Origin of the sequence: Nocardioides sp., assembly GCF_029937575.1 — a bacterium.
Lineage (GTDB): Bacteria > Actinomycetota > Actinomycetes > Propionibacteriales > Nocardioidaceae > Nocardioides.
On the sequence record NZ_JAPYPS010000013.1, the window covers coordinates 1 to 56,088 of the forward strand.

The 56,088-nt window shown below is 70.8% G+C and carries 53 protein-coding genes and 1 tRNA gene (1 of these 54 only partly in view); 34 read left to right on the forward strand and 20 right to left on the reverse strand.

All coding sequences use genetic code 11. The features are described 5' to 3' along the window. The 7 genes from Q1K33_RS06850 to Q1K33_RS06880 all read left to right on the forward strand — a co-directional run. Window positions 1–844: HNH endonuclease signature motif containing protein (locus tag Q1K33_RS06850; RefSeq protein ID WP_300402049.1), on the forward strand; the 844-nt coding region annotated here is incomplete at its 5' end. 649 nt (window positions 845–1,493) lie between these two features. Then, window positions 1,494–1,700: a hypothetical protein gene (locus tag Q1K33_RS06855; protein WP_300402051.1), complete on the forward strand. Its 207-nt coding sequence runs from the start codon at window positions 1,494–1,496 to the stop codon at window positions 1,698–1,700. A 674-nt stretch (window positions 1,701–2,374) separates the two neighbouring features. Further along, window positions 2,375–3,574, forward strand: coding sequence for a Fic/DOC family N-terminal domain-containing protein (locus tag Q1K33_RS06860; protein ID WP_300402053.1), 1,200 nt, complete (start codon window positions 2,375–2,377; stop codon window positions 3,572–3,574). A gap of 363 nt (window positions 3,575–3,937) precedes the next feature. Next, window positions 3,938–4,600 carry a dTMP kinase gene (gene tmk / locus Q1K33_RS06865; protein WP_300402055.1) on the forward strand — a complete coding sequence of 221 codons (663 nt, stop codon included), beginning with the start codon at window positions 3,938–3,940 and terminating at the stop codon, window positions 4,598–4,600. Continuing rightward, on the forward strand, window positions 4,597–5,781 hold the full coding sequence (locus Q1K33_RS06870) for a DNA polymerase III subunit delta' (protein WP_300402057.1): 1,185 nt from the start codon (window positions 4,597–4,599) through the stop codon (window positions 5,779–5,781). Before tmk ends, Q1K33_RS06870 begins: the two co-directional genes overlap by 4 nt. 39 nt (window positions 5,782–5,820) lie before the next feature. Beyond that, window positions 5,821–7,386 carry an alpha/beta hydrolase gene (locus tag Q1K33_RS06875; RefSeq protein ID WP_300402059.1) on the forward strand — a complete coding sequence of 522 codons (1,566 nt, stop codon included), beginning with the start codon at window positions 5,821–5,823 and terminating at the stop codon, window positions 7,384–7,386. A gap of 49 nt (window positions 7,387–7,435) precedes the next feature. Then, window positions 7,436–7,885, forward strand: a complete 450-nt coding sequence (locus Q1K33_RS06880; protein ID WP_300402061.1) for a DUF3592 domain-containing protein — start codon at window positions 7,436–7,438, stop codon at window positions 7,883–7,885. Window positions 7,886–7,921: 36 nt separating this feature from the next. Here Q1K33_RS06880 and Q1K33_RS06885 read toward each other — a convergent pair whose 3' ends face one another. Genes Q1K33_RS06885 through Q1K33_RS06900 form a run of 4 tightly spaced genes read right to left on the reverse strand, consistent with a single transcriptional unit; the run spans window position 7,922 to window position 11,935 of the window. Then, window positions 7,922–8,878, reverse strand: coding sequence for a VWA domain-containing protein (locus tag Q1K33_RS06885; RefSeq protein ID WP_300402063.1), 957 nt, complete (start codon window positions 8,876–8,878; stop codon window positions 7,922–7,924). Next, window positions 8,878–9,849: a DUF58 domain-containing protein gene (locus Q1K33_RS06890; protein ID WP_300402065.1), complete on the reverse strand. Its 972-nt coding sequence runs from the start codon at window positions 9,847–9,849 to the stop codon at window positions 8,878–8,880. Before Q1K33_RS06890 ends, Q1K33_RS06885 begins: the two co-directional genes overlap by 1 nt. Further along, window positions 9,846–10,964, reverse strand: coding sequence for a MoxR family ATPase (locus Q1K33_RS06895; RefSeq protein ID WP_300402067.1), 1,119 nt, complete (start codon window positions 10,962–10,964; stop codon window positions 9,846–9,848). Before Q1K33_RS06895 ends, Q1K33_RS06890 begins: the two co-directional genes overlap by 4 nt. 47 nt (window positions 10,965–11,011) lie before the next feature. After that, window positions 11,012–11,935 (reverse strand): LysR family transcriptional regulator, encoded by a 924-nt coding sequence (locus Q1K33_RS06900; protein ID WP_300402069.1) that lies wholly within the window; start codon window positions 11,933–11,935, stop codon window positions 11,012–11,014. Window positions 11,936–12,018: 83 nt separating this feature from the next. Here Q1K33_RS06900 and Q1K33_RS06905 point away from each other — a divergent pair, with 83 nt between their 5' ends. After that, window positions 12,019–12,192, forward strand: coding sequence for a hypothetical protein (locus Q1K33_RS06905; RefSeq protein WP_300402071.1), 174 nt, complete (start codon window positions 12,019–12,021; stop codon window positions 12,190–12,192). 111 nt (window positions 12,193–12,303) lie between these two features. Here Q1K33_RS06905 and Q1K33_RS06910 read toward each other — a convergent pair whose 3' ends face one another. The 5 genes from Q1K33_RS06910 to Q1K33_RS06930 all read right to left on the reverse strand — a co-directional run bounded on the left by Q1K33_RS06910 (window position 12,304) and on the right by Q1K33_RS06930 (window position 18,864). After that, on the reverse strand, window positions 12,304–12,891 hold the full coding sequence (locus tag Q1K33_RS06910; protein ID WP_300402073.1) for a TetR family transcriptional regulator: 588 nt from the start codon (window positions 12,889–12,891) through the stop codon (window positions 12,304–12,306). Window positions 12,892–12,895: 4 nt separating this feature from the next. Continuing rightward, window positions 12,896–15,178 (reverse strand): arylsulfatase, encoded by a 2,283-nt coding sequence (locus Q1K33_RS06915; RefSeq protein ID WP_300402075.1) that lies wholly within the window; start codon window positions 15,176–15,178, stop codon window positions 12,896–12,898. Between the two features lie 61 nt (window positions 15,179–15,239). Further along, window positions 15,240–17,348 carry a xanthine dehydrogenase family protein molybdopterin-binding subunit gene (locus Q1K33_RS06920; RefSeq protein WP_300402077.1) on the reverse strand — a complete coding sequence of 703 codons (2,109 nt, stop codon included), beginning with the start codon at window positions 17,346–17,348 and terminating at the stop codon, window positions 15,240–15,242. Continuing rightward, a complete protein-coding gene (locus tag Q1K33_RS06925) occupies window positions 17,345–18,331 on the reverse strand; it encodes a xanthine dehydrogenase family protein subunit M (RefSeq protein WP_300402078.1) in 987 nt (328 codons plus the stop codon). The genes Q1K33_RS06920 and Q1K33_RS06925 overlap by 4 nt, the downstream gene beginning before the upstream one ends. Beyond that, on the reverse strand, window positions 18,328–18,864 hold the full coding sequence (locus tag Q1K33_RS06930; RefSeq protein WP_300402080.1) for a 2Fe-2S iron-sulfur cluster-binding protein: 537 nt from the start codon (window positions 18,862–18,864) through the stop codon (window positions 18,328–18,330). Before Q1K33_RS06930 ends, Q1K33_RS06925 begins: the two co-directional genes overlap by 4 nt. 149 nt (window positions 18,865–19,013) lie before the next feature. On the opposite strand from Q1K33_RS06930, the gene Q1K33_RS06935 reads away from it, so the two are divergent. The 6 genes from Q1K33_RS06935 to Q1K33_RS06960 all read left to right on the forward strand — a co-directional run bounded on the left by Q1K33_RS06935 (window position 19,014) and on the right by Q1K33_RS06960 (window position 24,447). Beyond that, window positions 19,014–19,086: transfer RNA gene (locus tag Q1K33_RS06935), tRNA-Thr, on the forward strand. 185 nt (window positions 19,087–19,271) lie between these two features. After that, window positions 19,272–19,748, forward strand: coding sequence for a hypothetical protein (locus Q1K33_RS06940; protein WP_300402082.1), 477 nt, complete (start codon window positions 19,272–19,274; stop codon window positions 19,746–19,748). A 616-nt stretch (window positions 19,749–20,364) separates the two neighbouring features. Continuing rightward, on the forward strand, window positions 20,365–21,381 hold the full coding sequence (locus tag Q1K33_RS06945; RefSeq protein WP_300402084.1) for an enoyl-CoA hydratase/isomerase family protein: 1,017 nt from the start codon (window positions 20,365–20,367) through the stop codon (window positions 21,379–21,381). Next, entirely contained in the window at window positions 21,368–22,534 is a 1,167-nt protein-coding gene (locus Q1K33_RS06950) for a CoA transferase (protein ID WP_300402086.1), read from the forward strand. The genes Q1K33_RS06945 and Q1K33_RS06950 overlap by 14 nt, the downstream gene beginning before the upstream one ends. Further along, window positions 22,531–23,796 (forward strand): amidohydrolase family protein, encoded by a 1,266-nt coding sequence (locus Q1K33_RS06955; protein WP_300402088.1) that lies wholly within the window; start codon window positions 22,531–22,533, stop codon window positions 23,794–23,796. The genes Q1K33_RS06950 and Q1K33_RS06955 overlap by 4 nt, the downstream gene beginning before the upstream one ends. Before the next feature lie 159 nt (window positions 23,797–23,955). Continuing rightward, window positions 23,956–24,447: a nitroreductase/quinone reductase family protein gene (locus Q1K33_RS06960; protein ID WP_300402090.1), complete on the forward strand. Its 492-nt coding sequence runs from the start codon at window positions 23,956–23,958 to the stop codon at window positions 24,445–24,447. Here Q1K33_RS06960 and Q1K33_RS06965 read toward each other — a convergent pair. Further along, window positions 24,438–25,292 carry an acyl-CoA thioesterase domain-containing protein gene (locus tag Q1K33_RS06965; RefSeq protein WP_300402092.1) on the reverse strand — a complete coding sequence of 285 codons (855 nt, stop codon included), beginning with the start codon at window positions 25,290–25,292 and terminating at the stop codon, window positions 24,438–24,440. The two genes, Q1K33_RS06960 and Q1K33_RS06965, sit on opposite strands and share 10 nt — an antisense overlap. A 75-nt stretch (window positions 25,293–25,367) precedes the next feature. On the opposite strand from Q1K33_RS06965, the gene Q1K33_RS06970 reads away from it, so the two are divergent. From Q1K33_RS06970 to Q1K33_RS06985, 4 genes are all read left to right on the forward strand, one after another. Continuing rightward, entirely contained in the window at window positions 25,368–26,147 is a 780-nt protein-coding gene (locus Q1K33_RS06970) for an enoyl-CoA hydratase-related protein (protein ID WP_300402094.1), read from the forward strand. A gap of 273 nt (window positions 26,148–26,420) precedes the next feature. Next, entirely contained in the window at window positions 26,421–27,632 is a 1,212-nt protein-coding gene (locus Q1K33_RS06975; protein WP_300402095.1) for an ABC transporter substrate-binding protein, read from the forward strand. A gap of 90 nt (window positions 27,633–27,722) precedes the next feature. Then, window positions 27,723–28,493 carry an ABC transporter ATP-binding protein gene (locus Q1K33_RS06980; RefSeq protein ID WP_300402096.1) on the forward strand — a complete coding sequence of 257 codons (771 nt, stop codon included), beginning with the start codon at window positions 27,723–27,725 and terminating at the stop codon, window positions 28,491–28,493. Continuing rightward, complete coding sequence (locus Q1K33_RS06985; RefSeq protein WP_300402098.1) at window positions 28,490–31,186, forward strand: branched-chain amino acid ABC transporter permease/ATP-binding protein; 2,697 nt, start codon at window positions 28,490–28,492, stop codon at window positions 31,184–31,186. The genes Q1K33_RS06980 and Q1K33_RS06985 overlap by 4 nt, the downstream gene beginning before the upstream one ends. 79 nt (window positions 31,187–31,265) lie before the next feature. Here Q1K33_RS06985 and Q1K33_RS06990 read toward each other — a convergent pair whose 3' ends face one another. From Q1K33_RS06990 to Q1K33_RS07010, 5 genes are all read right to left on the reverse strand, one after another. Further along, complete coding sequence (locus tag Q1K33_RS06990; protein WP_300402100.1) at window positions 31,266–31,883, reverse strand: PaaI family thioesterase; 618 nt, start codon at window positions 31,881–31,883, stop codon at window positions 31,266–31,268. Beyond that, window positions 31,880–33,049, reverse strand: a complete 1,170-nt coding sequence (locus Q1K33_RS06995) for a thiolase family protein (RefSeq protein ID WP_300402102.1) — start codon at window positions 33,047–33,049, stop codon at window positions 31,880–31,882. Before Q1K33_RS06995 ends, Q1K33_RS06990 begins: the two co-directional genes overlap by 4 nt. A 95-nt stretch (window positions 33,050–33,144) precedes the next feature. After that, the gene (locus Q1K33_RS07000) at window positions 33,145–33,588 is read right to left on the reverse strand and encodes a nuclear transport factor 2 family protein (protein ID WP_300402104.1); all 444 of its coding nucleotides are present in this window, start codon (window positions 33,586–33,588) and stop codon (window positions 33,145–33,147) included. Beyond that, the gene (locus Q1K33_RS07005) at window positions 33,585–34,484 is read right to left on the reverse strand and encodes a TIGR03619 family F420-dependent LLM class oxidoreductase (RefSeq protein ID WP_300402106.1); all 900 of its coding nucleotides are present in this window, start codon (window positions 34,482–34,484) and stop codon (window positions 33,585–33,587) included. The genes Q1K33_RS07000 and Q1K33_RS07005 overlap by 4 nt, the downstream gene beginning before the upstream one ends. Window positions 34,485–34,557: 73 nt before the next feature. Beyond that, window positions 34,558–35,733 carry an amidohydrolase family protein gene (locus Q1K33_RS07010; protein ID WP_300402108.1) on the reverse strand — a complete coding sequence of 392 codons (1,176 nt, stop codon included), beginning with the start codon at window positions 35,731–35,733 and terminating at the stop codon, window positions 34,558–34,560. A 123-nt stretch (window positions 35,734–35,856) separates the two neighbouring features. Here Q1K33_RS07010 and Q1K33_RS07015 point away from each other — a divergent pair, with 123 nt between their 5' ends. The 11 genes from Q1K33_RS07015 to Q1K33_RS07065 all read left to right on the forward strand — a co-directional run bounded on the left by Q1K33_RS07015 (window position 35,857) and on the right by Q1K33_RS07065 (window position 45,807). Further along, window positions 35,857–36,141, forward strand: a complete 285-nt coding sequence (locus tag Q1K33_RS07015; protein ID WP_300402110.1) for a hypothetical protein — start codon at window positions 35,857–35,859, stop codon at window positions 36,139–36,141. Window positions 36,142–36,146: 5 nt separating this feature from the next. Next, window positions 36,147–37,274, forward strand: a complete 1,128-nt coding sequence (locus Q1K33_RS07020; RefSeq protein WP_300402111.1) for an acyl-CoA dehydrogenase family protein — start codon at window positions 36,147–36,149, stop codon at window positions 37,272–37,274. Beyond that, window positions 37,271–38,215, forward strand: coding sequence for an acyl-CoA dehydrogenase family protein (locus Q1K33_RS07025; RefSeq protein ID WP_300402112.1), 945 nt, complete (start codon window positions 37,271–37,273; stop codon window positions 38,213–38,215). The genes Q1K33_RS07020 and Q1K33_RS07025 overlap by 4 nt, the downstream gene beginning before the upstream one ends. Then, on the forward strand, window positions 38,212–38,439 hold the full coding sequence (locus Q1K33_RS07030) for a hypothetical protein (protein WP_300402114.1): 228 nt from the start codon (window positions 38,212–38,214) through the stop codon (window positions 38,437–38,439). Before Q1K33_RS07025 ends, Q1K33_RS07030 begins: the two co-directional genes overlap by 4 nt. 188 nt (window positions 38,440–38,627) lie before the next feature. Then, the gene (locus tag Q1K33_RS07035; protein ID WP_300402116.1) at window positions 38,628–39,857 is read left to right on the forward strand and encodes a CaiB/BaiF CoA-transferase family protein; all 1,230 of its coding nucleotides are present in this window, start codon (window positions 38,628–38,630) and stop codon (window positions 39,855–39,857) included. Then, window positions 39,854–40,795, forward strand: a complete 942-nt coding sequence (locus Q1K33_RS07040) for a VOC family protein (protein WP_300402119.1) — start codon at window positions 39,854–39,856, stop codon at window positions 40,793–40,795. Before Q1K33_RS07035 ends, Q1K33_RS07040 begins: the two co-directional genes overlap by 4 nt. Then, window positions 40,792–41,916 (forward strand): acyl-CoA dehydrogenase family protein, encoded by a 1,125-nt coding sequence (locus Q1K33_RS07045; RefSeq protein WP_300402121.1) that lies wholly within the window; start codon window positions 40,792–40,794, stop codon window positions 41,914–41,916. Before Q1K33_RS07040 ends, Q1K33_RS07045 begins: the two co-directional genes overlap by 4 nt. Then, complete coding sequence (locus Q1K33_RS07050; RefSeq protein ID WP_300402123.1) at window positions 41,916–42,362, forward strand: OB-fold domain-containing protein; 447 nt, start codon at window positions 41,916–41,918, stop codon at window positions 42,360–42,362. The genes Q1K33_RS07045 and Q1K33_RS07050 overlap by 1 nt, the downstream gene beginning before the upstream one ends. Then, window positions 42,362–43,510: a thiolase family protein gene (locus tag Q1K33_RS07055; RefSeq protein WP_300402125.1), complete on the forward strand. Its 1,149-nt coding sequence runs from the start codon at window positions 42,362–42,364 to the stop codon at window positions 43,508–43,510. Before Q1K33_RS07050 ends, Q1K33_RS07055 begins: the two co-directional genes overlap by 1 nt. Before the next feature lie 7 nt (window positions 43,511–43,517). Then, window positions 43,518–44,654 carry an acyl-CoA dehydrogenase family protein gene (locus tag Q1K33_RS07060; RefSeq protein WP_300402193.1) on the forward strand — a complete coding sequence of 379 codons (1,137 nt, stop codon included), beginning with the start codon at window positions 43,518–43,520 and terminating at the stop codon, window positions 44,652–44,654. A 10-nt stretch (window positions 44,655–44,664) separates the two neighbouring features. Then, on the forward strand, window positions 44,665–45,807 hold the full coding sequence (locus Q1K33_RS07065; RefSeq protein WP_300402127.1) for an acetyl-CoA hydrolase/transferase C-terminal domain-containing protein: 1,143 nt from the start codon (window positions 44,665–44,667) through the stop codon (window positions 45,805–45,807). 6 nt (window positions 45,808–45,813) lie between these two features. On the opposite strand, the gene Q1K33_RS07070 is transcribed toward Q1K33_RS07065, so the two are convergent. From Q1K33_RS07070 to Q1K33_RS07090, 5 genes are read right to left on the reverse strand one after another with little or no spacing between them, the layout of a single operon-like run. Beyond that, entirely contained in the window at window positions 45,814–46,947 is a 1,134-nt protein-coding gene (locus tag Q1K33_RS07070; protein WP_300402129.1) for an acyl-CoA dehydrogenase family protein, read from the reverse strand. Window positions 46,948–46,949: 2 nt separating this feature from the next. Further along, window positions 46,950–48,284, reverse strand: coding sequence for an acyl-CoA dehydrogenase family protein (locus tag Q1K33_RS07075; protein ID WP_300402131.1), 1,335 nt, complete (start codon window positions 48,282–48,284; stop codon window positions 46,950–46,952). A gap of 18 nt (window positions 48,285–48,302) precedes the next feature. Beyond that, window positions 48,303–49,241 carry an acyl-CoA dehydrogenase family protein gene (locus Q1K33_RS07080; protein ID WP_300402133.1) on the reverse strand — a complete coding sequence of 313 codons (939 nt, stop codon included), beginning with the start codon at window positions 49,239–49,241 and terminating at the stop codon, window positions 48,303–48,305. Continuing rightward, window positions 49,238–50,452 (reverse strand): acyl-CoA dehydrogenase family protein, encoded by a 1,215-nt coding sequence (locus Q1K33_RS07085; RefSeq protein ID WP_300402135.1) that lies wholly within the window; start codon window positions 50,450–50,452, stop codon window positions 49,238–49,240. The genes Q1K33_RS07080 and Q1K33_RS07085 overlap by 4 nt, the downstream gene beginning before the upstream one ends. Next, window positions 50,449–51,246: an enoyl-CoA hydratase/isomerase family protein gene (locus tag Q1K33_RS07090; RefSeq protein ID WP_300402137.1), complete on the reverse strand. Its 798-nt coding sequence runs from the start codon at window positions 51,244–51,246 to the stop codon at window positions 50,449–50,451. Before Q1K33_RS07090 ends, Q1K33_RS07085 begins: the two co-directional genes overlap by 4 nt. Before the next feature lie 138 nt (window positions 51,247–51,384). Between Q1K33_RS07090 and Q1K33_RS07095 the strand changes: the two genes are divergently transcribed. The 5 genes in view from Q1K33_RS07095 to Q1K33_RS07115 are tightly spaced (at most 14 nt apart) and all read left to right on the forward strand, a layout consistent with a single transcriptional unit that may run on beyond the window. Further along, window positions 51,385–52,350 carry an SDR family NAD(P)-dependent oxidoreductase gene (locus Q1K33_RS07095; protein WP_300402139.1) on the forward strand — a complete coding sequence of 322 codons (966 nt, stop codon included), beginning with the start codon at window positions 51,385–51,387 and terminating at the stop codon, window positions 52,348–52,350. Next, window positions 52,347–53,549: an OB-fold domain-containing protein gene (locus tag Q1K33_RS07100; RefSeq protein WP_300402141.1), complete on the forward strand. Its 1,203-nt coding sequence runs from the start codon at window positions 52,347–52,349 to the stop codon at window positions 53,547–53,549. The genes Q1K33_RS07095 and Q1K33_RS07100 overlap by 4 nt, the downstream gene beginning before the upstream one ends. Window positions 53,550–53,563: 14 nt before the next feature. Beyond that, window positions 53,564–54,709 (forward strand): thiolase family protein, encoded by a 1,146-nt coding sequence (locus tag Q1K33_RS07105; protein ID WP_300402195.1) that lies wholly within the window; start codon window positions 53,564–53,566, stop codon window positions 54,707–54,709. Further along, window positions 54,709–55,185, forward strand: coding sequence for a Zn-ribbon domain-containing OB-fold protein (locus Q1K33_RS07110; RefSeq protein ID WP_300402143.1), 477 nt, complete (start codon window positions 54,709–54,711; stop codon window positions 55,183–55,185). Before Q1K33_RS07105 ends, Q1K33_RS07110 begins: the two co-directional genes overlap by 1 nt. After that, on the forward strand, window positions 55,182–56,088 hold the 5' portion of the coding sequence (locus Q1K33_RS07115) for a thiolase family protein (RefSeq protein ID WP_300402145.1). Its footprint extends 293 nt past the window's final position; only the first 907 of its 1,200 coding nucleotides appear in the window; the start codon lies at window positions 55,182–55,184; its stop codon lies off the right edge, out of view. The genes Q1K33_RS07110 and Q1K33_RS07115 overlap by 4 nt, the downstream gene beginning before the upstream one ends.

The following is a 56,088-nucleotide window of genomic DNA, read 5'->3' on the forward strand; positions in this document are numbered from 1 at the left end:
GGCTGCGGTCGACGATCTCGACGACGACCTGGTGGCGGAGAAGGACACCGCGGAGAAGTACCTCATCGGTGAGGCCGCCCACTTCGATGCCTACGAGCTGCGCCGGCTCGGGGAGAAGCTGTTCGAGGTCCTCGACCCCGAGACCGCCGAGGCTCGTGAGGCGAAGCGGTTGGCCGACCTGGAGGCCGAGGCCCGGAAGAAGGCTGAGGTGAAGTTCCGCAACGGTGGTGACGGGACGGTGCGGGGGTCGTTCGTGCTGCCGGAGTTGCAGGCCGAGATGTTCCGCAAGGCGTTGCAAGCTCTGGCCTCGCCGAAGCATGTGCGCGCCACCGAGGGTGCTGGTGCTTTCGACTTCGAGAGGCCGACGCCGCACAAGCTGGGTCTGGCGTTCATGGAGTACATCGAGGGTTACCCCACCGACGGTCTGCCGAAGCAGGGTGGTCTGGCGGCGACCGTGGTGATCAGCGCCCCGGCCGAGACGTTCACCGAGGGCGCGGAGAGGACGGGCCACACCGAGTCCGGGACCGGGGTCTCACCGGGACAGCTGATCCGGTTGGCGTGTGAGGCGAAGGTGTTCCCGGCCGTGCTGGACAAGGGCGGCCACGTCCTCGACCTCGGTCGCGGCCAGCGGTTCCACAACGCCGCCCAGCGGCTGGCGTTGCTTGTCGAGCAGCAGCACTGTCAGCACCCGGCCTGTGACGTGGCGGGGGCGTTCTGCCACGTCCACCACACCACCCCCTGGTCCGACGGCGGGCACACCAACACTCGCGACGCCGTACTGCTGTGCCCCTTCCATCACCACCAGGCCCACGCCACCGGCCAGACCTACCCGATGCGGACGTAGGTCGAGGGGCTGATCCATGACTGACTCGGTGTGCGTCACACCACTGCCACCGCGCGTAGAACCTTCCGCTCATCCCGATGGTCGGCCTGGCGGAGTGTCACGGGTCGGCGCATACTCCTGGCATGGAGCCCGGTGGAACGGCAACGCGTCCAACAGTCATGCGCACGGCGTGCACGACACTCGCTCTCATCACCGCAATGCTGCTTACCGGATGCAGTACAGACTCAGACGCGGGTCGCGCGACCTTGCCACCTGAGGACGCTCAGACGAGTGCCGATCCCACTACCGCTCTCGCGTTGTGTGAGGGCGCAGTAGGCGAACAGGACCACGTGATCGCCGCTGCTCCCACCACCGTCCAGCAGGTCCTCAATCGGCGCGGTGGACCGGACCCGGGAACGTCACCAGCAAAGACGTCGTGGGCGTCGCTACCATCCGGCGACCTCGCGGCCTGGTGCACCGTCGAGACCGGCAACGGCCGATGGACAGTCAGCGCAGCGACCCTCGCAGGGCCATTGGTCGACTTCATGACCAGTACGACCCCGTTGACCGACGCTTACAGCGAGGGACCGGCGATTCCGTAGAGTATGCGCCCGACTTTGCTTGATATGCGGGTGGTGCGGATTCATCCAGCTTCAGCGATAGTGGCGCAATGAAGTCGCAAGCAGCGAGGGAAGAGCAGTCCCTCACCATCGCGGCCGGCCTCGGGGTCCTGCTCGGCGTGCTGACGGCAGGCGCCGTGGTCCTCGTGATTGTTGGCGGCGTCTCGGGCATGTCCGAGACATTCGATGCGGGGTTCCGGTGGGCGATCGCGCTGAGCCTTGTCTGCGGTGGCGTCTACCTCGTGCGTCACCGCTAGTAGAGCGAGCGTTCGCATCTGCCGCGATCCGCGCGGACATGCCGATGACAGGGCTACTCGGCACGAGCGCGGGGAGCGGCTCCTTCTTCACAGATCCAGACGAGCAAGGTCGCGTGCTCAGGGTCGTGCCACGGGGTGTCGTCGTGCGCGAGCGTCCGCTTCTCGTTCTCGGTCAGGAGCGCAACCGGGCCTCCTGGCCAGGCACCCCGCCATAGGACGTGGTGGCCCAGCAGGCTGGAAACAGCGTGTCGAGCCAGGCCAATCTTCTCGTCGAGTGGAGCCGCCGGTACGAGCGAGTTCAACGTCCAAACGACCTCCCAGAGCCAAACGTCGTCGCTCTGAGGGTCGCCGCTGATCAGTATGCGAGGCGATCAACTGATGGCAGAGCGGAGTTGGCGTCAGGCATTTGCACAGGATGCCCGAGTACGCACTCAAAGGCCGCACTGTGGGCCTCGAAGCGGCGATCTCTGGTCGGGCTCCGGCTCGCAGCCGCTCGACACACCTAGCTGACAGCTCTAGGGGTCAATTGTGAGCTCCGAGATGCGACCTACTCCTTGGCCCAGGGGAACCAGATGTAACTGATGGCCACCTTGTGTTGCACGCGTGCCGGATCCATGTTCGTCAACGAGCATGGAGGACGGCACATGTAAGGGAACCGGGGTTAGAGTTACATCGTGGACCTCTCAATGTTTGCCAACGACCACATGGGGAGCCTTGTCCCGATCCATGGAACCGACCCCATTCTCGGACCTTGGAATCACTCCGCCTTCATACCGGTGCCGCTGAACGCTTCGGCGCCGAGCCTCACTCCTAAGACGTACCTGGAGGTAGCGAATGCCCGCGCCGCCGTCGCCGCTCTGGACAGTTTGGCGCGCCAACTTCCAGATCCGACCCTGCTTCGCAGGATCGCCCTGAACCGGGAGGCGCAGAGCACCTCAGCTCTTGAAGGGACCTACGTCCCCCTCGCCGAGGTGCTGGTCTCGGGCGATGACGCCCCTCCGAAGAGTGACAGGCGCGAGGTTCTCAACTACGTGCGGATGGCCTCCTTTGCTTTCAGTGAGATCCAGGAGGGCCGGCCGCTTACGCCCTCACTTCTGTGCGACCTCCAGTCGATCTTGGTGACTGGGACAAAGGATGAGGGTATCGAAACTGGAATCATTCGTGAGAGTCAAGTGGCCGTCGGGCGACGCTCCGACGCTCCAGCCGGTGCGTTGCCGGTTCACGCCGCCCGCTTCATCCCTGCGCCGGGCGGGCCCGTGTTGGCGGCGAATGTCCTCGACCTCACGGACTGGATGCGATCCGACCACGCTGAAGTCCTTGATCCGATTGTCAGCGCAGCCATGGCCCACTACCAGTTTGAAACTCTCCACCCGTTCCACGATGGGAACGGACGGATCGGACGCTTGCTGATCATCCTCCAGATGTTCATGCACGGTGTTCTGAGCGAGCCGACGCTGACAGTCTCGCCATGGTTCGAAGCCCGTCGAGTCGAGTACTACGACCGCCTGCTTCAAGTGAGTTGTGACGGCGACTGGGATGGGTTCGTTGGATTCTTCGCTCGAGGCATAACGGACTCAGCGAAGCTGACTCAGCGGGAGATGTTGGAACTGATCAAGGTGCAAGAGAACATGAAGGAGACCGTCAGAGCCTCGAGGCTGCGGGCCGATACCGCGCTCCAGATGGTCGACTTTGCCGTGGCGAACGTGTCTTTCACCGTGCGTCAAGCCTCGGAAGGGCTTGGCGTCAGTTACCCACGTGCTAACGGGCTCGCACAACAACTAATTGAGCTCGACATCCTCGCCGAAACTAAGCTTGAAGGCTCTCCGACCCGGCGCTTCTACGCACCGCAAGTACTTCGGGCCCTCGTCCCTTAGTTCACTAGTCTTCCCTGCCGGCGTTCGTCTCCGTCGACGGTAGTCGAACTCGGGTTCGGGGGAGGAGCGCCCGACCGTGCCGCCCCTCGGGATCCGCCCGACCATCAGCGCATAGTGCGCGCCTCAGCGCGCGGGTAGCCGGGCGCGTGGGCGACGGAACCGCGGGTGCAACGCTGCCCTGCACCTACTGGGCCGTCGTGTCCTCCGGGTCGTCTGAAGCTGAACTGGACACCGTGCTGGCCTCGGTACGCGAATCAATGCCTTGATCGTGGCCGGCGTCACCGAGCGCTCCTGCGCCCGATCCCGGGCGTCACACACCGTCGGCTGTCAGGGTTGTCGGGGCTGCCCGGTAGCGTCTCGCCCGTGACCTCCGCCCCCGGCCCGACCGGTCCCGTGTACGCCGGGCGTGGCGTCTTCGTGTGCTTCGAGGGCGGCGAGGGCTCGGGCAAGTCCACCCAGTCCGGGCGGTTGCGCGACTGGCTGCTCGCCGAGGGGTACGCCGTACGGCTGACGTTCGAGCCCGGTGACACGCCTGTGGGTCGCGAGGTCCGCCGCATCGTGCTGAGTCCCGAGACCGGCGCCTTGGCCGACCGCACCGAGGCACTGCTCTACGCCGCCGACAAGGCCGAGCACGTCGAGACCCTCGTGCTCCCCGCGCTGGAGCGCGGCGAGGTGGTGATCACCGACCGCTACGTCGACTCGACCCTGGCCTACCAGGGCGCCGGCCGCTCGCTGGCCGTCGAGGAGGTCGAGGCCGTCGCCCGCTGGGCCACCGGCGACCTCCGCCCGCACCTGACCGTCGTCCTCGACCTCGCCCCGGAGGCGGGGCTGGGCCGGTTCGCCGGGCGCGACCGGATCGAGGGCGAGTCCCTGGAGTTCCACCAGCGGGTCCGCGAGGCCTTCGTCGCGATGGCCGAGGACGACCCGGACCACTACCTGGTGCTCGACGCCCGGGCGCCCGTCGACGAGATCGCGGAGCGCGTGCGCGACGCCGTACGCCCCCTGCTGGCGCAGGCGGTCCGGTGACGGCCGTCGCGGCGGGGGGTCGCGTCGGCGACGTGTGGGCCGACCTCGTCGGGCAGCAGCGCGCGGTCGACGTCCTGCGGCCCGCCACCGCCGGCAAGGGGATGTCGCACGCCTGGCTCTTCACCGGCCCACCCGGCTCCGGGCGCTCCAACGTGGCGCTCGCCTTCGCCGCAGCGCTGCAGTGCGAGCGGCGCGGCGACGAGGCGGGTTGCGGGCAGTGCCACGAGTGCCACACCGCGCTGGCGGGCAGCCACGCCGACATCGGGCTGGTCCGCACCGCCAAGCTGTCCATCGGCGTCGACGAGGTGCGCGACCTCGTCCGCCGCTCCGCGCTCGCCCCGGCCGGGCGTCGCTGGCAGATCATCATCGTCGAGGACGCCGACCGCTTGACCGAGCAGGCCGCCAACGCGCTGCTCAAGGCGATCGAGGAGCCCACCGACCGCACCGTGTGGATGCTCTGCGCCCCCACCGTCGAGGACGTCCTGCCCACGATCCGCTCCCGCTGCCGCCAGCTCACGCTGGCGACCCCGACCGCGGCTGCCGTGGCCGAGTTCCTGGTGCGCTCCGACGGAGTGAGCCCCGCCCTGGCGGCGTACGCCGCGCGCGCGAGCCAGGGACACATCGGCCGGGCGCGCGCGTTGGCCCGCGACGAGGCCACCCGCAACCGCCGCCGCGAGATCGTCTCCCTGCCCTTGCGCCTGACGTCGCTGGGCGCCTGCATGCAGGCCGCGACCAACCTGGCCGAGGTGGCCAAGGAGGAGGCCGAGGCGATCACCAGCGAGCTGGACGACCGGGAGAAGGTCGACCTCGCCACGACGTACGGCGTGGTCGAGCGCGGTCGTCGTCCGCGGGAGTACGCGCCCGCGCTGTCGGCGCTGGACAAGTCCCAGAAGACCCGCGCCAAGCGCCGGGTGCTCGACGTCGTGGACCGCGGGCTGATGGACCTCACCTCGGTCTACCGCGACGCGATCGCGGTGGCGGCGAGGGCTCCGGGGTCCCTGGTCAACGAGGAGATCCGCGGGGACATCGAGGAGCTCGCCCGGACCTCCACGCCGGAGCTCAACCTGCGCCGGATCGGGTGGATCTTCGAGGCCCGCGAGCAGATGTTGGAGTTCAACGTGCCGGTCGCCCTTGCCCTGGAGGCCATGATGGTGGCGCTGAAGGTGCCCGAGCGGAGCTAGTGGACAGTCGATGGTGAGCAGCTGATGATGAGCAGGCGGATGACCTTGATCGTGGCCGTGGTGGCGGTGATCGCCCTCGGAGTCGGTGGGGGTGCGACCGCGGCCCTGATCTTCACCGGCGACGACTCGGCGAGCCCCTCGGCGCCGCGCTCCACCCAGACTCGCGACGCCTCGCCGGTGCCGGGCCCCGACGGAGATCCGGTCAACGTCCCGGCCGGCCTCGAGCAGTACTACGAGCAGGTGCCCGACTGGCAGGCCTGCGGCTCCAACGACTGCGCCACGCTGACGGTGCCGATCGACTACGCCGAGCCGGAGGGGGAGACGATCGAGCTCAACCTCGAGCGCGCGCCCGCCAGTGACCAGGCGGCCAAGGTGGGCTCGCTCGTGGTCAACCCCGGCGGCCCCGGCGCCCCCGGCACGAGCCTCGTCGACGATCCGTCGTTCGCCTTCGGCGCTCCCTTGCTGGCCCGGATGGACATCGTGGCCTTCGACCCCCGTGGCACCGGCGAGTCCGACCCGATCGACTGCGTCTCCGACACCGACCTCGACACCTTCATCGCCCAGGACCCGGCCCCCGACGACGCGGCGGAGGCCGAGCAGTTCACCGAGGAGCAGGACGACTTCTTCGCCAGCTGCGTGGAGAGCTCCGACTCCCTGATCGGTCATGTCTCCACCGTCGAGGCGGCGCGCGACATGGACGTCCTGCGCGGTGCGCTGCGCGAGGAGAAGCTCGCCTACCTCGGCTTCTCCTACGGCACGACCTTGGGTGGCGTCTACGCGGAGCTCTTCGCCGACAACGTCGGGCGCTTCGTCCTCGACGCGGCCACCGACCCCGAGCTGGACTTCCGCGAGAACTCCCTGAGCCAGGCGCGCGGCTTCCAGACCGCCCTCAACGCCTACGTCGACGACTGTCTCGCCGGTGGCAGCTGCTTCCTGGGCACGGACCGCCAGGAGGGGCTGGACACCATCAAGACCCTGCTCGACGACATCGAGGCATCGCCCCTTCCCACGTCGTCGGGGCGCGACCTGGCGATCGGCAACGCCTTCTACGGCGTCGTCACTCCGCTCTACAGCCGCGACAACTGGCCGTTCCTCGACCAGGCGCTGCAGGAGGGGCTGGCCGGCAACGGCGACACGCTGCTGCTGCTCTCCGACTTCTACTCCTCCCGCAACGCCTCCGGGGGCTACGACGACAACAGCCTCGAGGCGTTCCTGGCGATCAACTGCCTCGACGACCCCACGACGCTGGAGCCGGAGGACATCCCGGCCGAGTACCCCGCCTTCGACGAGGCCTCGCCGACCTTCGGTCGCGTCTTCGCCTGGGGGCTGATCGGCTGCCACGGCGTCGAGGTGGAGGCTTCCGAGCCGTACCCGACCGTGCGCGGCGAGGGGGCTGACCCCATCGTCGTGCTCGGTACGACGCGCGACCCGGCGACGCCGTACGAGGAGGCCGTCGCGCTGGCCGACCAGCTCGACAGCGGCGTCCTGGTCAGCCGCGACGGCGACGGCCATACGGCGTACAACAAGGGCAACGCGTGCATCGACGACGCCGTCGAGGGCTACCTGCTCGAGGGGGTCGTCCCCGAGGACGGCCTGGAGTGCTGATCACGGGAGGCCCGCGGTTAGCCCGCGCCGATCCGGGCACCCTGGCCCCATGTCGCTCGCACCCGTGTTCGGGATCGTCCTGGTCGTGCTGGGCGTCCTGTTCATCGCCCTGGGGGTCCGGGTGGGGCGCCACCACCGCGAGTTCGAGCGCAGGTCACGCCTGGCCGACGCCCAGGTGATCGAGCTGTTGCACCAGGTCATCGGGACGCCCGATGTGCCGGGACGCGACGGCATCTGGAAGCCCGTCGTCCGCTTCGTCCTCCCCGACGGCCGGCCGATCGAGGTCGAGACCACGCACGGCAGCAACCCGCCGCCGGCCCAGCCCGGCCAGTGGGTCCAGGTGCGCTACGACCCCGAGCGGCCCACGTCGGTCAGGCTCGCCGTCGGCCCGAGCTCGGGAGGTCTGCTCTCCCCGTTGTTCGTGGTGGTCGGCTGCGTGGTCGCGGTCGGCGGGCTCGTCACCCTGGCGCTCGGGTTGCTGGCAGCACGGTTCCTGTGACGCTCGGACCGGCTCAGGGGCGCTCGGTTGAGGGGGTCAGGGCAGCCGGGCGAACCAGCGCAACGACATCGCCGCTGCGAGCAGCCCCAGCAGCAGCGCGATGGCGATGACGTACGGCGTGACGTCGCGCTGCTCGGTGGTGAAGCCGATCGAGGACTGGATGTCGTCGTAGACCTCGTCGAGCGCCTCGGCGGTCTCGGCGGCGTACCCGATCCCACCCGTGGCCTGGGCCAGGGCGTCGAGCGAGGCCTGGTCGACGGGCACCGGCACGAGCTGGCCGTCGACGGTGACGGTGCCGGTCGGGGTGCCGTAGGCGATCGTCGAGACCGGCACCTCGGCCTCGGCGGCGGCGCCGGCGGCCTGGTCGAGGCTGCTGCCGACGGTGTTGGTGCCATCGCTGAGCAGCACGATCTGGGCCGGCACGTCGGTGTCGAGGCCGGTCCCGTCGGTGGCGGCGGTCGACTCGATCTGCGCGAGCGAGGTCATCACGCCGTCGCCGATCGCGGTGCCCTCGTCGAGGCGCAGGTTGTCCAGGGCCGTCACGGCGGCCTCGTGGTCGGAGGTCGGGGTGGCCAGCACCGTGGCCGACCCGGCGAACGAGACCACGCCGACGTTGAACCCGCTGGGGAGTCCGTCCACGAAGCCCTGCGCCGCGTCGCTGGCCGCAGAGAGACGGTCGGGGGCGACGTCGGTCGCCTGCATCGAGAGCGACACGTCGACGACCACGATCACGGTCGCGCGTTCGCGCGGCACCTGCTCGTCGACCTGGGGGCGCGCCGCGGCCACGGTCAGCACGACGAAGGTGAGCAGCAGCAGCGTCGCCGGCAGGTGACGGCGCCAGCCCGGCTTCTCCGGCGTGAGGCGCTCCAGCATCGGCAGGGTCGCGAACGTGACGGCGTACTGACTGCGGCGCTTGGCCTGGACCAGGTACGACGCGGCGAGCGCCGCGACCGGGAGCAACAGGAGCAGCCAGGCGGGGGAGGCGAGGCTCATCAGGCCGCCCCTCCGCGGGCCGGGGCTCCGTGCTTGAGGGGCCGGCCGTGCACGTGACGCGCGAGGTCGCGCACCCAGTCGCGGTCGGTGCGCAGCAGCACGTGGCCGGCGCGGGCGGAGCGGACGGCCTCGGCCGTGGCGGTGCGGTGGGCGGCGGTCATCGCGGCGTAGCGCTCCCGCACGCGACGGTCGGAGGTCCAGACCTCGCGGCGGCGTCCGCTCTCGGGATCCACGAGGGTGACCGCACCGACGTCGGGCAGCGTGAGCTCGCGCGGGTCGACGACCTCGACGACGAGAGTCTCGTGGGAGGCCGCGAGGCGGCGCAGTGGTCGCTCCCAGGCGAAGGGTCGCTCGACGACGCCGTGCGGGTCGAGCAGGTCGGTGACGATCACCCGCACGCCGGGTCGGGAGTGACGGGCGCCGAAGCCGCGCAGGGCCTCGGTGAGGTCGCCGCCCCCACCCGCGGAGGCGGCGCCGCGCGACGTACGGCGTCGCAGCGAGCGGTGGGCGGCGGCGCGCGACGGGACAGGCGCCTCCCAGCGCAACCCGGCCCCGGTGAGGGTCGCCGTGCCGAGCCTGTTGCCGGGGCCGGCGGTCAGCAGGGCGATCGCGGCGGTGACGCCGGCGGCGATGTCGCGCTTCTCCAGCGCGATCGTGCCGAAGGCCATGCTGGGGGTGTCGTCGACGAGCACCCAGGTCTCCAGCTCGTGCTGGGCGAGCGTGCGCCAGACGTGGGGCACGCCGGCGGAGCGGGCGGTGACGTTCCAGTCGATGCGGCGTACGTCGTCCTCGCCGGGGCGGTAGCGCACGACCTCCTCCGGGTCGGAGCCCGAGCCGAGCCGCAGCCCCTGCTGGTCGCCGTGCATCCGGCCGGGGAGGCGGCGTCGTACGGCGAGGTCCAGGGCCGCGAAGACGGCCTCGGGCTCGGTGTCGTCGCCGAGAGGCGGCAGGTCGGGGGCGTGGGAGGTCACGGGTGCTCCACGAACTCCGCGGTGTCCTGGTGCGCGGTGTCCTGGTGCGCGGGGGCCGGAGGCTCGGGGCCGTCGGCCGCGCTGTTCGCCGGGCTGTCCGCCGGGCGGCGACCGTCCGGGTCCTCCCGGGAGGCGACGGTCGGCTGGGGGACGGCGGCGATGACCTCGCGGACGATGTCGCGGGGGTCGGCCCCGTCGGCGATGGCGTCGAAGGAGAGCAGCAGCCGATGACTCATCACGTCGGAGGCGACCTCGACGATGTCCGAGGGCAGCACGTAGGAACGTCCGCGCAACAAGGCCATCGCGCGTCCAGCGGCGAGCATGCCCAGCGAGGCGCGCGGGCTGACACCGAGCTCGATGGCGCCGCTGAGGTGGGCCAGGCCGTAGCGCTCGGGCGATCGGGTGGCGACGGTCAGGTTGACGAGGTAGGAGGCCACCGAGTGGTGGACGAAGAGGCTGTCGGCGACCTTCTGCAGCCGGACGACGTCGGACGGCTCGAAGACCTGCTCGGCACGGGGCGGGTCGACCGACATCCGGTGCAGGATCGTGAACTCCTCCTGCCCCGTCGGGTACGGCACGTCGACCTTGAGCAGGAACCGGTCGCGCTGGGCCTCGGGCAGACGGTAGACCCCTTCGGACTCGACCGGGTTCTGGGTGGCGAGCACCAGGAACGGATCGGGCAGCGGATGGCTGCGACCGGCGATGGAGACCTGCTTCTCGGCCATCGCCTCGAGCAGCGCCGACTGCACCTTGGCGGGGGCGCGGTTGATCTCGTCGGCGAGGACGAGGTTGGCGAAGATCGGTCCTCGCTCGACGTCGAACGTCTCGGTGCTCGCGCGCCACACCCGTGTGCCGGTGATGTCGCCGGGCATCAGGTCGGGGGTGAACTGCAGCCGCGAGAAGCTCCCGCCCACGACGTCGGCCAGCGTGCGCACGGCCAGCGTCTTGGCCACGCCCGGCACCCCCTCGAGGAGCAGGTGACCTCGGGCGAGCAGCCCGATCATCATCCGCTCGACCATCGCGTCCTGCCCGACGACGACCTTCTTGACCTCGATCAGGGCGCGCTCGAGCAGGTGGGCTGCTTCGGCGACCTCGCGCTCGTGTGCCTGCGACATGGTCCTAGTTCAGCATGCACCTGTTCACCGGGTCGTCCCAGCCGACCTCAGCCCATCTCGGGGTGCACGATCGAGTTGATCCGCGCGGTCGCCAGCTCGATCATCAGCCGTGCCGCGGGGGAGAGGGTCGCACCCGCACGGTGCACGATCGCCAACGTGTCGTACTGCCGTGGCCGCAGGCTCACCCAGCCTGCGGCGGGAGCCAGCCGCGGCAGCAGCTGCTCGGCGGCGCCGCGGGGGATGACGGAGTCGGCCAGGCCCATCCCGACGAGCTCGACGGCGGTCTCGACGTCCTCGACCTCGATCCGGGTCTGCGGGTTGCGGCCGGTCTCGTGGAGCATCTGGCGCAGCACCAGCCGGGTCGAGTCGACGGCGCGCCACGTGGTCTCGGGCATCACCAGCGAGGCGAGCGACAGCCGGTGAGCGCTGACCGGCGTCTCGAGCCGGGCCGGGTCGGCGCTGATGTAGACCAGCTCGTCGCGCGCGACCGGGGTGAACTCGAGTCCCTCGCTACCCATCTGCGGTACGGCGATCATCGCCGCCTCGAGGCGTCCGCGGCGCAGCTCCTCCTGCACGTCGGTGGAGTTCTGCCCGATCAGCTCGACGCGGACGCCGGGGTAGCGCGCGAGCACGTCGGCGACCAGCCCGGCGCCGGCGTACAACCGCGCCGTGCCGAACATCCCGAACCGGATCGTCCCGGTCTCGAAGGACTTCGCGCTCTGCACGGCCTTGCGAGCCTCCTCGACGCTGCCGAGCACGCGCTCGGCGTGCGGGCGCAGCTCGTCGGCGACCGTGGTCGGTACGACGCCCCGGCCGACGCGGCGGAACAGCTCGACGCCGAGCGTCTTCTCCAGGGCGCGCACCTGCTCGGAGACCGACGGCTGCGCGTAGCCGAGCTCCTCGGCGGCGGCGGTCAACGAACCCTGCTCGTAGGTGGCGAGGAAGCAGGTCAGCTGATGCAACGAGAGCACGGTCACATGCTATAGGTAAGTCCTATCGATCGTGCAGGAAAGGCAGGCTACCCCTATCTGTTGAGCACGCTCATACTTTCAGTATGTTCACTCACACCTGCTCCGCGTGCTCGCGCCGCCAGCTCATCTTCAGCACCCAGATCACCTCCGTCACGTCGGTCGACGCCGGCATCGCCTACCACTTCACCTGCTGGTGCGGCGAGCAGCAGTCGGCCGTCCAGGTCACCGACCGCAGCCAGACCGTCCGCATCGCCTGAGGCCGCAGGCTCGCGCGAGGGACGAGCGCGGGCCGTTGCGGGCGAAGATTGAGTAAGCGCGGCGAGCGAGGAACGAGCGCGCGACGCGCGCATCGAAATCCGGTGACGTGCCTACCGACGGAGCCAGGGTCCGGCGCCTGGGGTGAGCGCCGCGAACGCCGACTCCAGGTGCCCGGCAAGTGATCCGGCGTCCTCGCCCAGCCAGCGCGTGATCGACCCCTGCCACACCGCGATCGCCGCCTCGGCGGTCACCTCGGCCTCCAGCGACCCGAAGCCGGCCTCCACCAGCGCGGCCGCGAGCGTGCGCTGCCAGGTGTGGACGACGTCGTACAGCCGACCGCGCAGGACCGGTGAGGTCACCGCGGCCCGGCGGCGCAGCAGCATGGTGTCCCGCTCGGCCTCGAAGTCGGGGGCGATCGCGACGAGCGCCGTCGCGGCGACCTGCATCGCCGTACGACGGGCCGCTGCGACGGCGACGACCTCGGCCTGCAGCCGGGCCTGGCGCTGCTCGCGGTCGGGCGTGAGGACCTCGTCCTTGGTGGCGAAGTAGCGGAAGAAGGTGCGCTCGGTGACCCCGGCGGCCCGGGCGATAGCGCCTGCCGACGTGGCCTCGTAGCCGTCGCGGGCGAAGAGGCCCAGGGCGGCGTCCTCCAGGGCGCGCCTGGTCGAGCGCTTGTGCTGCTCCCGCAGTCCGGCCACGTCGTCAGTCCGAGGCCAGCGCCGAGCGCAGCAGCGTCTCGTCGTCGGCGCGAGCCGTCGGGTTGCCGCTGGTGATCACCACGTCCCGGAGCTCGCCGGTGAAGGCGAACGGGGGGCGGTAGTCGTGGCACAGCGGCAGGCCGCGGTCACGCCCGATGAGCATCCCGGTCGCGGCGGTCGAGAGGTTGGGGAAGAAGAACAGTCCCGCCAGGGGAGCCGACCCGCCCTCGACGCCGTCGACGAGCAGACGCGCCCGCGGGGAGGCTCCTGGCACGTACTGCACCGAGACCTCGTGCTCGCCCGGCGCGACCGGCTCGTCGCACGCCACGCGGACCAGCCCGTCGAGCATCGCGAACGCCGCGACCAGTCGCCCCTCCAGCAGGTAGCAGCCCCAGCCTCCGTGGGCGTCGCCGATCGCGGCGATGATCCCCTCGGCCCGGTGGGTGTCGCCCTCGGGGACGACGATGCGCGCGGTCAGGTCGAAGCCGCCGAGCGTCGAGGGCAGCTGGCTCTCCTGGATCGGCCCGCCGCCGGGGGCGTACGTCGCCGTGGCCGGCTGCGGGTAGGCGCCGGGGTGCATGTGCGCCATCGAGTCGGGGAACTCGAAGAGCGGCAGCACCTGGTTGCGTCCGGCCTCGGCCCACCACAGCTCCTCGAGCCGCTTGACCGTCTCGGGGTGCTCGGCGGCGACGTCGGCTGACTCGGAGAAGTCGTCGGTCAGCCGGAAGAGCGACCAGCGGTCGGTGTCGAAGTCGAAGCTGCCGGTCATCACCTCGCGCTCGCCGAACTGGTTGGGCACGAAGTCGGTTGTGGCCTTCCACCCGTCGGCGTAGATGGCGCGGCTGCCCATCATCTCGAAGTACTGCAGGCTCCGGTGCTCCGCGGCGCCAGGATCGGTGATGCCGGCGAGCATCGAGGTGCCGTCGACCGGCTGTTGGGTGACACCGTCGACGGAGTCCGGTACGGCGATCCCGGCGGCGTCGAGGACCGTGCTGAACAGGTCGACGGCGTGGCAGAACTGCCCGCGGATCCCCCCGGGGTCGGTGACCCGGGCGCCCCAGCCGACGACGAGCGGCGTACGGACTCCGCCGAGCCAGGCGTGGCGCTTCCACAGGCGCAGCGGGGTGTTGCCGGCCCAGGCCCAGCCGAAGGGGTAGTGGTTGTAGGCGTCGTGTCCGCCGATCTCGTCGATCCGCTCGATCGAGGCCTCGACGTCCTCCTGGTGCCCGAGCCAGCCGGCCGCCTCGTTGAGGGTGCCGGTGACCCCGCCCTCGGCGCTGGCGCCGTTGTCGGAGAGCACCATGACGATGGTGTCGTCGGCGATGCCGCGCGCCTCGAGGGCGTCGAAGAGCCGACCGAGGTGATGGTCGGTGTGGGTCACGAAGCCGGCATACACCTCCATGTAGCGGGCGAAGAGCCGGCGCTGCTCAGCAGGGATCGTCGACCACTCGGGCACCCAGGCGGGTCGCTCGGTGAGGACGGTGTCGGCCGGTACGACGCCTGCCGCGACCTGGTTGGCGAAGACCTCCTCGCGCCACGCCTCCCAGCCGTCGTCGAACTTCCCGTAGTAGGGCTCGACCCACTCCTCGGTGACCTGGTGCGGGGCGTGCGCGGCGCCGGTGGCGAGGTGGAGGAAGAAGGGCTTGCTGGCCTCGGCCTGCTGCTGGTCCTGGATCATCCGGATCGACTCGTCGACCAGGTCCTCGGTGAGGTGGTAGCCCTCCTCAGGGGTGCGTGGTGGGTCGACGTGCGTGTTGTCGCGCACCAGCTCGGGCGCCCACTGGCTCGTCTCGGCACCGAGGAAGCCGTAGAAGCGCTCGAAGCCGACGCCCAGTGGCCACTGGCCGAACGGCCCGGCCGCGGAGTAGTCGGTCTTCGGCGTCATGTGCCACTTGCCGACCGACATCGTGTTGTAGCCGCCGTCCTTGAGGATGCGTGCAAGCATCGCGGCGGACTTGGGGATGCGGCCGGTGTAGCCGGGGAAGCCGAGCGCCGCCTCCTCGGTGACCCCCATGCCGACGGCGTGGTGGTTGCGGCCGGTGTGCAGCGCGGCGCGCGTCGACGAGCACACCGAGGTCACGTGGAAGCGGTTGTAGCGCAGGCCCCGGCTCGCCAGCCGGTCGATGTTGGGGGTCGCGATCGTGGCGCCGAAGCACCCCAGCTGCGCGAAGCCGACGTCGTCGAGCACGACCATGACCACGTTGGGCGCGCCGACGGGTGCCACGGCGTACTCGACGAAGCGTGGCTGGGAGTCGGCGACCCGCGAGCTGATGACCTGGCTGTCCATGGACGGCACCGTAGTGGCGCCGCGCCGATCCTGTCAGCCGACTGACAAGATCGGGTAGTCCTCAGAGAAAGGCGTCAGCCGTCACCGGGAGGTCGCGCACCCGGACCCCGGTCGCGTGCCAGGCGGCGTTCGCGATCGCGGCCGCCGTGCCGACGATGGCGATCTCGCCGATGCCGCGGCCGCCGAACGGGGTGGACAGGGTGTCGGACTCCTCCAGCCACCGGGCGTCGAGGTCGGGAGGCACGTCGGCGTGGGCGGCGACGTGGTAGGTCGCGAGGTCCTGCGTGACGACGTGCCCGAACCTCGGGTCGCGCACGCCCTCCTCGTGCAGCGCGGCGGACAGCCCCATGAGCAGGCCGCCCAGCAGCTGCGAGCGGGCCGTCATCGGATTGACGATCCGCCCGACTGAGTAGGTGCCGTGCAGACGCGACACCCGCACCTCGCCGGTCCAGCGATCGACCCGCACCTCGGCGAAGACGGCGCCGAACGAGTGCAGGGCGTGGCCCGCCATGTCCGGGTAGGACTCGGTGGTGGTCTGGGTGTGCAGACCGGGAGCGGGCTCCGGGCCGTGGTCGGCCCGGAACTGTTGCGCGGTCTGGACGATGGCGGTGCCCCACGAGCCGGTCCCGGACGAGCCTCCGGCGACGGTCGCGGCCGGGAGCGAGGTGTCGCCGATCGCGAGGTCGATCGCGCTGACGGGGACGTCGAGGGCGTCGGCGGCGATCTGCTGCAGCACGGTGCGGGCGCCCGTGCCGATGTCGACCGCGCCGATCCCGACGGCGTACCGGCCGCCGGTGCGGGACTCGATGCGAGCGCCGTTGCCGGGCATCCACAGGGTCGGGTACGTCGCTGCCGCCACGCCGGTGCCCACGAGCCAGTCGCCGTCGGTCGTCGTCCGCGGCTCCGGAGAGCGCCCGCTCCAGCCGAAGCGCTCCGCGCCCTGCTCGAGGCACTCCACCAGGCGGCGGTCGTTCCACGGATTGCCGGTCTCGGGGTCGGTGGCCGGCTCGTTGCGCAGCCGCAGGTCGATCGGGTCGACGTCGCAGGCGACGGCGAGCTCGTCCATCGCGACCTCGGTGGCGAAGGTGCCCGGCATCTCGCCGGGCGCTCGCATCCAGGACGACACGTTGATGTCGAGCGCCGCGGCGCGGTGGGTCGTACGGCGAGCCGGGGCGGCATACATCATCCGGGAGATGGTCGCGGTCTGCTCGACGAACTCCTTGACCGCCGCAGAGGGCGCGACAGCGTCGTGCTCGATCGCGAGCAGGCGGCCGTCGGGCTCGGCCGCGAGACGGATGCGCGAGCGCGACTGGCTCCGGTAGCCGGTCATCGCGAACATCTGCTGACGCGTGACCGCGAGGCGCACCCACCGGCCCGGCACCGCCATCGCGGCCAGCGCGGCAGCCACCTCCGGGGAGTGGGGGAGGCCCTTGCTGCCGAAGCCGCCGCCAACGTACGGCGCCCGCACGCGCACCTGCTCGACCTCGAGGCCGAGCATCGGGGCCAGCGTCGACGCGACCGCGTGCACCGCCTGGGTGGAGTCCCACATGGTGAGCACCTCGCCGTCCCAGTGGGCGGTGGCGGCGTGCGGCTCGAGCGGGTTGTTGTGCTCGTAGGGGATCGAGTAGTCGCCCTCGACGACGACCGTGGCGCCGGCCCTGGCTGCGTCGACGTCGCCGTCCGACCAGTCGGTCTCGTGGCCGGCGTTGACCTCCTCGGGGGCGTAGAGCTCGGCCTCCTCGGAGTCCAGGTCGGCGACGTGGTCGCCGGCCTCGACCTGCACGTGCACGAGGCGGGCGCCCTCGCGGGCCGCCTCGGCGCTCTCGGCGAGCACGATCGCCACGATCTGTCCGCGGTAGTGGATGCGGTCGTCCTGGAGGATCGCGAGCTCGCCGTCCCCCTGCTCGCCCGTGTCGTCGAGGCGGCGCGCACTCTCGTGGTCGACGACCGACACGACGCCGGCAGTGGCGAGGGCCTGGGTGGCGTCGACGCGCAGCACGCGACCCTTGGCCACGGGGGCGCCGACGAGCCAGGCGGTCAGGTGCTCGGAGACACCCTCGTCGGGGCCGTGCTCGACGGCGTACCGCGCGTGGCCGGTGACCTTGAGCGGGCCGTCGACCCGGTCGTGGTGGGCGCCGACGGCGCGGGTCTCGATGGGGCGGGCGATCATGACGTGGCCTCCGAGAGTCGGACGAGGGCGCGAGCGGTGATGCCGGTGAGCATCGCGACCTTGTAGTCGCTGTCGGGTCCGGTGGCTGCTGCGCGCAGCTCCTCGGCCGCGGCGTCGCGCACCCGTTGCTCGTCGAGCGGACCGTCGCGCAGGAGGTCCTCGGCGGTGCGGGCCCGCCACGGCTTGTGCGCCGCCCCACCCCAGGCGATGCGTACGTCGGCGACGCGGTCGCCGTCGAGCTCCAGGGCGGCGGCCACCGACACCAGCGCGAAGGCGTACGACGCCCGGTCGCGCGCCTTCTCGTACGTCGACGTGCGTGCGGCGCCCGAGCGGCTCAGCTCGACGGCCGTGATCAGCTCGCCGTGCGCCAGGGTCGTGTCACGCTCCGGGTGGTGGCCCGGGAGGCGGTGGAGGTCCTCCAACGGGATGCGTCGCTCACCCTCGGCGCCGAGGACGACGACCTGGGCGTCGAGCGCGGACATCGCGACCGCCATGTCGGAGGGGTGCACGGCGACGCAGGCCTCGCTGGCGCCGAGCACGGCGTTGTAGCGGCCGTAGCCCTCGATCGCGGAGCAGCCGCTGCCGGGCTCGCGCTTGTTGCACGGGGTGGTGGGGTCCTGGAAGTAGACGCAGCGGGTGCGTTGCAGCAGGTTGCCCGCCGTCGTCGCCTGGTTGCGGATCTGGCCGGAGGCGCCGGCGAGCAGTGCCCGGCTGAGGGCCGGGAAGTCGGAGCGGACGACCGGGTGCGCGGCGAGGTCGCTGTTGCGGACCGCGGCGCCGATGCGCAGCCCGGTCCCGGTGTCCTCGACGGTGTCGAGCGGCAGGCGGCTGACGTCCACCAGTACCTCGGGGGTGGTGATGCCCAGCTTGAGGTGGTCGGTCAGGTTGGTCCCGCCGCCGAGGTACTGCGCCCGCGGGTCGTCGGTCACCGCCTCGACCGCCTCGGCCGCGCTCGTGGCCCGCACGTAGGTGAGCTCCTTCATCGGGCACCGCCCGTCCCGTTGCCCGCCTCGGCGTGGACCTGCCGGACCGCGTCGAGGATGCCGGCGTACGCGCCGCAGCGGCAGAGGTTGCCACTCATCCGCTCGCGGATCTCGTCGTTGCTGAGGTCGATCAGGGCCTCGGGGTCGAGGTCGGAGGTCACGTGGCTGGGGTGCCCCTGCGCCGCCTCCTCGAGCATGCCGACCACCGAGCACACCTGTCCGGGCGTGCAGTAGCCGCACTGGTAGCCGTCGTGGTCGAGGAAGGCCTGTTGCACCGGGTGCGGCTCGTCCATCGAGCCGAGCCCGGAGGCGGTCACGACGTCGGCACCCTCGTGGGCGACCGCGAGGGCCAGGCAGGACAGGCTGCGGCGTCCGTCGAGCAGCACGGTGCACGACCCGCACTGCCCGTGGTCGCAGCCCTTCTTCGGGGCCGTCACCTCGAGCCGTTCGCGCAGCGCGTCGAGCAGGGACGTTCTCGAGTCGATCTCGACCTTGCGGGCGACGCCGTCGACGGTCAGGCGGAGAGTAGGCACGCATCCACTGTGGCGAGCAGGTGCCGGGCTCGCGTCGACCCTGCGGGTGAGAGTGGAGGACCGCGTCGTCGGATCCGGCGCCGGTTTCACGCCGCGCCCGGTCGGTCCGTATAGTTCCCCACGGTCGTCGGTCCCACGGACCGACGCCGGCCGCCTTAGCTCAGTCGGTAGAGCGAGTCACTCGTAATGACTAGGTCGTCAGTTCGATTCTGACAGGCGGCTCACGTATAGGCCTCTGACCAGCAGTGATGCGGTTGGAGGCCTTGTGCATTCAGAGCCACTTGGCCTCAACTCCGGTAAAACTCCGGTGAAACTCCGCGCTTCGCCGTGGAGGTCGTCAGTTCTTCTCGGTCCTAGGTGAGCCCAGGTGCGAACGTCTGCTGAAGCGGACTCGTTAGTGCCCGTCCGTGAGCAAATTCGAACCCGAGGCCGACTGCGGTCGCACCCTCGACGACATCACCCATGACCTAGAAGTTTCCGACGACGTCATCACCCGACTCGAGCTTCTCCGCGAACTGCACGACTGGCTCGAAGCCGCCCAGACCGTGGCCGTCGGTTTGGCGATGGCACAGCGGTACACCGGGAAGGAGATCGGCGCGGCTCTGGGCGTGTCGCAGCAAGCGATCTCCAAGCGGTATGGGTGCGCGAAGGACGACGAACCGGGGGAGCCCTCGCCACAGCGGGAGAAGACTCCACGGGCCAAACAAGGCCTCATGAACTACGGCACGGATGGCGAGTACGTCGGGTACTCGATGCCAGTCTCTGTCGACAAGCTGCCGCCTGTGGGCGACCCGCGAGAGGCGCGTCCGCGTCGTTCCCGCGGCAGGATCCGACGGATCCTCGCCCGCGGCACCACGGACCCAGCCGATCCCTTGGACGGCTAGGCCAACAGCCGGGAACAACCCGAGTTGTGCGCCTACAAGCGGGGTTGTGGCCCAGGCGGGGAACGCCGACCGGACGGTCGGCTGCGGGCGCCTCCCCAATGACCGCGGGAGGTCCCATGAAGCGCAGCCGATCATCTTCTGGGCGCCGGCACCGGTTGCAGTGATCAATCACCCAGGGAAGTCCGACCCTCTACAGAACCAGGGCGATTCGGCCCCTTCGGTGGACGAGTCAGAGGTGTCAGGGTCGATGGTTGCGAGTCTTTCACCGGACCGCGCAGGGCCTGGACTCGCGATAGATGGGTATTCCGCATCTGGTGCAGAGCGATCAGGAGGCAATCCCCGCCTTGGGGAGCGGGGTGAGGCCAAGGTATCCGCAGCCTCGCAGCCATCACGAACACCCATAGGCATCTAGGCACACGCCCCAGCAGGCCCAACCTCGGGCGAACGTCTGACCCGCAGACGCGCGGTGAGAGCGACAGCGGTCACGCGGAAGACAGTGATCGTGCATCGGACCCGCCACGCAGTATCGCGTCGCCGTCGTACGGTGACCACCTTGAACGCGAGCACGCGCTATCAGCGCGTGCCCTGCCATGCTGGCCTGGTGCAGCGTCTTGATGTGACCGACCTGGTTGACGGCGCCGCCCGCCTCGAGTTGTCGTCCAACGGAGTGGTCGAGGAGCCCGTTGTTGCGGTCGACCTGGACGGTGCCGACTGGTCGCTCGCCCCGCGCGTGATGGTCATGCTCGCCGCGCAGCGCAACAAGATTCTGATCGGTGTCGCCAGCTCTCCGCTGCCGCCTGCGGCGCGCGAGCTGATGGAGGCGTTGGCGTTCACGGTTGCTCCAGGAGGTCCCGGACAGTCGTGGATCGATGCCGGCTCGACCGGCGACGTGGTCTTGGAGCAGGTCGGCTCGGTGGTGGCGAGCGCGCCGCTGGCGGCGCTCACGCTCCGAGACCTTCTCGACGTGACGTCGTCCTGCTCGGTCGAGCACGGTCTAGTCGCTGAGTCGTTGGCCTACTCGACACTGCTGGCCGGACCGGAGTTCGGCCAGTGGCGTACGACGACGCCTCGCCGCGAGGTCCCGGCAGGAGACATCCCGGTTCTGGTGAGCCGTGAGGGGGCAGTCCTGCAGGTCGTGCTCAACCGGCCGGCGCGGCACAACGCCTTCGGCCACGAGGTCCGCAACGGGTTGCTCGAAGCGCTCGAGGTAGCGCGCCTGGATGACAGCATCGCCCGAGTCGAGCTGTCGGGTGCGGGTCCCTCGTTCTGCAGCGGTGGTGACCTGGACGAGTTCGGCACGACGCCGGACGTCGTGACGGCCCACGTGGTGCGCCTGGCTGCGAGCGCGGGGCTTGCGGTGCACCGGCTGCGCGACGTGGTCCGGCCGGTGCTGCACGGTGCCTGCATCGGTGCCGGCATCGAGGTGCCGGCGTTCGCGGCGCGGGTGCGGGCCCGACCGGGTACGTCATTCGCCCTGCCGGAGACCGGTTTCGGGCTCGTGCCCGGAGCCGGTGGCACGGTCAGCGTGACCCGGCGGATCGGCCGCTGGCGCACGGCGTGGCTCGCCCTCACCGGTCACCGGCTCGACCTCGATCGAGCCCTGGCTTGGGGGTTGGTCGATGAGCTCGTCTGAACGAACGACGGACAGTGGCCCGGAGGGTGCCCTGCGGGACTGGGCCGCGTCGGGCGCGATGGCTCTGACCGGGTCGCCGGACGGTCCGCCCCGGGCGGCGCCGGGCCGCGCCGCGAGCCTGGTCCGTGACGCGGTGCAGCGAGTCGTCGGGTACGAGATCTCAGGCCTGCTCGGTGAGCGGGCGGCGTACGCCGGGCTGCGACGCAACGCTCCGTGGTCGTGCGGCGGTGCGGCGCGGACGCTCCCGACCGCGGACGGGCACCTGGTGCTGTCGATGCCGCGCGCCAGCGACCGGTCGCTGGTGCCCGCGCTGGTCGAGGAGGACCTCGGGGACGACGTGGACCCCTGGGAAGCGGTCGCCGGCTGGGCTGCGGCACGCCCTGGCGCCGACGCCGAGGAGCGGCTGCGGCTGCTGGGGATGGCTGGGGGAGTGGTGCCCGCCCAGCCGCCGACGGACCGGCCGCCCGTGCTGACGTCGGTCCTGGGGCAGCGTCGTACGACGGAGCGGCCGCTGGTGGTCGACCTGACCAGTCTGTGGGCGGGCCCGCTGTGTGCCCACCTGCTGGGACTGCGGGGGGTCGAGGTGGTCAAGGTGGAGAGCCGCTCGCGACCCGACGGGGCGAGGTCCGGGCCTCCTGCCTTCTTCGAGCTGCTGCACGCCAGGTCGCGGAGCCTGGTCCTCGACCTCGACGCCGAGCTCGATACCCTCCGAGCCCTGGTGGCGCGGGCGGACCTCGTGCTCGAGGCCTCACGTCCCAGGGCGCTGAGGCAGCTCGGGCTGGTAGCGGAGGAGGTCGTGGCCGCGGGAACCTCCTGGTTGTCGATCACCGCGCGTGGACGGAACTCCGATGCCGTGGGCTTCGGCGACGACGTGTCTGTCGCCGGTGGATTATGGCTGCGGGAAGGGGCGTGCCCCGTGCCGGTCGGTGACGCGGTCGCCGACCCCCTCGGTGGTGTGACGGCCGCGCTGCACGCGGTCGAGGCGATGGCCTCGGAGGACGCTCGGCTGGTCGACGTCTCGATGCTCCACGTCGCCGCCGAGGCCGCGTCCGGAGCCGGGGCCGAGCACGCCGTACGTCAGCGTGACGACGCCTGGTGGGTCGAGTGTGCCGACGGTGAGTTCCCGGTCGCCGATCCGACGAGGCGCCGGTGAGGACCACGCTCCTGACGCGGGTCGAGGTCGCGGGGCAGCTGGTCGACGTACGGCTCCGCCGTGATCGCATCGTCAACGTCGAACCGAGACTGGCTGCCGAGGAGTCCGACGAGGTCGTCGACGGGGGCGAGGCAGCGCTGCTACCGGGGCTGCACGACCACCACCTGCACCTGTTGGCGCTCGCCGCGGCTCGTGCCTCGGTCGATTGCCGCGACGGGCTGACCGCGCTGGCTGCGGCGCCGGGCGACGGGTGGGTTCGCGGAGTCGGCCTCCCCTGGTCGCCCGACCGGCACGACCTCGATGCTGTGCAGGCCCGTCGTCCGGTGCGGGTGCAGCACCGCAGCGGCGCCTTGTGGGTCCTCAACTCGGCGGCCCTGGCGGCGGTCGACCACGTGCTCGACGACAGTCCCGACGTCGAGCGCGACCCGTCGGGTGCGCCGACTGGTCGGTTGTGGCGCTACGACGACCGGCTCCGGCCGGCCCTGCCGCAGACCGCACTCGACCTCGGTGCCCTGGGTCGCGAGCTTGCTGCGTTCGGCATCACCTCGGTCACCGACGCCACCCCTGACCTCGAGGGCTTCGAGGGCCAGGACCTGCTGCCCCAGCGGATCTGGTTCCTCGGGCGACGCAAGCTGCTGCTCCGCGACCACGACCTGCCCTCCTTCGATGAGCTGTGCGCGACGATCGCCGAGCGTCATGGCGCAGGGGAGCCGGTGGCCGTGCACTGCGTGACGCGGGAGTCGTTGCTGCTGACGCTCGCGGCTCTCGACGAGGTGGGCAGGCTGCCAGGTGACCGGATCGAGCACGCGGCGGTGGTGCCGCCCGGCGTGACCGAGCGCCTGCGCGGCCTGCGCGTGGTGATGCAGCCGGGCTTCCTCGCCGACCGGGGCGACGACTACCGCGCCCGGGTGGACCCCGACGACCTGCCGCACCTCTACCCCTTCGGAAGTCTCCTCGCGGCGGGGGTCGACGTAGCGGCCAGCAGCGATGCGCCCTACGGCCCACTCGACCCCTGGGCCGTCATCGCCGCAGCGCGCGACCGGCGCACGGGCTCCGGAGTTGTGCTGGGTGAGGCCGAGCGGGTGGCCGCGCGGGTCGCCCTGGCCGGCTACCTGACCGACGAGCACGGTGGTCCACGGCGGGTGCGGCCCGGAGAACCGGCCGACCTGGTGCTGCTGTCGACGACCCTCGACGAGGCGCTGGCCGTTCCTCGCCACGAGGCCGTCCGAGCGGTCTGGTGTGGCGGGGTGAGGTCGCGCTGAACTCCCCGGTGGCCGTCCGGGTGCCACACCCCAGTGGCGCGCATTTGGCGCTAACGTCAGTAGATAGTTGAAGCGCATAACAGTCATGATCGCTGAACACTGGGGCCGCTCACGAGGCAGACCCCGTTGCGATCCCTCGATTTCTGACGATATCGTCGGATGAAAGACAGCGAGCTCTTCGCACCGAAGGAGCTGCTGCACGGGTATGGGAGAGCCGCCATCGACATTCGTGAGATCAACCGCCGTGTCATCGCCCAGTTTCGCGCGGGGGAGGAGGTCGAGGGCATGCAGCGCGACGACCTGTTGCTGCTGACCACGACCGGCGCTCGCTCGGGCGAGCCGAGGACGAGTCCGATGATGTTCCACCGCGAGGGCGAGCGCCTCTTCGTGATCGGCTCCGCCAACGGGGCTCGTCGCGACCCGAGCTGGTGCCACAACCTGCGAGCTCGACCGGCGGTGACCGTGGAGATCGGACGCCGGGCCTACCGTGCCTCGGCCGTCGTGCTTGAGGGGGCGGCGCGAGCAGGCGCCTGGTCGTCCATCACCGCGGCACACCCGTTCTTCCACGACCATGAGGCCTCCGCCGCGCCTCGGGTCATTCCCGTCGTCGAGCTCGTCCCGCACGAGGAGTCGCACGAGGATCAGCGGTAGCGGACCAGGCCTTCCTGCATTGTGGTGGCGCACAGCTGGCCGGCCTCGTCGTACATTTCCCCATGGCACAGGGCGCGGCCGCGTCCGGCCCATCGTGACTCCTGGTCGTAGCGAAACCACTCGTCGACTCGTAGCGGCGCATGGAACCAGATCGTGTGGTTGATGGTCGCGAACGCGATCCGCTCGTCCTGCAGGGTCAGCCGGTGCGGACCCAGTGCAGTGGCCAGCAGCAGCATGTCGCTGAGGTAAGCCACTCCTGCATCCCGCAGGACGGCCTCGCTCCCGATTCCCTGGCGGGTCCTGGCCCAGACCTGCTGTCGAGCGGGCACCGCGACTCCCCGCATGGCGGGCACGCGGACCGGAGGATAGGGGAAGCGCAGCTCGACGTCGAGGAAGTCGGCGAGATGGTCGGCCCACGCACGGTTGACAGGGTCCGCGGCGAACAGCTCTCCCGGTGCGGAGGAGTCGAGCGGAGCAGGTCCGTCGTGGAGCTCGGGCTGGTGCTCGGGTCCTGCGGCCGGCGCCTGGTAGGAAGCCGACATCGCGAAGATCGCGCGGTCCCCCTGCCGCGCCTCCACCCGACGAGCGCTGAAGGAGCCCCCGTCGCGCACGTCCTCGACCTCGAAGTCGATCGGCAGGGTGGTGTCACCGGGCAGCAGGAAACTCATGTGGGCGGAGTGGAGGGAGCGATCATCCGGCACCGTGCCTCCGGCCGCGCAGATCGCCTGGGCGGCGACCTCACCGCCGTAGCTGCGCCGTGCCGGAGGGGGCTTCGTCTGGCCGCGGAAGGTCCGGGGCGCGACCTGCTCGAGAGCGAGTAGTTCGTGCAGGTCGGTGGGTGGCATGCGCATCAGTATCGGGGCGAGCCGGCCCGCGGCGTCCCTGGGTCCATGTGGCCGTCCCGTGGCAGTGTGACCGGCATGGGCCTCGTGGACTACTCCTTCGCCGATGACACCGCACGCATAACGCTGGTCGACCCCGAGCGCGGCAACCCGCTCCACCCAGCGTCGGTTCACGAGCTGCGTGGCTCCGTACGTCGTGCGCGCGCCGACCAGGCTCGGGTCATCGTGCTGGCCGCCACGGGTCGTTTCTTCTGCGTCGGTGGCGACCTGCCGGCCTTCGCCGGTGCTGCCGACATGGGTGAGCTCGTCGACGACCTCGCGGCGGAGCTGCACCAGGTGATCTCCGAGCTGGTGCGCTCGGAGGCGATCGTCGTCTCGGTGGTGCAGGGAGCGGCGGCGGGGGCCGGGTTCCCACTGGCGATGGCGGCCGACCTCGTGGTGGCGGCCGACGCGGCTTCCTTCACCTGTGCCTACACGAAGGTCGGGTTGAGCGTCGACGGGAGCACCAGCCTGCTCGTGCACAGCATCGGACTCCACCGAGCATTGCGTCTGGCCCTCCTCAACGACACGCTGACAGCAGCGGAGGCACACCTGGCCGGACTCGTGGCGAGGGTGGTGCCTGCCGCCGAGCTGGACGCCGCAGTCGACGACGTCGTCGCGCGAGTGCTCACCAGCGCACCGGTGGCTCTCGCGCTCACTAAGCGGCTCCTGCGCGACGTGGCCGAGCCGGCGCCCGAAAGTGCGATGCGGCTCGAGGCCATCGGCATCCGCGCGGCGGCGACCACGTCGGACGCACGCGAGGGCGTCAGCGCGTTCGTGGAGAAGCGGGCGCCCCGCTTCGGTCCTCAGCAGCACTGACCTCAGGCTAGGCACTCGCGGCAGGCGTATCCCGCTTGACTTGACCGTCACGTGGTCTTCGGATGCGGGCCAGAACCGGCGTCTCAGCATGCCTATTTGACGTCGCGAGCACGCCCGCATCTGCGTTGTTGAGCGGCATTGCGACCCAATTGGGAGTATTGCTTGACGAGAACGTCAAAAACGTGTGACTCTGCTCACGCTCGATCTCTCGGGCGAGTGATCCTTCGCCAGCACGTCACATGACTTTCCGTTGAGGAAGCAAGGGAGCCCCCGATGAAGAACCGCACCAGGCACGCAGTCGCAGTCGCCGCACTGACGCTGACCGCCGGCTTGCTCACCGGCTGTGGAAACGACGGTGGTGCCGATGGCACCGACCCCGGTGACGGCAGCGCGAGCAGCGGCGAGCCCACCATCAAGATCATGAACATCGGGCCGACCGGCACTCCGGCCACGAACTTCGCCACCGACACCGTCGCCCAGGCCTACATCGACCAGCTCAACGCCGAAGGCGGGATCAACGGCGTCGACGTCGAGATGGTCTACTGCAACGAAAAGTACGACCCCAACGAGGCCACCGCGTGCGCCCGTGAGGCCGTGCAGGAGGACGTCGTCGCCCTTGTCGGAGGCTTCGCCGGCTTCGAGGAGGAGGTCCTCAAGGTCATCGAGCCGGCCGGGATCCCATGGATCGGCGCTCCGTCGTCCACCCCAACGGCGTTGACGAGCGAGCTCTCGTTCCCGGTCTGGGCAGGGGCCCTGGGCTACGTCTACCTCGGCGGCGTGGCAGCCCAGACCTGTGAGTCGCCGACACCGGTGATCCTCGACACCGCCGCCGCCGCAGGGGTGCTCGCATTCGGCGAGAGCGCGCTCGCGGCCGCGGGCAAGTCCTTCGCCGACCCGGTCAAGGTCGCCCAGACGACCGTCGACTTCACGCCGATCGCCCAGGCCCTCGACGGCGCCGACTGCGCCTTCACCGCCCTGCCGACCTCCATGTACGCGCCGCTCGTGGCTGCCATGGACCAGCTCGGTGTCAGCTCGCGCATCCTGGCGCCGGCAGCGACCTTCGACAACGCCGTGGTCGACAGCTTCGGCGAGCAGCTCGAGGGATCGGTCATCTCGGGCAACTTCCCGACCCTGGACGACCCGGCCTGGGCCGATGCGGTGGCCGCGGTGCCGAGCGACCTCGACTTCAGCGGTGAGGTCCTCCAGCTCACCTGGGTGGCGATGAAGGTGTTCAGCGAGGTGGTTGCGACCATCGACGGCGAGGTCACCGCCGAGTCCGTTGCCGAAGCCATGAGCGCGGCCTCGGCGGTCGACACCGGCGGCATCACCCCGCCCATCGACTTCACCACTCCGCTGCCCGTGCCGCCGCTAGCGCGCACCTTCAACACCACGGCGGTCCCGAAGACGGTCAGCGGCGGCGAGCTGGTCGCTCAAGGCGACCCCGTCGACCTGGGGCCCGCCATCGCGGCGGCTCTCGGCGGCTGAGGCCCGCGCCAGCACACCAAGGAGCTCCGACGACGGCGGGGTCACCTGACCCCGCCGTCGCCGGCACCATCCGCCCAGTCAGCAACAACCGTGGGAGTCGCAGTGGGACCGAGTCACGTCACGAACCCGCCCGAGGAGCTCAGCACGCGTCGCCCGGCGCCCGTGGCGATCTCGACCGACCACCTCGTGGTGCGCTACGGCGCGGGGAATGCGGCCGTGCACGACGTGAGCCTCGAAGTACGCCGCGGCGAGGTCGTCGCGTTGCTCGGGGCGAACGGCGCCGGCAAGACCTCGACCATCCACGCGTTGGCCGGAGAGGTGCCGGCCGCCGGCGGCACGGTGCTGGTCAGTGGAGAGAAGACCTCGGCACCGCTCCATCGGCGCGTGCGGCAGGGCATCGGGTTGCTGACCGAGGAACGCTGCGTCTTCACCGGCCTCACGGTCCGCGACAACCTCCGCCTGGGACGTGGAAGTGTGTCGGATGCCCTCGACCTCTTCCCCGAGCTGCACGACCACCTCGACCGTCCGGCAGGATTGCTGTCAGGTGGTCAGCAGCAGATGCTCGCGCTCGGCCGGGTGCTGGCGGCACGGCCGTCGGTGCTGCTTGCCGACGAGCTGTCGCTGGGTCTGGCACCGGTGATCGTCCAGCGGTTGCTGAAAGCCGTGCGCGCTGCCGCTGACAGCGGGGTTGCCGTCCTGCTCGTCGAGCAGCACGTCCACCTGGCCATCGAGGCGGCCGACCACGTCTACGTCCTGCGCCGCGGCAAAGTCGTCCACGACGGGGCCGCCGCACCCTTGCGCGGTGCCCCCGACGCCATCGCCGAGCTCTACCTCGACCGCGCCGAGGAGCGTGCCTCATGAGTGACTTCGTCCAGTTCGCAGCCCTGGGACTGGGGTTGGGATCGGTCTACGCCCTGCTCGCCGTCGGGCTGGTGCTGATCTACCGCGGCTCGGGAACCATCAACCTCGCTCACGGGCACTTTGCCGTGCTCGCCGCCTTCCTTTTCGTGGAGCTGCGCGACAACCGGGGCCTGAGCACCGCCGTGACCCTGGTCCTGGTCGTCCTCCTCACGGCCGCGGTCGGCGGCTTGGTGCAGCTCTGCGTGATGCGGCCCTTGCGCGGGGCCAGCCCGATATCGCGGGTGATCGCCACGCTGGGGGTCCTCACGGTCGTCAACGAGAGCCTGGCTCTCGCGTTCGGTGCCGAGCAGCAGGCGACCGAGCCGCTGCTGCCCACGGAGACCGTGCAGGTCGCGGGCGTCGTCCTCGGACGGCAGTCGCTCTACCTCGCGGTGATCGCCGTGCTCGTCGTCGCCGCACTCGTGGCGAGCTCCCGCACCCGCTTCGGCCTGGCACTCACCGCCTCCGCCGAGAACCCCCGCGCGGCCCGCGCCCTGGGGTGGTCACCCGAGGTCCTCGCGATGGCTACGTGGATCGTCGGCGGCGCGCTCGCCGGCCTCGCCGGGTCCCTGGTCTTCTCCACGACCTCCGGCTACTTCACGCTGGGGGGGCTCTCGCTGCTCATCGTCGGCGCGCTGGCAGCGGCTCTGTTCGCCCAGTTCAGGTCCTATCCGATGGCGCTGCTCGCCGGGTGGCTGCTCGCGATCGTGCAGAGCGAGGCCACGCAGTACACCGACATCACCGGCGTCTCCGACGCCATCCCGTTCATCGCGATCGTGGTGATGCTCGTGATCCGGGGGCGCGGTCTCCCGGTGCGCGGCACGACCGCCGACCGGCTCCCGAGCGTGGGCAACGGACGGGTGCGGGCGGTGCCGGCACTGGTCGCGACCGGGCTGCTGGTCCTCCTGATGCAGACCACCTGGAAGCTGGACTACGACCTGCTCCAAGCGATCGTGGTCTCGATGTCGGTGGGGATCGTGGCACTCTCCATCGTCGTCCTGACCGGGTACGCCGGGCAGCTGAGCCTGGCCCAGATGGCACTGGCGGGCGTCGGCGCCTACGCCGCGGGCCGGCTGGTCGACGCACAGGGCTGGACCTTCGGACCGGCGTTGGTGGCGGGAATCGTCGCGGCCGGACTGGTCGGTCTCCTGCTCGGCCTCCCGGCCCTGCGCACGCGCGGGGTCAACCTGACGGTGGTCACGTTCGGGCTGGGCTTCGCCGTCTACGCCGTCCTCTTCAGCAGCACCGAGCTCACGGGAGGAACCGACCAGACACAGATTCCCTTCCAGACCCTGTTCGGCCTCGAGATCGACCCCGTCCTCCACCTGCACACCTACGCCAGCGTGTGCGTGGTCGCTTTCGCGCTCGTCGCGCTGCTCATCGCGAACCTGCGTCGCGGTCGCGTCGGGCGCCGGCTGCTGGCCGTCCGCGTGAACGAGCGGGCGGCGGCCTCCATCGGGGTGAGTGTCTTCGCGGCCAAGCTCTATGCCTTCTCCCTCGCTGCCGCCATCGCAGGACTGGGTGGGGTGCTGCTGGCGTTCTCGTACTCCACGATCCTCTATGCCAACCTGTTCGGGCCCTTCTCCTCGATCAACGTGATGACGGTGGCCGTGGTCGGGGGCGTCGGATACGCCCTCGGGCCCGCACTCGGCGTTCCGCTGGTCACGGGCGGGGTCGGGACCATCATCGCCGCGCAGCTCTCCGAGAGCATCGATGCTTACGTCCCGCTCGCCGGTGGCGTGATCCTGATCCTCTTGCTCATCGCCAGCCAGAACGGCGCTGCCGCAGCCATCAGCGCAGCCATTCCCGCCCGACTGCGCGCCTGGAGGTTGCCGCTCGGGGGCCGCCTGGTTCACGAGGTCGCGACACCTCGCCAGGTCGAACCGATCGAGTCGCACTCACTCACCGTCAGCGGCGTCGTCCAACGATTCGGTGGGGTCACCGCCCTCTCGGAGGTGTCCCTGTTCGTGGAGCCCGGCAAGGTGCTGGGCCTCCTGGGACCCAATGGTGCCGGCAAGACCACCCTCGTCGACGTCGTCACGGGCTACGCCAGCCCGGCGCAGGGACGTGTGCTGCTCGGGAAGAACGACATCACCTCGTGGTCTGCGACCAAGCGGGCGCGCGCCGGCCTCGGCCGTACCTTCCAGAGCCTCGAGCTCTTTGACGATCTCTCGGTGCGCGAGAACCTTCTCGCCGCCTCGGACCAGCGCGACGCGCTGGGCTACGTCACCGACCTGTTCTGGCCGGGTCGCGGTCGACTCACCACCACGGCCGCGGCTGCGGTGGAGGAGCTCGGTCTCGGCGACGTCCTCGACAAGCTCCCCACCGAGCTCTCCTACGGGCAACGCCGCCTGGTCGCCATCGCTCGGGCCGTGTCCACGCGGCCCTCGGTCCTCCTCCTCGACGAGCCGGGAGCGGGCCTCGACGAGTCCGAGACCGCTGAGCTGGGTCACCTGATCCGGCGTCTGGCCCACGAGTGGGGCATGGGAGTTCTGCTCATCGAGCACGACGTCGCGATGGTGCTGCGGACCTCCGACGACGTGGTGGTGCTCGACTTCGGACGCACGATCTTCACTGGTGCGCCCGGCCGGGTCAGCGACGATCCGACCGTGCGCACCGCCTACCTCGGCCTCCCGGCCACGGCAGACGTCTGACGGCCCCCGACGAGGCCCCCGACGAGGCCTCCGACGGGGCCTCCGACGGGGCCGCCGACGGGGCCTCCGCGTCAGCGGATCAGGAAGTTCGCACGGCGACGAACAACCCGTGGCTCTCGGCGCACACCACGTCACCGTGCCGGATCTCTCCGCGCATGACCCGCTTGCGGCCGTCCTCCGAGTCCAGCCACACGGCCAGGTCGAGGGGGACGTCGCCTGGCGTCGGGTTGCGGTAGTCCACGTGCAGGAACGCCGTGCGGGACCACGGCCGCCCCCCAGCGCTGCACAGGAGTCCGAGCACCTCGTCGAAGACCAGAGCCACGGCGCCGCCGTGCGCCACCTCCCCGCCGAGGTGGAAGTACTCGGTGAACGTCACCGTCGCCTCGACGCGGTCGGCGCTGACGCGATCGATCGTCAGGGGCGGCACGAGGGTCTGGCCACGGTCCGGCAACCCGAGCTGTCGTGCGAAGGGTGCAGGTCCCACGCCCGCCGAGGCTCGGAGCTGCTCGCTGATCGTGCTCAGGCTGTCGGTGAGCTCGAGCATCGTGGCGCGATCCGGCTCCGCGTCGACGATCGCGTCCTGGACGCTGCGCAGCGAGGCGAGCAGGTCGCCGTACGCCGTCACGTCGGAGGGGTCGGTGAGTGGCTCGGTGTCCGGGACCCAGCTGGAGTCGGCGAACGGTGCGGCGGCGGTCATGCCACCTCGATCACGACGGCGCCGGCCTGGCCCCCGCCCGCACACATCGCGGCAACCGCGATGCCGCCGCCACGGCGGCCGAGCTCGTGGGTGAGGGTGGTGAGCATCCGGGCGCCGCTGGCAGCGACCGGGTGGCCGAGGCTGCAGCCGCTGCCAAAGACGTTGACGCGGTCCTCGTCGATGCCATGGACGCGACATGCGGCGAGCGGGACGGAGGCGAAGGCCTCGTTGATCTCCCAGAGCTCGACGTCGGCCATCGTCAGGCCGGCGCGGTCGAGGATGAAGGGGATCACGTCGACGGCACCCATCCCGGTGCGTGACGGGTCGACACCGATGGCCCCCCAGGCACGGACGTGAGCCAGGGGATCGAGCCCCTCACGACTGGCGACCTCGGAGCTCGTCAGGGTCAGTGCCGCCGCGGCGTCGTTGACGCCGCTGGCGTTGCCGGCGGTGACGCTGAAGCCATCGATCTCAGGGTGCAGCGGCTTCAGGGCGGCGAGCTTGTCCAGCGTGGTGGTGCGCCGCGGGCCCTCGTCGACTGCGAACTCGACCACGGACCCGTCGGCCTGAGGCACCTTGACCGTGACGATCTCGTCGTCGAACGTGCCGGCGTCGATCGCCGCGACGGCGCGCATGTGGGAGCGATGGGCCCAGGCGTCCACCTCGTCGCGACGGAGCCCCACCTCGATCGCGGGGGCCCAACCGGTCGTGATGGTGACGTCGTCGCCGGGACCCTCGGCGTACGGGTACGTCGGCGGGATGCCGACGCGCGGCTCAGTCGATCCGGGGACGCGCCAGTGCATGGTGGGCATCATCGATGTCGACATCGCGCCGCCGGCGACCACGACACGGTCCATCCCGGCCCGGATGCTCGCCGCGGCGTTGCCCACCGCGGTCAGGCTGCCCGCGCAGTGCCGGTTGACGGCCTGCCCGGGCACCCGGGTCAGACCGAGACCGACCGCGGCGTGGCGAGCCAGGTCGCCACCGCCGTAGAGCGACTCGGCAAGGATCACGTCGTCGACCAGGTCCGCCGACAGTCCAGAGCGGGCGATCGCCTCGCCGACAGCCACCTGGGCGAGGTGCTCGGCGGAGGTGTCCCGCAGAGTTCCCTTGAAGGCCACCCCGATCGGAGTTCGTACGGCACTGACGATGACGGCCTCGGACATGCGAGCTACCTCTTCCTGGGGTGGGTGCGTGATCGCGCGGCGCGTCTCAACACCACGGGCACCTCCAGCATCGCTTCAATTGACGGTATCGTCAACTATGGCGCTTCCGCGGCAATAGCAGCCACGATCTGTTGAGCCGTGGAGCCCGTCGTGAAACCGCTGAACCGCACCGATCTCTCGCGGAACTGCCACCGGCCCTCCGCGTGCACCAGGTGGTCGCGGTAGGTGCCCCAGTGGTCGATGCCGTGCGGGGCGAAGAAGGCGAAGACGCTGCTGGCGGTGGCGTGGTCGTCCTCGACCTCGACCAGTCGGGAGCCCACGTGGTGGAAGCCCGGAAGGAGACGTCCTGCCTGTGCCATCTGGGTTCCTTGCTCCGTGGCGAAGGCCATCACCCCGGCGGGCCCGACGAACGCCCGGCCGGCCACCCGTAGGACGCCGTCGTCGGCGAAGAGCGAGGCGAACTCCTCGACGCGACCGGCGTCGCCGTAGGCGGTGTAGCGCGCCAGCAGGTTCTCGATCTCGCAGCGGGGGTCGGTCATCGCAGTGTGACCAGGTGGGGGCCGAGGCGCTCCAGCTCCTGCAGGCAGTCAGCCATCGACCGCGATGCGCACTGCCAGGTCAGCCATCCGACGCCGGCGTCGCGAAGCGCCGGGGTGTGGCGCTCGAGGTAGGACACCAGCGCGTCCGCGGTCCCGACGCCGTACGGGGCGAAGCAGACCTCGACCTGCTCGTCGCGACCCAGCTCTCGGCGTTCGGCCTTGATCTCCGTCACGCCGCGGGCGAGCTCGTCCACCGAGGACAGCACGTCGGTGCCCGTCACTGCCGCGGAGGCTGCACCCTGCTCGAACGGCATCCACCCGTCGGCGAGCTCGGCGACGCGTCGTCGTGCGCGCCTGCTGTTCCCGCCGATCCAGATGGGAGGCCCTCCGGCCTGCGCCGGCCTCGGCAGCATGACGTGGGAGTCGGTCGAGCCCGTGGGTTGAAAAGGCTCACCTGACCACGCCGTGCGCAGGTTGGCGATGGCAGTGTCGAAGCGAGCGCCACGTCCGGCGAAGTCGGCCTCGAGGGCCGCGAACTCGGAATCCACGTAGCCGGCACCCATGCCGAGGACGACCCGACCGCCGGAGAGCAGGTCGAGGCTCGCAGCGGCCTTGGCCGTGACGTAGGGGCTGCGATAGCCGGCGATGGCGAGGTTGGTCAACAAGGTGGTACGACGCGTGCTGGCGGCCATGAAGGCGAGCCCGACGAACGGGTCGAAGGAGTGGTGGCCGCCACGGGCCAGCCACGACTCGGCCGGAACGGGATGGTCGGTCGTCGACACGGCAGCGAACCCGGCCGCCTCGGCCGCGGCGGCGAGCTCGCCGAGACCTTCGGTCCCGGTCCACTCCGCGTAGTGCTTCACGGCGCGGGTCGGCATTTGGAAGTTGATCTGCATCGAGGCTCCTCATGGGTCACGACGAGCGCGACCGCCTCCACCGCAGTGGTGGAGGCGGTCGCGAAGGGTGAGGTCAGGACGTCCGCGGGAAGCGGAAAAGCTCGCGGGCGTTGGTCTCGGCGATCTTGGTGACGACGTCGTCGGGCACGTCGGCCAGGACCTCGCCGGCGCGCTTGCGGCTGTTGGGCCAGTTGGAGTCGGAGTGGGGGTAGTCGATCTCGAGCATCACCTTGTCGTGACCGATGAGGTCGAGGTTCTTCACCCCGAACTCGTCGTCGATGAAGCAGCCCCACAGGTGCTTCTTGAACAGCTCCGAGGGTCGGCTGTCGAAGTCGATGTTCTTCATGTAGTGCCGGTGGCGCTCCCAGACGAAGTCGGACCGCTCGAGGATGTAGGGGATCCAGCCGATGCCACCCTCGGCAAGTGAGAACTTCAGATTGGGGTGCCGCTGCAGCGCACCGGAGAAGAGCAGGTCGACCGTCGTCCACATCAGGTTGCTGGAGAACAGTGTGATCGCGACGGCGAACGGGGCGTCCGGCATCCGCATCTGTCCGGGCACGGCCTGCATGCCGGAGAAGGAGAACCCGGGAACGTACCCGGAGGAGCCGAAGTGCAGGGAGAGCACCATGTCGGTCTCCTCGCAGGCCCGGAAGAAGGGGGTCCACTCCTCGCTGTGAAAGCTGGGGAGGCCGAGCGGGACAGGGCTGTCGGGGAACGAGATGGTTCGCGACCCCATGGCCGCGGTCCGGTAGACCTCGGCCGTGGCGAGCTCGATGTCCCAGATCGGGACGATGCTCATGGGGATGTAGCGGTCCGGGTAGGCCTGGCACCACTCCTCGGCGTAGTAGTCGTTCCATGCCTGCACCCCGAGGTGGGCGAGCTCCTTGTCCTCGGCGCGGAAGAAGACGCCACCGCCGAAGCCCGGGAACGACGGGAACAGCATCGCGGCCTGGACGCCGTCGAGGTCCATGTCCTTGACGCGGGCGGCCGGGTCGTAGCACCCGGGGATCATGTCCTCGTAGCGAACGGGGTCGAGCCCCCACTCCTCCGGCGGCTTGCCGGCGACCGCGTTCAGTCCGACGGTCGGGAAGACGTTGCCGTCGTAGACCCAGATGTGCTTGTCGTCCTTCTCGATGATCCGCGGGCCACGCTCCTTGAACTTCTCCGGCAGACGGTCCTGCCAGACGCGGGGGTGCTCGATGAGGTGGTCGTCGACCGACACGATCTGGTGGTGCTCCTGCAGCGGCATGGCGGATCCGTCTCCCTGGATTGATGGGTGGATGTGCTGGACATGTGGTGTGAGTCACGTCCACCATAGAGGCAGTTGACGATTTCGTCACCTACCCGTCAGGATTCTCTCCAGGAGGCTGCGATGAGTGAACCGACCCCGGTCGAGCGCGAGGACGAGGACGACCACGACCTGCTCACCTACGGCGAGGCGGGCTTCCGCCTCTACGAAGCAGTACGTGACCAGCGAGCCCTGGTACAGCGGCTTCGCGAAGCCGGGTCGCCTGGGATCGACGCAGCCGAGGCGCGTTTGAGCGGCTTGCAGGAGGCGGCCGACCGCAACTCTCGCCAACCGATCAACGACGAGAACTTCGAGCGGTTCTTCGGGTACCCGGGGTTCGCCAAGCGCAATACGAAGGGTCAGGACTGACGACGGTGTCAACTTCGCTGGACGTCGCCCCGGGGCCGGTCTCGACGCTCGATGAGCTGCGCGGGGAGGTCCGGGCGTTCCTCGCCGGCCAGACGTTCACCCCGCGGTGCGACCCCTGGGTGCGCGGCTTCGACCCGGGCTTCTCCCGAGCCGTGGGGGAGCGGGGCTGGATCGGGATGACCTGGCCGACCGAGCGCGGAGGTGGAGGCTCCTCGAACGTCGAGCGGTGGGTGGTGGCTGAGGAGTTGCTGCGCGCGGGCGCGCCGGTGGCCGGCCACTGGACGGCCGACCGCCAGACCGGCCCCTCGTTGCTCCGCTTCGGCACGCCGGCCTTGCAGGCTGAGCTGCTCCCCGCAATCCGGCGTGGGGAGGTCGTCGTCGGGCTCGGGATCAGCGAGTCGGAGGCCGGCTCCGACCTGGCCGCCCTGCGCACCGGCGCCAAGCGTGTCGACGGAGGGTGGGAGATCAGCGGCACCAAGATCTGGTCGTCCTCGGCTCACCACGCCACGCATGTCTACGTCTTGGCTCGCACTGACTCCTCGGGCTCACGGCACGACGGGATGACCGAGTTCCTGATCGACGCCGGCGCTGCGGGCCTGGAGGTGCGCCCGATTCTGGACCTCACCGGCGAGCACCACTTCAACGAGATGTACTTCGACCGGGTCTTCGCACCCGACGCGCGCGTCCTCGGCGAGGTCGGTGCCGGCTGGAAGCAGATCACCGACCAGCTTGCCTTCGAGCGCGGCGGGCCGGATCGCTACCTGAGCACCTACCCGCTGGTGCGCGCCATGCTGCGCCGGCTGCGACGTGCGCCGGACCGGGCGGCTACCGAGCGTCTGGGGGCTCTCACCGCTCGGCTGCTCGGGCTGAGACGCCTCGGGCTGGAGTTGGCCCACGAGCTCGACTCTGGCCGGGCGCCGAGCCAGAAGGGGGCTCGGCTCAAGCTGCTCGGCACGCTCTTCGAGCAGGACGTAGTGGAGACGGCGCGCTACGTCCTCGATGTCTGCGGGGCCGAGCCTGAGGACCTCGCCCTGTTGCACGACGCCATCCAGGTGGCACCCGGAGCGACCATCCGCGGCGGCACCAGCGAGATCATGCGCACCGTCGTGGCGAGAGCAGAGGTCGGCCGATGACCTGGAGTGCTGACCTGGCGCCGGTGGTCGACGACGTCCTGTCCGCCACGCCCCGCGAACGGCTCTGGGAGACCGTCGTCGACCTCGACTGGACCACCGTCGGCGTCGACGAGACCGCCGGAGGCGCCGGAGGCGACGTGCGCGACCAGGCGGAGCTCGCCGGGGGCGCCGGGCGCCACGCGATCGGGATCCCACTGTGGGAGACCGCTCACGCGGCGTGGGCGATGACCCGAGCAGGGCTCGAGCTGCCTGAGCGCGGTCAGCCTGCGGTCGTGGTGACCGACCCCTCCCGCGCGGTCGCGTGGGGCGATCACGACACCGTGGTGTTGCTGGTGCACGCCGACTCGCTCATGAGAGTCCCGGCGCGATGCAGGATCGCACCCGATTCCGCAACCCTGGCGGGGGAGCCCGCCGGTCTCCTGGACCTCGACGCCGCGGCCCCGGGCGACATCGGCGGCGTGTCCCTCGATCCCGCTCTGGCCGAGGAGATCCGGGGCCGTGGGGCTCTGCTGCGGGCCGCAGCCCTTCACGGTGCGATGCACTCAGCCTGTGAGCTCACCCGCGAGCACGTGCAGAGCCGCGAACAATTCGGCCGTCCACTCGCCTCGCACCAGGCCGTCGCCCACGCCCTCGCGACCATGGTGCTCGAACGTGACCGTGTCCGGGCCGGCATCGACGAGGCACTGGACCGCGGCGGGCCGGGACCGGCTGAGGCGGCGCGCGCCGCGGCAGCAGCAGCGGCAGGTCAGGTCGCCTCGGCCGCCCACCAGCTCCTTGGCGCGATGGGAACCACCCGCGAGCACTCCTTGCACCACTTCACCCGACGGCTGTGGTCGTGGCGTGACGCCGACGGCAGCCAGCACACGTGGGAGCGGCGGGTCGGAGAGCGCGCGCTGGCCGGGGACGACGACGACGCCCTGTGGAGTCTGGTCACCGGTTGAGCCGGACCTGCCTCGAACGCTGCAGCGGACGCAGCGAGATCTTCGCGTCCTACGTCATCGACCAGCGCGAGACCGACGGCCCCGACGGCTACCGGCGCCGTCTCGACGAGGCCAAGGGCGCACTGCCCGACGACCTCGCGATCTGGAACCACCAGGTCTTCGTCGACCCGCCCGCGCTTGCGACGTGGGCTGACCGACCTGTGCCCCCTCAGGATCGGCTCTGACCATGTCGTCAGCACTGCGGCAGGGCCTCCCGGGCTCCGACCTCACCGGCGCCTTGAGATTCACCTCCCGAACTACTTGGCAGTTTCGTCAAGTTTGGCTAGTGTCCTGAGTCACAGGTGACCGAGACGTCGCCTCGGCCATGCGAACCCGGCGCAACGGTGCGTCGACCGACCCAAAGGTGCCTGACATGAACACAGAGCAGACCCCGTCCCCCGTCCTCGACGGAATCAAGGTGGTGGAAGTCGCCGCCTGGACGTTCGTGCCGACCGCCGGCGCCGTGCTGGCCGACTGGGGCGCCGACGTGATCAAGGTCGAGCACCCCGAGACCGGCGACCCGCAGCGTGCCCTGATCAGCTCCGGCGTCGTGGCCGGCGCGGGGTCGGTGAACCACTTCGTCGAGCAGCCCAACCGCGGCAAGCGCAGTGTTGGCATCGACATGCGGACCCCGGAGGGCCTCGAGGTGCTCATGCGCCTGGTCGAGACCGCCGACGTCTTCATCACCAACATGCTCCCGAGCTCGCGCAAGAAGCTCGGGATCGACGTCGACGCGATCCAGGCCCGCAACCCGAAGATCATCTACGCCCGGGGGAGCGGTTACGGACCCCAGGGGGACGAGGCCGACCGGGGCGCCTACGACCTCGCCGCCTACTGGTCGCGCGGCGGCATCGCAGACGGCTACACGGGCATCGGTGCGGAGTACCCGCCTGCGCAGCGGCCTGCCTTCGGTGACCTGTTCGGCGGGTTCGCGATCGCCTCGGGCGTCGCCGCGGCTCTGTTCAAGCGGGAGCGCACCGGCGAGCCGTCGGTCGTCGACGTCTCCCTGCTGCACCTGGCGATGTGGCAGGTCTCGACCGACATCGTCGGCGCCGGGGTGACCGGCTCCGCCATCCCCAAGTTCGACCTGGCCGACATGCCCAACCCGGTAGCCAACATCTTCCGCACAGGTGACGATCGACACGTCTCGTTCGTGCTGCTCCAGGCGGACAGGTTCTGGGAGGGCTTCTGCACCCGGATCGGTCGACCCGACATGGTCGCCGACGAGCGGTTCAACGGGATGGGGCCGCGCTTCGTCAACCGGGCAGAGTGCATCGCCGAGATCCGCGGCGAGTTCGCCAAGCACCCGCTGGAGCACTGGGAGAAGGCCTTCGCCGACTTCGATGGAGTCTGGGACGTCGTCAAGACGCCGGTCGAGCTGCACTCGGACCCGGCTGCGATCGCCAACGGCTACCTGCCCCAGATCGACTCCGGCAACGGTGACACGTTCGCCTTGGTCGACAGCCCGGTCCAGTTCGACCTCCGACCCAACGCCAAGACTCGTGCCCCCGAGCACGGTGAGCACACCGAGCTGGCCCTGGTCGAGGCGGGCTACGACTGGGACGAGATCGCCGAGCTGAAGAAGACCGGCGCCATCCGATGACGGTCCCGTCGGAGGCGAGCGTCGAGGTCGACCCGCACGCGGCCGCCGTTCACGCGGTGCTGCACTGCAACTTGAACAGCCTCGACGCCGCTGGCGCAGCCGCCTTCTGGGAGCAGCTCGCCTTCACCCGGCGGATGCGCAACCAGAGCGACGACACCGATGCCCGGTTCCTCGGACTCGGGGAGCACACCGCCTCCGACACCTGGTTCATGTACGACGTCCGCGGACCGCGCGCGGCCCCGGCGATCGAGATCTGCGAGTGGACCGACCCGCCCGTCGAGCCGCGGACGCCCGGAGAGGCCGCCCGCGCGGTGGGCTTCACCGGACTCGGTGTCCGCGTCGCCTCGCTGGGCGAAGAGACCGGGGACTCGGCCTACGTCAGTGAGCAGCCGCGGCACGCGGCCTGGGTGCGTGGGCGGCTGCGCCAGGCCCAGCACGTCGCCGCACCCGACGGCGTGACGGTCGAGGTCGTCGAGATCGACCCGCCCGCGGGCGATCCGGAGGACCAGGGCGCGGCCTTCTCGCACGCGCGCCTGCGCTGCACCGATCTCGAGGCCAGCGTCGCGTGGTACGAGCGACTGGGGTGGCGCGTGGTCGAGCCGAGCGAACCTCGCGTCGACGGGGTCTCGCTCGTGGTCGACGAGGACCCGACCTTCTCCTTGGAGCTTGAGGTCGACCCCGACGCGGTGCCCTCGACGATGCAGGCCAACACGCAAGGGGTCTTCCGCATCGCCCTCGGGTGCGAGGACGTGCCCGGGGCGGTGCAGCTGCTGCGGGCCGCCGGCGTCGAGGCGCCCGACGCGGTTTTCACCGCGATGCCGGACGTGCCGACCGGCGGCTTCAGTGTCGCAGTCCTGCGTGACCCCGACGGCACCATGGTCGAGCTGGTCTCGCGCCCCCGCGCGGAGGTGCGCCGACCGATGGAGCCTGCCGGATGAGCATCTCCGTCGCCGAGCGCGCCGAGCTGCGCGAGGTCGTGCGCCAGCTCGTCGAGAAGCGCTCCTCCGAGCCCGACGTACGCCGGGTCATGGCGTCCTCGACCGGCCACGACGTCGAGCTGTGGGCCACCATGGCCGGCGAGATCGGTCTGCAGGGACTGGCCGTTCCCGAGGAGCACGGCGGCGCCGGTGCCGGCTGGGCCGAGGTAGCAGTGGTGATGGAGGAGCTCGGCCGTGCACCGGCCTGTGTCCCCTTCCTGGCCACGGTCGGCTTGGCGCTCCCTGCACTACTCGCCGCCGGCGGCGAGGCCACGCGGTGGCTCCCCGGGATCGCTGACGGCACCCTCGTCGCGACCGCCGCGGTCTTGGGCGCACCCCGAACCGGACCCGACGACGTGCCGGTCACGGCCGAGCGGGTGGGGGGTCAGTGGTTCCTCAGCGGCACCGAGCGCTACGTCCTCGACGGCGGCGGCGCCGACCTGGTGCTGGTGCCAGCATGCAGCGGTGACCAGGTGGGGCTCTTCGCGCTCGAAGGTGGCCGAGGGCTCAGCGTGGAGACGGTGCGGACCTCCGACCAGACCCGCCGCTTCGCACACCTCACCTTCGACCACGCACCGGCCGCTGTGGTCGGCGCCGTCGACGACGGGCTGCAGCTGGTGGACCGCGCCCGCGAGATCGCCACCCTGTTGCTGGCCTGGGAGCAGGTCGGCGGTGCCAGTGCCACGCTCGACATGGCCGTCGCCCACGCCCGCACGCGCCACCAATTCGGCCGTCCGATCGGTTCCTTCCAGGCCGTCAAGCACCTGTGCGCCGACATGCTCGTCGCCATCGAGACGGCCAGGGCCGCCGCCTGGGGCCTGCTGCGATCGGTCCAGGCCGAGGCCGACGACCTGGGCCTGGTCAGCGCGATCGCCCGCACGGTGTGCAGCGAGCGCTACGACTTCTGCGCCACCACCAACGTCCAGGTGCACGGCGGCATCGCCTTCACCTGGGAGCACCCCGCCCACCTGCACCTCAAGCGGTCCCGTGGCTCCGCCGTGCTGCTGGGCTCCGCGCTCGACAACCGTGAGCTCCTCACCGGCCTGGTTCCGGTGCTCACCACCACGAAAGGTTCCGGCTGATGACTCAAGTGCCCATCGCTCCCGATCTGTTCACCTGGCCCTCGGACGACCCCGCCCTGATCGCAGGTCGCTCCTCGGACGGCGTGCTCGTATTCCCCTACCGCAAGCAGAAGCTCGTCGAGGGAACTCGCGAGGAGCTGGAGAAGGTCGAGCTGCCCCGCCACGGCACCTTGTGGAGCTTCACCACCCAGCGCTTCCGGCCGCCCGCACCGCCATACGCCGGCGCTGACGACGCCGAGAGCTTCGAGCCGTTCACGGTGGGTTACGTCGAGCTGCCCGACGCCCTGCTGATCGAGGCGCGGCTGACCGAGCCCGATCACGAGAAGCTCTCGATCGGCCAGGAGATGGAGCTGCGGATCGTGCCCTTCGGCACTGACGCCGACGGCAACGAAACGATGATCTACGCCTTCGCGCCGGTCGGCGCCGCGGATCGAGGAGCGAACTGATGAGCACCCCCGACGTCGCCATCATCGGCACCGGCCTGCACCCGTTCGGCCGCTACGAGGGAAAGTCCGCCTTGCAGATGGGGGAGGACGCGGTCATCGAGGCCCTCGCCGACGCCGGCGTGGCCTGGGAGCAGGTCCAGGCCCTGTGGGCCTCCAGCATGGAGGTCACCAACCCCGAGGCCATCCTCGGTCTCCTCGGTCGCACGGGCATCCCGGCACGTGCGACGTTCACCGGCTGCGCGTCCGGCGGCACCGTGCTCGCCCAGGCCGCCAACGCGATCCGCATGGGTGACGCCGACATCACCGTGGCGGTCGGGATGGACAAGCACCCTCGTGGGGCGTTCTCCGCCCACCCGTCGGTGGCCGGGCTTCCCGACTGGTACGGCGAGGCGGGGTTGTTCCTGACGACCCACTTCTTCGGCCTCAAGGCCAACCGCTACCTGCACGACCACGGCATCAGCCACGAGACGCTGGCCCGGGTGGCGGCGAAGGCGACGCGCAACGGCGAGCGCACCCCGCACGCGTGGCGCCGCAAGCCACTCTCGGTCGAGGAGATCATGGCCTCGCCGGTGCTGAACTACCCCCTGCGCCAGTACATGTACTGCAATCCCGACGAGGGCGGTGCCGCGGTCGTGCTGTGCCGCGCCGACCAGGCACACAAGTACACCGACACGCCGCTGTACCTGCGTGCCAGCACGCTGTTCAGCGGCCGGGACGGCGCCTTCGACCTCCTCAGCCCGTCCCTGCCACTGGCGGCCCAGCCGAGTCCCACCGTGTTCGCCTCGCAGGCCGCCTTCGAGCAGGCCGGCCTCGGGCCGAGCGACGTCGACGTCATCCAGCTCCAGGACACCGACGCCGGCTCGGAGATCATCCACATGGCCGAGAACGGCTTCTGCGCCGACGGCGACCAGGAGCGCCTGCTGGCCGACGGGGAGACAGAGATCGGCGGGTCGTTGCCGATCAACACCGACGGTGGCCTGATCGCCAACGGCGAGCCCGTCGGCGCCTCCGGGCTACGCCAGGTCTACGAGCTCGCCAACCAGCTGCGGGGCCGCTGCGGCGAGCGGCAGGTCAGCGACGCCAAGGTGGGGTACGCCCAGCTCTACGGATCGCCGGGCACCGCAGCCGTCACGATCGTCTCCACCTGAAGTGGATATGCAGACCGCCGAGTCGTTCCGCTCCGAGCTACGCGAGTGGCTCACGCAGGCGCCGCGGCCCGAGGGGCTGCACGACTACGGTCCCACCCCGCTGGACACCGACATGGTGGCCGCCCGCGCATGGCATGCCCAGCTCGCTGCGGCGGGCTACGCCTGCCTGCGCTGGCCCGTGGAGCACGGTGGGCGGGGTGCCTCGGTGGCCGAGCAGGCGATCTTCGCCGAGGAGACGGCTTACGCCGACGTGCCACGCCAGCTCAACATCGTCGGGCCGGACCTGGTCGGTCCGGTGCTGATGCGCTACGGGCGCCCGGACCAGCAGGAGCGCTACCTGCCGCGGATCGTCAGCGGCGAGGACATGTGGTGCCAGCTGTTCAGCGAGCCCGACGCCGGCTCGGACCTGGCGGGCGTCCGCACCCGCGCTCGTCGCACCGACAGCGGTTGGGCAGTCGACGGTCAGAAGGTGTGGACCAGCGGGGGAGCCAGCGCAGAACTCGGCATCCTGCTCGCCCGCACCGGCGGTCCCGGGCACGGCGGGCTGTCGGCGTTCGTGGTTCCGATGCGTGCCGCCGGGGTCGAGGTGCGTCCGCTGGTGCAGATCGACGGGGAGAGCAAGTTCAACGAGGTCTACCTCACCGACGTGCGTCTCGACCACGACGCCCTCATCGGCGACGAGGGCCAGGGCTGGGCCGTGGCGATGACCACCCTGGGCAACGAGCGGCTGTCCTTGGGCGCGAACGCCGTCGGGATGTTCCGGGCGCTCGACGACATGGCGGCCGCCGCGGGCGAGCGCGGCCGCCTGGGCGCGGCGCAACAGGCCTCGCTCACCGACCTGTGGGTCAGGACATGGATCCTGCGCACGACCTGGGAGCGCGCGATCGCCGAGGGGGCCGAGCCCGGGGACGCCTCGTTCTCGGTGCTCAAGGTGATGGCCTCGGAGACCTACCGCGACATCGGTAACGCCGGCGTGGAGATGCTCGGTCTCGACGCCCTGGTCAGCGAGGACCACGAGCCGCTCGTCCAGCGGATGCTCGTGGGGCACGCCCAGACCTTGCTCGGTGGCACCAGCGAGATCCAGCGCAACATCCTCGCCGAGCGCCTGCTCGGTCTGCCTCGCGAGCCCCAGCTCACCCGATGATGGCGGAGCAGTGAGCCTGGCCGCACTCCTCACGCCGGGGTGCCGCGTCGCGGTGGCGGACGGCCTCGGCGCGCCGCGCTCAGCGTCGGCCGAGCTCAGCCGGGCGGCCGCCGGGGTCGGTGGTGTGCAGCTCGTGCTCGGGTGGCTCCCGACACCCGACCCCGACCTCGACCTGACGTCGTACCACGACGTAGCGGCCCTGATGGGCGGCTGGGGCATGCGGGACGCCATTCGCGCGGGCTACGCGCGCGGCATCCCTGTGCGCTGGTCGCAGGTGCCCGGCTTGATGCAGGGCCGCCTGCGGCCCGACATCCTGCTCGCCGGAGTCGTCCCCGCCCGCGACGGTGGCCTGACCTTCGGTTCTGAGGTGTCGTGGATGCACGCCGCGGTCGCCGCGGGCGCGCAGGTCGCAGCGGTCGTCCACCATGGCGCACCCCGAGCGTACGACGGTCCGTCGCTGCCGGCCGAGCACGTCGTGGTCGTAGGGGAGTCGAGCGTGCCGCTGACCCCGTTGGGCTTCACCGCGCCCGACGACGTCCACCGCGAGGTCGCCGACCGGGTTGCCGGTCTGGTGCCGGCGGGCGCCCGGATCCAGGTCGGGCCAGGAGCGCTGGGCAGCGCGATCATGGCGGCGGTGACAGTGCCGGTGCGCGTGGACTCCGGGTTGCTCGTCGACGGGATCCTCGACCTCGAGCGGCGCGGTCTCCTGCTCGGGACCCCGATCGGCACCTACCTGGCCGGCGGCGAAAAGCTGCTCGCGTGGGCTGACGGCCGCGGCCTGCTCCACCCGGTCGAGCACACGCACGACCCGACCAGACTGAGCACCGGGGAGCCCTTCGTCTCGATCAACACCGCGCTCGAGATCGATACCCAGGGCAACGTCGGGATCGAGGGTCCCCCCGACAAGCCAGTGGCGAGCCCGGGCGGGCACCCCGACTACGCGGCAGCCGGAGCCCGATCCGCCGAGGGGCTGTCGATCATCGCCCTGCCGACCGCCCACCGGGGCCGGCCGGCGCTCGTCGACCGGCTCTCGGGGCCGGTGACGACGCCCGGTCACGACGTCGACGTCGTGGTCACCGAGCGAGGCACGGCAGACCTCCGCGGTCTCGACCGAGTCGGCCGGTCGCGGGCGCTGACCACACTCTGGGAGTGACCCGCGTCAGACGCCCCAGCGCTCGAGCAGGCGCTCGTAGTAGACCGCCGGTCCGCCGAACATCAGCTGGGACACCTTGGCCCGCCGGAAGTAGAGGTGGGCCGGGTGCTCCCAGGTGAAGCCGATGCCACCGTGCACCTGGATGGTCTGCTGGGCGATGAACATGAACGCCTCGGAGCAGACGGCGTGTGCGACTGCTGCGGCCTCGCCCGCGGGGGGTGCGTCGGGCAGGCCGTCGACGGCGCGGGCGGCCTCGGTCGCAGCGGCTTCGGCGACCTCGAGCCGGGTGAACATGTCGGCGCACATGTGCTTGACCGCCTGGAAGGAGCCGATCGGTCGCCCGAACTGCACACGCTGGCGGGCGTAGGCCACGCTCATCTCGAGGCAGGCGCGGGCCGCTCCGACCTGCTCGGCAGCCAGGGCGGCGGTGGCGCGGTCGAGCAGGTGCTCGAGGGCCGCGGTGCCGTTCCCCGGCCGACCGAGGGCGGCGGCCGGCGTCCCGGTCAGGGTCAGGCGGCCGACACGACGGGTCGGGTCCAAGGCCCTGAGGCCGGTGACCTCGAGGCCGGCCGCACCCGACTCGACCAGGAACAGTCCGGGTCCGTGCGGAGTATCGGCGGCGACGACGTAGAGGTCGGCCCCCACGGCGTCGAGCACGAGAGATTTCTCCCCGTCGAGGGTCCACGAAGCCTCCCCGTCCTCGCGGGCGCGAGTCGTGAACCCGTGGGTGCGCCACTGGCCGTCGGTCTCGATGACCGCGAGCGTCGCGAGGGTGGTGCCTGCGGCGATTCCGGGAAGGTGCGCGGCCATCGCGGACTCGTCCTGGGCAGCGAGCAGCGCGCCAGCCCCCAGGACGACCGAGGAGAAGAACGGCCCTGGCACGAGGGCACGGCCGAGCTCACGCAGCGCTACGCCGAGCTCCACCTGACCGAACCCGGCACCCCCGTGATGCTCGGGCACGGCCAGCGACTGCACCCCGACCTGATCGGCGAGCTGACGCCACACGCTCGCGTCGTAGCCCAGGTCGGACTCCATCACCTCGCGGACCCGCGACTCGTCGGACTTGTCGGCGAGCAGGGACCGCACGGAGAGCCGCAGGTCCTCCAGCTCCTCGGCGCCGGCGATAGCTGTGGTGGTCACGGTCATGACTGCTCTCCCGTCGGCGCGCGGAACGGCGCTTTGGTGTCGGTGCCGGGCTCCTTGGGGAGGCCCAGGACGCGTTCGCCGATGATGTTCTTCATGATCTCCTCGGTGCCGCCCAGGATGCGCAGGGCCGGCGTGCCGAGGAGCAGCTCGTTCCACGAGAAGGTTCCCCAGTCGCCGGTCTCGGCGATCATCCGCGGGCCCACCATCTCTGCGGCGAGGTGGGAGGCGGCGGCCAGGTTGTGGGAGAACATCAGCTTGCTGGCTGATGCCTCCGGTCCCGGCGCGCGCCCGTCGAGCAGGGTGCGCAGGGACTGCTGGTTGAGGTAGCCGGTCGCCGTCAGGTCGGCCAGCACCTCGGCGAGCCGGCGTCGCGCTGCGGCGTCCCGGGACAGCCCCATCGCCTCCAGCATCGCCGTCAGGTAGGAGCGTGAGACCGCCCGCTCGACCGGACCGGCACCTTCGCCGCCGACACTGGCCCGCTCGCTCATCAACGTGGTCATCGTGACCCGCCAGCCGTCGTCGACCTCGCCCAGGCGGTGGTCGTCGGGGACGCGGACGTCGGTCAGGAAGACCTCGTTGAACTCCGCGCCGCCGGTCATCTGGCGCAGCGGCCGCACCTCCACCCCCGGCAGCGACATGTCGACGAGGAAGGCGGTGATCCCCCGGTGCTTGGGCTGCGACGGGTCGCTGCGACAGACCGCCATCCCGAGCTCGGCGTGGTGCGCTACCGAGGTCCACACCTTCTGGCCGTTGAGCACCCACTCCTCGCCGTCGCGCACAGCCCTGGTCGCGACGTTGGCCAGGTCGGAGCCGGCGCCGGGCTCGCTGAACAGCTGGCAGGCGATCGCGTCCCCGCGGAACATCGCAGGTAGGTAGCGCTGCTTGATCTCCTCGCGGGCGTGGGCCAGGATCGTGGGCCCGATCATGCCGAGCCCGATGAGGGAGATCACGCCGGTGTCCGGCACGTCGTACCCCGCCTCGAGCTGGTCGTACACCAGGTCGTGCAGGGGGCTGAGCGCGCGGCCGCCGTACTCCGTGGGGCCCGTGATCCAGCCGAATCCGTGTTCGTGGCGGGTTCGTTGCCACGCCCGCGCCGCGTCGACCTTCGCCTTGTCGACCTCGGGCGGTTCGTCGCCGAAGTAGGAGATCCGGTCCTCGCCCTCGCCCCAGACGACGCGGGCAGTACCGGTGGGCCGCCGGGTGGCGTGCTCGTCGAGGAACGCGCTGGCCTCCTCGACGAAGGCCTCGATCGAGGACGACGAAGCGGTCGGGGACGACGAAGCGGTCGGGGAGGCCGGGGTGGCCGGTGTGGCAGGTGCGGATGCTGTCATGACGTGTCGCTCTCGCTCTCAGGTGGTGACGACGGGGTGCAGGTCTGCGCCGGCGAGCGCGGCAGAACCGACCTCGTCGGCAAGTCGGAGGTGGCCGCCGAGGAGGGCGTCGAGCGCCGCACCCCGGCTGACGTAGCGGTGCATGTCGCTCTCCAGCGTGATGCCCATCGCACCGAGCACCTGGACCGTGCGGCGCAGCACCGTGGACTGGGTCGCACCGGCGCGCAGCTTGGCGACCGTCGCTGCCCAGGCGGCAACGTCCTCGGCGGCACTCCACGCCACGTCCAGGGTGACCCGGGCCGCCTCGAGCGCGGCATGCGCCTCGGCGAGCTGGTGTCGCACCGACTGGAAGGACCCGAGCGGCCGGCCGTACTGGTGACGCACGCTGGTGTGTGTGACCGCGAGCTCGAGGGCTGCCGTGCACACGCCGATGATCTCGGCGGCCAGGGCGCGTCGACCAGTAGCGACGGCGCGTTCCCATGCGGCGCCGACCGGAACGCTGTCGGGCTGGAGCGCGGCGCCGAGGGTGACGAGCTGCCAGCCCGAGCCCGGGTCGAAGCCGCCGGCAGGACGGGTGACCAGCGAAGAACGCTCGATGGTTGCCAGCACGACGCCGTCGGGGGTCGCGCGAGGCACCACGACCACCTCGGCCGTCGAGGCGAGCAGGACGCCCGTCGGACCTGGGTGCGAGCCGAGGCGTGGGTGGGGTAGCAGCAGGGTGTGTGTCCCGGGGGCGTAGCCCGGGAGCTCGGCCAGCATGGTGTCGGCCAGCAGGCCGCTGGAGGCCAGGGCTCGTCCTTGTTCGCCGAAAAGCACGGTGGTGGCGATGGACGGGTCCTCCTCGAGGACCTCGGCCCAGCCCAGCTCGTCGAGCGCTGGGGCCACCGGCCGTCCTGTGGCGAAGACTTCGCGCAGCGAGCCGCGCACAACCTCGACGGTGGCGTCGTCCAGGCTCATCGCGACGACTCCTGGGGCAGGCCGAGCACGTGGTCGGCGAGGATGGTGCGCTGGACCTCAGCGGAGCCGCCGAGGATCGTGGAGGACCGGCTGTACCACCACTCGGCTCGCCAGGCTGTGGAGTCGAGTGCGTGCGGGTCCTGGGGATCGGCCAGAAGGAAGTCGGCGCCGAGCGCGTCGCGGGCCAGGTCGTGCAGACCGGTCTCGACCGTGGCGAGGAGGATCTTGTCGACACTGGCCTCCGGCCCGACGGTGTCGCCTGCGGCGAGGCGGCGGATCGTGGCGGCCGAGCGCGAGCGGAGCGTGACGATGTCGGCGTACGTCGACCCGAGACGGCTCGTGGTCCCGTCCGGCAGCGGGGTGCCCGACGAAGCCAGTCGGTCGCGCAGGTCGCGCAGTCGCCGCAGGGCGATCCCGGCGCTCTGCCAGGCGAACATCGAGCGCTCGAACTGCAGGAGGTACATCGCCACCGCCCAGCCCTGGTCCTCTGCACCGATCGCTCGCGAGAGGGGCACGCGGACATCGTCGAAGAAGACCTCGGAGACCTCCTCCTGGCCACTGGCCAACGCAACCGGACGTCGGGAGACACCGGGCGCGTCGGCGTCGATCATCAGCATGGTCAGCCCGCGGTGGCGCGCCTCCGGTGTCCCGGTGCGCACCAGGCACACGAAGCGGTGGGCCGTGGCTCCGAAGCTCATCCAGAGCTTCTGACCGGACACGACGTAGTGGTCGCCGTCGCGCCGTGCCCGGCACCGCAGGGCGGCCAGGTCGCTTCCCGCCTCGGGCTCGGAGAAGCCCTGCCCCCACCACTGCGCGCCGGTGAAGAGTGCCGGCATCACCTCCGCGGCCAGGGTGGGGGCGAAGTGCACCACCGGGTTGCCCAGCGTCTCGAGCACCAGGCACTGGTCGGGCACCGGGAGTCCGGCGCTCGACAGCTCGTCGTAGAGCGCGGCGCGGTGGCGGGGGTCGCCGCCGAGTCCGGCCGGCTCGGGCCATCCGTACCGCGTCCAACCGCCGTCGTCGTGCAGGGCTCGCAGGAGGGCTGCGTGGTGGTGGTTGCGCTCCGCGACCGTCATCGGCTCGTGGCCGCGCCACCGGTCGTAGTCCGCTGAGTTGTCGGCCAGGTGCTCGCGCAGGGCCAGCGCGTAGGCAACGGGGTCGACAGCGAGCTCCGCGGCTCGGGGGCCGAGAGGTGCTGTCGAGGTGCTCATGCCGAGGCCGCGCTCTTCTGCTTGCTCCGCTCGAGGAACGAAGTGACCAGAGCCTGGTGCTCGGAGGTGTCGAAGGACTTGAACTCCTCCGACAGGGCGTACTCGATGACGCCGCTGATCGCCCGCTCCAGGTGCATGTTCAAGGCTCGCTTGGTGCTCTGGATCGCCTGCGGGGGTTGGGCCGCGAGCCGCTCGGCGACCTTCACGGCCTCGGCGAGCAGGTCGGCGTCGGGCACCATCCTCGTCGCGAGGCCCAGCTCCACCGCGGTGGCGGCTGGAATGCGCTTGCTGGTCAGCAGGTATTCCTTGGCGCGCAGCATGCCCATGAGGAGCGGCCACGTGGGCGCCCCGCCGTCGGCGGCGGTGAGCCCGACACCGACGTGCGGATCCTGCAGGAACGCCGACTCGGCGATGAGGACGACGTCGCTGCTGGCGGCGAGATTGCACCCCAGTCCGACGGCAGGCCCGTTGACCGCCGCGACCAGAGGCAACGGGAACGCGAGGATCTCGCGAAGCAGCTGGCCGGCGCCGTCGATCTCCTTCTGCCGGCTCGCCGGGTCGTTCCACAGCTCGACGAAGTGCTCCATGTCACCACCGGCGCTGAAGGCGCGGCCGGCTCCGGTCAGGACGACGGCGCGTGCGTCCGGGTCGGCTGCGAGATGCTTCCAGACCCCGATGAGCGCTCCGTGCAGGGCCTCGTTCGTGGCGTTCATCGCCTCGGGGCGGTTGAGTGTCACGAGGCGCACGGCGCCGATCTCCTCGATCAGCAGCTCGGGTGCGAAGGGGTGATCCATGAGTCCTCCAAAAGGTGGCCGCGGTCACGGCGTGAGTCGCAGTCCAACGTCAATTGACGAATCTGTCAAGTGACGTTAGCGTCCGATCTGGAAGCACTCGACCGGGTGCGATCCGGTCGAGACGAGGGAGCCGAGCACGTGAGCGTTGGGGTGAAGGTCGAAGCGGTCGCCGATCCCGGGACGACGCACGGCCTGCTGGCCGGTCGGGTCGTCCTGGTGACGGGCGGTGGTCGCGGTATCGGGCGCTCTCACTGCCTCGAGCTGGCACGACACGGCGCCACGGTCGTGGTCAACGACCTCGGTGTCGGCCTCGGCGGGGAGGACTCGGAAGAGGATCCCGCGACCGAGGTCGTGTCCGAGATCGAGGCAGCCGGTGGCAGCGCCATCGCGGTCGGCGGCTCCGTCAGCGACTGGACGGCGATGGCAGACCTGGTCGGCCACGTCGTGGCGAACCACGGGCAAATCGACGCTGTCGTCAACAATGCCGGGATCTTGCGCGACAAGACCATCACCTCGATGGACGAGCGCGACTGGGACGCCGTCGTCGACGTCCACCTCAAGGGCACTTTCACGCTGACCAAGCACCTGTGCGACCACTGGCGCGCCGAGCACCGGGCGGGGCGCCCGGTCGCTGCCCGGATCGTCAACACCACCTCCGGCACCGGGTTGGCCGGCAACGTCGGCCAGGCGGCGTACGGCGCCGCCAAGGCCGCTATCGCGAACCTCACCATCACCTCGGCCCTGGAGGGCACCCGCTACGGGATGACCGCCAACGCGATCTCGCCGGTCGCCGCGACGCGGATGACCGCGAGCGTAGGAATCGACGCCGGCGGCCGCGATGGCTTCGACCGGCTCGACCCTGCGAACTCGTCCCCGGTGGTCGCCTGGTTGTGCTCGGAGCAGTCGGGATGGCTCACCGGGCAGGTGCTCCGCATCGACGGTGGCACCGTCCACCCGGTGCGCGGATGGTCTGTCCAGGAGGGCTATCGGGCCCAGGGTGGGTCACGTCTGGAGGCGCAAGAGCTCGACGCCGGCCTCCGTCGCACGCTCGGCGTGCTGCCCCCGGGCCTCGCCGGCCTCGTCGCTCCGGGCGGTGCCCGATGAGTCACCTCGCCGCCCTCGGCACCTACCTCCCCACCTGGGGCGAGGAGCAGGATCGCCGACCCGGCCCCGACGAGGACGCGGTGACCCTGGCCGTTGCAGCGGGCCGCGCAGCCCTCGGCTGCCTCGACGAGCCGGACGTCGACCAGGTGGTGCTGGTCTCACGCGACCTGCCGCTGCTCGAGGGTGGCAACGCCGCGGCGCTGCTGGCGGGTCTGGGCCTACCGGCGGACCTCCCGGTGACCGAGCAGGTGGGCGGGTGCCCTGCCACGCTCGACGTGCTCACCGCCGCGGCACCGGGCACCCTCGTCCTGGCAGCCGATCTGGCACCCGCCGGGGCAGCGGCCGCCCTTGTGGGTGCCGATGGGCTCGAGGTGCTGCCGTGCGCCCGTCGGGTGGGCAGCTTGCCCGTCCAGAGTCGCGGCAGGGACGGTGTCGCGCGCGACTACGAGGACGCCCGGCTCGGCTGGGACCGTGGCGGCTTGGCCGCGGTGAGCGCCCTCGATCTTGCTGAGAAGCCGGTCGTGGTGGCCGGCGCCACTGCTCGCCAGGCCGGTGTCCTCACCCAGGGACCTGCCCCCGCGCTGCCGGTCACCGGTGCCAGCGCTGCACTGTTCGCGCTCGCCGCGCTCGCCGACCTCGGGGAGACCGGTGTCGCAGTCGCCGTCGAGCAGGCCTCCGCCACCGCCGTACGCACCGGCCGCGGCACGACCCGCCTCTGCCTGGCCCGCGACGAGCCAGCCGCGCAGTCACCTGCCACGCTGCGTGAGACACCCGGCCCCGAGATCGCGATCTCGCTGGCGGCCTACGCCCGTGCCTTCGACGCCAAGCTGCGGTGGGAGGCCGGCGCGTGCGACGCCTGCGGCACCCTCGCGCTCCCGCCCCGGCTGCGCTGTCTCGAGTGCGGCTCCGAGGAGGGATGGTCGCTCGCCCCGCTGCCCCGCACCGGCTCGGTCTACACCGCGGTCACCGTGCACGTCCCCGTGCCCGGGCTGCCGACGCCCTACTCGTTGGCGATCGTCGAGCTCGACGGGGTCGACGTCCGCGCGCTGGTCAAGGTCACCGGTGCACCCGCCGGTGGCACCGCGATCGGCGACCGAGGCCGCCTGGTGCTGCGCCGGGTGGCGCTGCGATCGGGCATCCCCGACTACGGCTACGCGCTGCTGCCCATCGACACCGATCCGACAACGGAGGACATCTGATGAGGCGCGTAGCGATGGTCGGGGCTGGGATGACCGAGTTCAAGGAGCACTTCGACCTCGGCATCAAGGAGCTCGTACCGATGGCCGTCTCCGAGATGGCTGCCTCGGTCGACAAGGGCCTGGACCGCTCCGACATCGAGGCGGCGTGGTTCGGCGAGCTCACCACCAGCGACGGCTTCCCGGCCGGCATCCTGGCCGACAGCTGCGGACTGCTCGACATCCCCGTCACCCGGGTCGAGAACGCCTGCGCGACCGGCAACGACGCCGTGCGCAACGCGATGTACGCCGTGGCATCGGGCATCGTCGACGTCGCCCTGGTCGTGGGGGCCGACAAGGTGCGTGAGTCGTCCTCGCGCAGCACGTTCTGGGAGTGGGCGGCGCTCACGCGCGACGTGGCGTGGGACTATCCCCTCGGCCTGGTCGCGCCTGCCAACTTCGCCCTCCACGCCGCCCGCTACCTGCATGAGTCGGGCGCCACTCGTGAGCACATGGCGATGGTCGCAGTGAAGAACCACCGTCACGCCCTGACCAACCCCAAGGCGCAGCTTCGCTTCGAGATCACCGTCGAGCAGGTCCTGCGCGCGCCGACGGTGGTCGAACCGTTCGGCCTCTACGACTGCACGCCGCAGAGTGACGGCGCCGCTGCGGTCCTCCTCGTCTCCGAGGAGGTGGCCGACCGCTACACCGACCGGCCGGTGTGGGTGCGCGGCGTCGGGCTCGGCCTCGACCGGGTGATGCACCAGCACAAGCAGGACATGACCTCCTTCCCCCCGACCGTGAAAGCGGCCCGGGCCGCCTACGCGATGGCCGGGATCGGGCCCGCCGACATTGACGTGGCCGAGGTGCACGACTGCTTCAGCGCCGTCGAGCTGATCAGCTACGAGGACCTCGGGTTCTGTGACAGGTTCGGTGCGGCCGCGCTCGTCGAGAGCGGCGCCACGACGTTCGAGGGGAGTCGGCCGGTGAACCTCAGCGGTGGGTTGAAGGCCAAGGGGCACCCGCCGGGTGCTACGGGCGTCTCGCAGAACGTCGAGCTCTTCGAGCAGCTTCGTGGCGACGCGCACAACCAGCTCGACACACCGACGTACGCGCTCGCGCACAACATCGGCGGGCCGACGGCCGTCTCCGCCGTGACGATCCTCAGCACGGAGAAGGACTGATGGCCCAGACCTACACCCGCCCCGACTTCCGGCTCACCCCTACGCCCGAGGGCGATGACGTCGCCTTCTGGACCGGCGGCGAGGACGACCGGCTGATGGTCCACCGGTGTCGCAGCTGTGAGCAGTACTTCCATCCGCCGGCGCCCGCGTGCTTCCGGTGCCGCAGCCGTGACGTCGCCTCGGAGCCGGTCAGCGGACGCGGCCGGGTCGCCACGTTCACCGTCAACCGCCAGCCGTGGTTGCCGACCCTTCCGCCCCCCTACGTGATCGTGCTGGTCGAGCTCGAGGAGCAGCCCGACGTCCGGATCTTCAGCCAGCTGGTCGACGTCGACCCCGCGGAGGTCCGGATCGGCGACGAGGTCGAGGTGTTCTTCGAGCACTGGGCCCCCGAGGGCGGCACCGAGGTGTGGCTGCCGCTCTTCCGCCCGGTGCCGCCCTCGGTCGACGCGGCGACGGTTCCGGGGGAGGAAGCATGAGCGGCGGTCCCTTCGACGGCAAGGCCGTGATCACCGGCGCCGGCAAGTCCCAGGTCGGCCGCAGGCTGATGCGCGGCGGTCTCGACCTGACCCTCGAGGCATCTCTGCGGGCGATCGCCGACGCCGGGCTCACCCCCGACGACATCGACGGGGTCGCAAGCTACCCCGGCCCCGGGGCGCCGCAGCGGGGCTTCTCCGGCGCCGACGTGCACGAGGTCCGCAACGCCCTGGGCCTGCGGACGTCGTGGTACATGAGCGGGATCGAGACTGCCGGGCAGATCGGGCCCGTCATCGAGGCTTGCATGGCGGTCACCCTCGGCTTCGCCAACCACGTCCTGGTCTTCCGGTCGGTCTGGGAGTCCACCGCACAGGCGGATGGCGGCCGCGCCTCGGTGCTCTTCGACGGGGGGAAGCTGCCCCCGCACATGGCCTGGACAGCCCCCTTCGGTGCGCTCTCGCCGGCCAACTGGCTCGCCCTGCCCGCGCAGCGCTACATGCACGACCACGGCCTCACCCGGGAACACCTGGGCACGGTCGCGCTGACGGCGCGTCGCCACGCGGCGCTCAACCCGGACGCGGTCTTCCGTGACCCGCTGAGCATGGAGGACTACCTCGGTGCGCGGATGATCTCCGAGCCCTTCGGTCTCTACGACTGCGACGTGCCCTGTGACGGGGCCACCGCGGTGATCGTGTCGAGGCGTGATGCTGCGGCCGGCTTGCCGCGGCATCCGCTCACCGTCGAGTCAGCTGGCACCGGCATGTTCGAGCGCGCCACGTGGGACCAGCGGATCGATCTGACCACGATGGCCGCGCACGACGCGGCCGCCACGCTGTGGGACCGGACGACGCTGACACCCGCCGACGTGGACGTGGCCCAGCTCTACGACGGTTTCACCTTCTTGA

Excerpts from the sequence above, each read along its gene's own strand:
- Q1K33_RS06915 (WP_300402075.1), bottom strand. The coding sequence starts at position 15,178 with ATGGACAGCCAGGTCATCAGCTCGCGGGTCGCCGACTCCCAGCCACGC.
- Q1K33_RS07110 (WP_300402143.1), top strand. The coding sequence starts at position 54,709 with ATGGCCCAGACCTACACCCGCCCCGACTTCCGGCTCACCCCTACGCCC.
- Q1K33_RS07080 (WP_300402133.1), bottom strand. The coding sequence starts at position 49,241 with ATGAGCCTGGACGACGCCACCGTCGAGGTTGTGCGCGGCTCGCTGCGC.
- Q1K33_RS07055 (WP_300402125.1), top strand. The coding sequence starts at position 42,362 with ATGAGCACCCCCGACGTCGCCATCATCGGCACCGGCCTGCACCCGTTC.
- Q1K33_RS06965 (WP_300402092.1), bottom strand. The coding sequence starts at position 25,292 with ATGCCACCCACCGACCTGCACGAACTACTCGCTCTCGAGCAGGTCGCG.
- Q1K33_RS06920 (WP_300402077.1), bottom strand. The coding sequence starts at position 17,348 with ATGATCGCCCGCCCCATCGAGACCCGCGCCGTCGGCGCCCACCACGAC.
- Q1K33_RS06985 (WP_300402098.1), top strand. The coding sequence starts at position 28,490 with ATGAGTGACTTCGTCCAGTTCGCAGCCCTGGGACTGGGGTTGGGATCG.
- Q1K33_RS06950 (WP_300402086.1), top strand. The coding sequence starts at position 21,368 with ATGAGCTCGTCTGAACGAACGACGGACAGTGGCCCGGAGGGTGCCCTG.
- Q1K33_RS07000 (WP_300402104.1), bottom strand. The coding sequence starts at position 33,588 with ATGACCGACCCCCGCTGCGAGATCGAGAACCTGCTGGCGCGCTACACC.
- Q1K33_RS06990 (WP_300402100.1), bottom strand. The coding sequence starts at position 31,883 with ATGACCGCCGCCGCACCGTTCGCCGACTCCAGCTGGGTCCCGGACACC.
- Q1K33_RS07090 (WP_300402137.1), bottom strand. The coding sequence starts at position 51,246 with ATGGATCACCCCTTCGCACCCGAGCTGCTGATCGAGGAGATCGGCGCC.
- Q1K33_RS06975 (WP_300402095.1), top strand. The coding sequence starts at position 26,421 with ATGAAGAACCGCACCAGGCACGCAGTCGCAGTCGCCGCACTGACGCTG.
- Q1K33_RS07040 (WP_300402119.1), top strand. The coding sequence starts at position 39,854 with ATGACGGTCCCGTCGGAGGCGAGCGTCGAGGTCGACCCGCACGCGGCC.
- Q1K33_RS07035 (WP_300402116.1), top strand. The coding sequence starts at position 38,628 with ATGAACACAGAGCAGACCCCGTCCCCCGTCCTCGACGGAATCAAGGTG.
- Q1K33_RS06855 (WP_300402051.1), top strand. The coding sequence starts at position 1,494 with ATGAAGTCGCAAGCAGCGAGGGAAGAGCAGTCCCTCACCATCGCGGCC.
- Q1K33_RS07050 (WP_300402123.1), top strand. The coding sequence starts at position 41,916 with ATGACTCAAGTGCCCATCGCTCCCGATCTGTTCACCTGGCCCTCGGAC.
- Q1K33_RS06880 (WP_300402061.1), top strand. The coding sequence starts at position 7,436 with ATGTCGCTCGCACCCGTGTTCGGGATCGTCCTGGTCGTGCTGGGCGTC.
- Q1K33_RS07045 (WP_300402121.1), top strand. The coding sequence starts at position 40,792 with ATGAGCATCTCCGTCGCCGAGCGCGCCGAGCTGCGCGAGGTCGTGCGC.
- Q1K33_RS07015 (WP_300402110.1), top strand. The coding sequence starts at position 35,857 with ATGAGTGAACCGACCCCGGTCGAGCGCGAGGACGAGGACGACCACGAC.
- Q1K33_RS07105 (WP_300402195.1), top strand. The coding sequence starts at position 53,564 with ATGGTCGGGGCTGGGATGACCGAGTTCAAGGAGCACTTCGACCTCGGC.
- Q1K33_RS06925 (WP_300402078.1), bottom strand. The coding sequence starts at position 18,331 with ATGAAGGAGCTCACCTACGTGCGGGCCACGAGCGCGGCCGAGGCGGTC.
- Q1K33_RS07075 (WP_300402131.1), bottom strand. The coding sequence starts at position 48,284 with ATGACAGCATCCGCACCTGCCACACCGGCCACCCCGGCCTCCCCGACC.
- Q1K33_RS06875 (WP_300402059.1), top strand. The coding sequence starts at position 5,821 with ATGACCTTGATCGTGGCCGTGGTGGCGGTGATCGCCCTCGGAGTCGGT.
- Q1K33_RS07010 (WP_300402108.1), bottom strand. The coding sequence starts at position 35,733 with ATGCCGCTGCAGGAGCACCACCAGATCGTGTCGGTCGACGACCACCTC.
- Q1K33_RS06895 (WP_300402067.1), bottom strand. The coding sequence starts at position 10,964 with ATGTCGCAGGCACACGAGCGCGAGGTCGCCGAAGCAGCCCACCTGCTC.
- Q1K33_RS06960 (WP_300402090.1), top strand. The coding sequence starts at position 23,956 with ATGAAAGACAGCGAGCTCTTCGCACCGAAGGAGCTGCTGCACGGGTAT.
- Q1K33_RS06905 (WP_300402071.1), top strand. The coding sequence starts at position 12,019 with ATGTTCACTCACACCTGCTCCGCGTGCTCGCGCCGCCAGCTCATCTTC.
- Q1K33_RS07085 (WP_300402135.1), bottom strand. The coding sequence starts at position 50,452 with ATGAGCACCTCGACAGCACCTCTCGGCCCCCGAGCCGCGGAGCTCGCT.
- Q1K33_RS06970 (WP_300402094.1), top strand. The coding sequence starts at position 25,368 with ATGGGCCTCGTGGACTACTCCTTCGCCGATGACACCGCACGCATAACG.
- Q1K33_RS07100 (WP_300402141.1), top strand. The coding sequence starts at position 52,347 with ATGAGTCACCTCGCCGCCCTCGGCACCTACCTCCCCACCTGGGGCGAG.
- Q1K33_RS06995 (WP_300402102.1), bottom strand. The coding sequence starts at position 33,049 with ATGTCCGAGGCCGTCATCGTCAGTGCCGTACGAACTCCGATCGGGGTG.
- Q1K33_RS07025 (WP_300402112.1), top strand. The coding sequence starts at position 37,271 with ATGACCTGGAGTGCTGACCTGGCGCCGGTGGTCGACGACGTCCTGTCC.
- Q1K33_RS07005 (WP_300402106.1), bottom strand. The coding sequence starts at position 34,484 with ATGCAGATCAACTTCCAAATGCCGACCCGCGCCGTGAAGCACTACGCG.
- Q1K33_RS06885 (WP_300402063.1), bottom strand. The coding sequence starts at position 8,878 with ATGAGCCTCGCCTCCCCCGCCTGGCTGCTCCTGTTGCTCCCGGTCGCG.
- Q1K33_RS07060 (WP_300402193.1), top strand. The coding sequence starts at position 43,518 with ATGCAGACCGCCGAGTCGTTCCGCTCCGAGCTACGCGAGTGGCTCACG.